At 74.0% G+C, this 57,671-nt stretch carries 47 protein-coding genes (2 of these 47 running past the window's edge); 19 read left to right on the forward strand and 28 right to left on the reverse strand.

The features are described 5' to 3' along the window. Positions 1–94 carry the end of a flavin reductase family protein gene (locus ACZ4NT_RS31190; RefSeq protein WP_467728509.1) on the forward strand. Its footprint begins 512 nt before the window's first position, so the window shows 94 of its 606 coding nt (coding positions 513–606); its start codon lies off the left edge, out of view; it ends in the stop codon at positions 92–94. Positions 95–119: 25 nt separating this feature from the next. Here ACZ4NT_RS31190 and ACZ4NT_RS31195 read toward each other — a convergent pair whose 3' ends face one another. Beyond that, complete coding sequence (locus ACZ4NT_RS31195; RefSeq protein WP_121402315.1) at positions 120–1,448, reverse strand: MFS transporter; 1,329 nt, start codon at positions 1,446–1,448, stop codon at positions 120–122. A 71-nt stretch (positions 1,449–1,519) separates the two neighbouring features. Between ACZ4NT_RS31195 and ACZ4NT_RS31200 the strand changes: the two genes are divergently transcribed. Continuing rightward, positions 1,520–2,797 carry a GlxA family transcriptional regulator gene (locus ACZ4NT_RS31200; RefSeq protein WP_467728485.1) on the forward strand — a complete coding sequence of 426 codons (1,278 nt, stop codon included), beginning with the start codon at positions 1,520–1,522 and terminating at the stop codon, positions 2,795–2,797. Positions 2,798–4,295: 1,498 nt separating this feature from the next. Here the strand turns inward: ACZ4NT_RS31200 and ACZ4NT_RS31205 are convergent. Genes ACZ4NT_RS31205 through ACZ4NT_RS31215 form a run of 3 tightly spaced genes read right to left on the reverse strand, consistent with a single transcriptional unit; the run spans position 4,296 to position 7,466 of the window. Beyond that, positions 4,296–5,345 (reverse strand): Zn-dependent alcohol dehydrogenase, encoded by a 1,050-nt coding sequence (locus ACZ4NT_RS31205; protein ID WP_467728486.1) that lies wholly within the window; start codon positions 5,343–5,345, stop codon positions 4,296–4,298. A 25-nt stretch (positions 5,346–5,370) separates the two neighbouring features. After that, positions 5,371–6,519: an acyl-CoA dehydrogenase family protein gene (locus tag ACZ4NT_RS31210; protein WP_467728487.1), complete on the reverse strand. Its 1,149-nt coding sequence runs from the start codon at positions 6,517–6,519 to the stop codon at positions 5,371–5,373. 2 nt (positions 6,520–6,521) lie between these two features. Next, a complete protein-coding gene (locus ACZ4NT_RS31215) occupies positions 6,522–7,466 on the reverse strand; it encodes an SDR family NAD(P)-dependent oxidoreductase (RefSeq protein WP_121402313.1) in 945 nt (314 codons plus the stop codon). 83 nt (positions 7,467–7,549) lie between these two features. On the opposite strand from ACZ4NT_RS31215, the gene ACZ4NT_RS31220 reads away from it, so the two are divergent. Further along, positions 7,550–8,485, forward strand: coding sequence for a cyclase family protein (locus ACZ4NT_RS31220; protein WP_121402312.1), 936 nt, complete (start codon positions 7,550–7,552; stop codon positions 8,483–8,485). A gap of 417 nt (positions 8,486–8,902) precedes the next feature. On the opposite strand, the gene ACZ4NT_RS31225 is transcribed toward ACZ4NT_RS31220, so the two are convergent. From ACZ4NT_RS31225 to ACZ4NT_RS31240, 4 genes are all read right to left on the reverse strand, one after another. Continuing rightward, entirely contained in the window at positions 8,903–9,382 is a 480-nt protein-coding gene (locus tag ACZ4NT_RS31225; protein ID WP_121402311.1) for an ATP-binding protein, read from the reverse strand. A 476-nt stretch (positions 9,383–9,858) separates the two neighbouring features. Beyond that, on the reverse strand, positions 9,859–10,755 hold the full coding sequence (locus ACZ4NT_RS31230) for an acyl-CoA dehydrogenase family protein (protein WP_467728488.1): 897 nt from the start codon (positions 10,753–10,755) through the stop codon (positions 9,859–9,861). 9 nt (positions 10,756–10,764) lie between these two features. Next, complete coding sequence (locus ACZ4NT_RS31235; RefSeq protein ID WP_121402309.1) at positions 10,765–11,919, reverse strand: acyl-CoA dehydrogenase; 1,155 nt, start codon at positions 11,917–11,919, stop codon at positions 10,765–10,767. Then, positions 11,919–13,112, reverse strand: coding sequence for an amidohydrolase family protein (locus tag ACZ4NT_RS31240; RefSeq protein ID WP_121402308.1), 1,194 nt, complete (start codon positions 13,110–13,112; stop codon positions 11,919–11,921). Before ACZ4NT_RS31240 ends, ACZ4NT_RS31235 begins: the two co-directional genes overlap by 1 nt. 195 nt (positions 13,113–13,307) lie before the next feature. Here ACZ4NT_RS31240 and ACZ4NT_RS31245 point away from each other — a divergent pair, with 195 nt between their 5' ends. Next, on the forward strand, positions 13,308–14,807 hold the full coding sequence (locus ACZ4NT_RS31245) for a class I adenylate-forming enzyme family protein (RefSeq protein WP_467728489.1): 1,500 nt from the start codon (positions 13,308–13,310) through the stop codon (positions 14,805–14,807). 21 nt (positions 14,808–14,828) lie between these two features. On the opposite strand, the gene ACZ4NT_RS31250 is transcribed toward ACZ4NT_RS31245, so the two are convergent. Both ACZ4NT_RS31250 and ACZ4NT_RS31255 read right to left on the reverse strand, forming a co-directional pair. After that, positions 14,829–15,341 carry an EF-hand domain-containing protein gene (locus ACZ4NT_RS31250; RefSeq protein ID WP_467728490.1) on the reverse strand — a complete coding sequence of 171 codons (513 nt, stop codon included), beginning with the start codon at positions 15,339–15,341 and terminating at the stop codon, positions 14,829–14,831. Between the two features lie 174 nt (positions 15,342–15,515). Next, on the reverse strand, positions 15,516–15,896 hold the full coding sequence (locus ACZ4NT_RS31255) for an STAS domain-containing protein (RefSeq protein ID WP_121402306.1): 381 nt from the start codon (positions 15,894–15,896) through the stop codon (positions 15,516–15,518). Between the two features lie 332 nt (positions 15,897–16,228). Between ACZ4NT_RS31255 and ACZ4NT_RS31260 the strand changes: the two genes are divergently transcribed. Continuing rightward, positions 16,229–16,810 carry a sigma-70 family RNA polymerase sigma factor gene (locus tag ACZ4NT_RS31260; RefSeq protein ID WP_121402305.1) on the forward strand — a complete coding sequence of 194 codons (582 nt, stop codon included), beginning with the start codon at positions 16,229–16,231 and terminating at the stop codon, positions 16,808–16,810. Beyond that, the gene (locus tag ACZ4NT_RS31265) at positions 16,807–18,519 is read left to right on the forward strand and encodes a maleylpyruvate isomerase N-terminal domain-containing protein (protein ID WP_467728491.1); all 1,713 of its coding nucleotides are present in this window, start codon (positions 16,807–16,809) and stop codon (positions 18,517–18,519) included. The genes ACZ4NT_RS31260 and ACZ4NT_RS31265 overlap by 4 nt, the downstream gene beginning before the upstream one ends. Positions 18,520–18,624: 105 nt before the next feature. On the opposite strand, the gene purU is transcribed toward ACZ4NT_RS31265, so the two are convergent. Beyond that, the gene (gene purU, locus ACZ4NT_RS31270; protein ID WP_121402304.1) at positions 18,625–19,506 is read right to left on the reverse strand and encodes a formyltetrahydrofolate deformylase; all 882 of its coding nucleotides are present in this window, start codon (positions 19,504–19,506) and stop codon (positions 18,625–18,627) included. Between the two features lie 47 nt (positions 19,507–19,553). Beyond that, the gene (locus ACZ4NT_RS31275; protein WP_121402303.1) at positions 19,554–20,054 is read right to left on the reverse strand and encodes an SCO4402 family protein; all 501 of its coding nucleotides are present in this window, start codon (positions 20,052–20,054) and stop codon (positions 19,554–19,556) included. Positions 20,055–20,172: 118 nt separating this feature from the next. Here ACZ4NT_RS31275 and ACZ4NT_RS31280 point away from each other — a divergent pair, with 118 nt between their 5' ends. Continuing rightward, positions 20,173–21,486: an ABC transporter substrate-binding protein gene (locus ACZ4NT_RS31280; RefSeq protein WP_121404670.1), complete on the forward strand. Its 1,314-nt coding sequence runs from the start codon at positions 20,173–20,175 to the stop codon at positions 21,484–21,486. 48 nt (positions 21,487–21,534) lie between these two features. On the opposite strand, the gene ACZ4NT_RS31285 is transcribed toward ACZ4NT_RS31280, so the two are convergent. Both ACZ4NT_RS31285 and ACZ4NT_RS31290 read right to left on the reverse strand, forming a co-directional pair. Then, entirely contained in the window at positions 21,535–23,280 is a 1,746-nt protein-coding gene (locus ACZ4NT_RS31285) for a hypothetical protein (RefSeq protein WP_467728492.1), read from the reverse strand. 247 nt (positions 23,281–23,527) lie between these two features. Continuing rightward, positions 23,528–24,913 carry a transcriptional regulator gene (locus ACZ4NT_RS31290; protein ID WP_121402301.1) on the reverse strand — a complete coding sequence of 462 codons (1,386 nt, stop codon included), beginning with the start codon at positions 24,911–24,913 and terminating at the stop codon, positions 23,528–23,530. A 296-nt stretch (positions 24,914–25,209) separates the two neighbouring features. On the opposite strand from ACZ4NT_RS31290, the gene ACZ4NT_RS31295 reads away from it, so the two are divergent. From ACZ4NT_RS31295 to ACZ4NT_RS31305, 3 genes are all read left to right on the forward strand, one after another. After that, on the forward strand, positions 25,210–25,878 hold the full coding sequence (locus tag ACZ4NT_RS31295) for a bifunctional DNA primase/polymerase (protein ID WP_121402300.1): 669 nt from the start codon (positions 25,210–25,212) through the stop codon (positions 25,876–25,878). Between the two features lie 75 nt (positions 25,879–25,953). Then, positions 25,954–26,745 carry an ABC transporter ATP-binding protein gene (locus tag ACZ4NT_RS31300; RefSeq protein WP_121402299.1) on the forward strand — a complete coding sequence of 264 codons (792 nt, stop codon included), beginning with the start codon at positions 25,954–25,956 and terminating at the stop codon, positions 26,743–26,745. After that, entirely contained in the window at positions 26,742–28,376 is a 1,635-nt protein-coding gene (locus ACZ4NT_RS31305; protein ID WP_467728493.1) for a transporter, read from the forward strand. Before ACZ4NT_RS31300 ends, ACZ4NT_RS31305 begins: the two co-directional genes overlap by 4 nt. Before the next feature lie 540 nt (positions 28,377–28,916). Here ACZ4NT_RS31305 and ACZ4NT_RS31310 read toward each other — a convergent pair. Together ACZ4NT_RS31310 and ACZ4NT_RS31315 are read right to left on the reverse strand one after the other, a co-directional pair. Further along, a complete protein-coding gene (locus ACZ4NT_RS31310; RefSeq protein ID WP_121402297.1) occupies positions 28,917–29,846 on the reverse strand; it encodes an alpha/beta fold hydrolase in 930 nt (309 codons plus the stop codon). 622 nt (positions 29,847–30,468) lie between these two features. Next, a complete protein-coding gene (locus ACZ4NT_RS31315; RefSeq protein WP_121402296.1) occupies positions 30,469–31,161 on the reverse strand; it encodes a metal-dependent transcriptional regulator in 693 nt (230 codons plus the stop codon). Positions 31,162–31,464: 303 nt separating this feature from the next. On the opposite strand from ACZ4NT_RS31315, the gene ACZ4NT_RS31320 reads away from it, so the two are divergent. Continuing rightward, positions 31,465–32,220 carry an SIS domain-containing protein gene (locus ACZ4NT_RS31320; protein ID WP_121402295.1) on the forward strand — a complete coding sequence of 252 codons (756 nt, stop codon included), beginning with the start codon at positions 31,465–31,467 and terminating at the stop codon, positions 32,218–32,220. Between the two features lie 27 nt (positions 32,221–32,247). On the opposite strand, the gene ACZ4NT_RS31325 is transcribed toward ACZ4NT_RS31320, so the two are convergent. Further along, positions 32,248–33,636 (reverse strand): PAS domain-containing protein, encoded by a 1,389-nt coding sequence (locus tag ACZ4NT_RS31325; protein WP_121402294.1) that lies wholly within the window; start codon positions 33,634–33,636, stop codon positions 32,248–32,250. A gap of 771 nt (positions 33,637–34,407) precedes the next feature. On the opposite strand from ACZ4NT_RS31325, the gene ACZ4NT_RS31330 reads away from it, so the two are divergent. Beyond that, entirely contained in the window at positions 34,408–35,436 is a 1,029-nt protein-coding gene (locus tag ACZ4NT_RS31330; protein WP_121402293.1) for a 2-oxoglutarate and iron-dependent oxygenase domain-containing protein, read from the forward strand. A gap of 28 nt (positions 35,437–35,464) precedes the next feature. Here the strand turns inward: ACZ4NT_RS31330 and ACZ4NT_RS31335 are convergent, their stop codons facing one another. Next, the gene (locus ACZ4NT_RS31335; protein ID WP_121402292.1) at positions 35,465–36,565 is read right to left on the reverse strand and encodes a citrate synthase 2; all 1,101 of its coding nucleotides are present in this window, start codon (positions 36,563–36,565) and stop codon (positions 35,465–35,467) included. Between the two features lie 424 nt (positions 36,566–36,989). Here ACZ4NT_RS31335 and pdxH point away from each other — a divergent pair, with 424 nt between their 5' ends. Beyond that, positions 36,990–37,628 (forward strand): pyridoxamine 5'-phosphate oxidase, encoded by a 639-nt coding sequence (gene pdxH, locus ACZ4NT_RS31340; RefSeq protein WP_467728510.1) that lies wholly within the window; start codon positions 36,990–36,992, stop codon positions 37,626–37,628. A gap of 27 nt (positions 37,629–37,655) precedes the next feature. Here the strand turns inward: pdxH and ACZ4NT_RS31345 are convergent, their stop codons facing one another. The 10 genes from ACZ4NT_RS31345 to ACZ4NT_RS31390 form a co-directional block, all read right to left on the reverse strand. Next, positions 37,656–38,261 (reverse strand): TetR/AcrR family transcriptional regulator, encoded by a 606-nt coding sequence (locus ACZ4NT_RS31345; protein WP_121402291.1) that lies wholly within the window; start codon positions 38,259–38,261, stop codon positions 37,656–37,658. Beyond that, positions 38,249–38,983, reverse strand: a complete 735-nt coding sequence (locus ACZ4NT_RS31350) for an enoyl-CoA hydratase family protein (protein ID WP_467728494.1) — start codon at positions 38,981–38,983, stop codon at positions 38,249–38,251. The genes ACZ4NT_RS31345 and ACZ4NT_RS31350 overlap by 13 nt, the downstream gene beginning before the upstream one ends. Beyond that, complete coding sequence (locus ACZ4NT_RS31355) at positions 38,980–40,554, reverse strand: 4-coumarate--CoA ligase family protein (protein ID WP_467728495.1); 1,575 nt, start codon at positions 40,552–40,554, stop codon at positions 38,980–38,982. The genes ACZ4NT_RS31350 and ACZ4NT_RS31355 overlap by 4 nt, the downstream gene beginning before the upstream one ends. Positions 40,555–40,562: 8 nt before the next feature. Further along, positions 40,563–41,726, reverse strand: coding sequence for an acyl-CoA dehydrogenase family protein (locus ACZ4NT_RS31360; protein WP_467728496.1), 1,164 nt, complete (start codon positions 41,724–41,726; stop codon positions 40,563–40,565). A gap of 41 nt (positions 41,727–41,767) precedes the next feature. Continuing rightward, positions 41,768–43,648 carry an acetyl/propionyl/methylcrotonyl-CoA carboxylase subunit alpha gene (locus ACZ4NT_RS31365; RefSeq protein ID WP_467728497.1) on the reverse strand — a complete coding sequence of 627 codons (1,881 nt, stop codon included), beginning with the start codon at positions 43,646–43,648 and terminating at the stop codon, positions 41,768–41,770. A 29-nt stretch (positions 43,649–43,677) separates the two neighbouring features. Continuing rightward, positions 43,678–45,276, reverse strand: a complete 1,599-nt coding sequence (locus tag ACZ4NT_RS31370) for a carboxyl transferase domain-containing protein (protein ID WP_121402286.1) — start codon at positions 45,274–45,276, stop codon at positions 43,678–43,680. Beyond that, positions 45,273–46,982: an acyclic terpene utilization AtuA family protein gene (locus ACZ4NT_RS31375; RefSeq protein ID WP_467728498.1), complete on the reverse strand. Its 1,710-nt coding sequence runs from the start codon at positions 46,980–46,982 to the stop codon at positions 45,273–45,275. Before ACZ4NT_RS31375 ends, ACZ4NT_RS31370 begins: the two co-directional genes overlap by 4 nt. Then, a complete protein-coding gene (locus tag ACZ4NT_RS31380) occupies positions 46,979–47,773 on the reverse strand; it encodes a TIGR03084 family metal-binding protein (RefSeq protein WP_121402285.1) in 795 nt (264 codons plus the stop codon). The genes ACZ4NT_RS31375 and ACZ4NT_RS31380 overlap by 4 nt, the downstream gene beginning before the upstream one ends. Positions 47,774–48,001: 228 nt before the next feature. Then, positions 48,002–48,973, reverse strand: a complete 972-nt coding sequence (locus tag ACZ4NT_RS31385) for an EamA family transporter (RefSeq protein ID WP_121402284.1) — start codon at positions 48,971–48,973, stop codon at positions 48,002–48,004. A 136-nt stretch (positions 48,974–49,109) separates the two neighbouring features. After that, positions 49,110–52,118: an FAD-binding and (Fe-S)-binding domain-containing protein gene (locus ACZ4NT_RS31390; protein ID WP_467728499.1), complete on the reverse strand. Its 3,009-nt coding sequence runs from the start codon at positions 52,116–52,118 to the stop codon at positions 49,110–49,112. A gap of 228 nt (positions 52,119–52,346) precedes the next feature. Here ACZ4NT_RS31390 and ACZ4NT_RS31395 point away from each other — a divergent pair, with 228 nt between their 5' ends. The 6 genes in view from ACZ4NT_RS31395 to ACZ4NT_RS31420 are tightly spaced (each overlapping or abutting the next) and all read left to right on the forward strand, a layout consistent with a single transcriptional unit that may run on beyond the window. Beyond that, on the forward strand, positions 52,347–54,191 hold the full coding sequence (locus ACZ4NT_RS31395; protein ID WP_467728500.1) for a sensor histidine kinase: 1,845 nt from the start codon (positions 52,347–52,349) through the stop codon (positions 54,189–54,191). Further along, positions 54,188–54,595, forward strand: a complete 408-nt coding sequence (locus ACZ4NT_RS31400) for a roadblock/LC7 domain-containing protein (RefSeq protein ID WP_121402281.1) — start codon at positions 54,188–54,190, stop codon at positions 54,593–54,595. Before ACZ4NT_RS31395 ends, ACZ4NT_RS31400 begins: the two co-directional genes overlap by 4 nt. Then, a complete protein-coding gene (locus ACZ4NT_RS31405; protein WP_121402280.1) occupies positions 54,592–54,939 on the forward strand; it encodes a DUF742 domain-containing protein in 348 nt (115 codons plus the stop codon). The genes ACZ4NT_RS31400 and ACZ4NT_RS31405 overlap by 4 nt, the downstream gene beginning before the upstream one ends. Beyond that, positions 54,920–55,576 (forward strand): ATP/GTP-binding protein, encoded by a 657-nt coding sequence (locus tag ACZ4NT_RS31410; protein WP_121402279.1) that lies wholly within the window; start codon positions 54,920–54,922, stop codon positions 55,574–55,576. The genes ACZ4NT_RS31405 and ACZ4NT_RS31410 overlap by 20 nt, the downstream gene beginning before the upstream one ends. Next, positions 55,573–56,796 (forward strand): cytochrome P450, encoded by a 1,224-nt coding sequence (locus ACZ4NT_RS31415; RefSeq protein WP_121402278.1) that lies wholly within the window; start codon positions 55,573–55,575, stop codon positions 56,794–56,796. The genes ACZ4NT_RS31410 and ACZ4NT_RS31415 overlap by 4 nt, the downstream gene beginning before the upstream one ends. Continuing rightward, positions 56,793–57,671 carry the 5' portion of a cytochrome P450 family protein gene (locus ACZ4NT_RS31420; RefSeq protein WP_467728501.1) on the forward strand. 369 nt of this gene lie beyond the right edge of the window, so the window shows 879 of its 1,248 coding nt (coding positions 1–879); it begins with the start codon at positions 56,793–56,795; its stop codon lies beyond the right edge, outside the window. Before ACZ4NT_RS31415 ends, ACZ4NT_RS31420 begins: the two co-directional genes overlap by 4 nt.

Consider the following 57,671-nt stretch of genomic DNA (forward strand, 5'->3'; position numbering starts at 1 on the left):
CGATCATCTCGTGGTGGTGGGACGGGTGGCCGCGCTCGGCGCGTCCGCCGACGACCGCCCGCCGCTGCTCTTCCACCGAGGCCGTTTCCGCTAGGCCAGGCTCCGAACCGGCCGAGGACTCAGACCGCCGCCCCCGCGGGCGCCACGACCGGCCGGACCGGCCGCCGCCGGATCACCAGCGCCATCAGGGCCGCCGCCGCGCACAGCGCCCCGGAGGCGTACCAGACGACGTCGTACGAGCCGAAGACGTCGCGTGCCACGCCGCCGAGGAAGGCGACGAGGGCGGCCCCCACCTGGTGGGAGGCGAGGACCCAGCCGAAGACGATCGCGCTGTCCTCGCCGTACTGCTCGCGGCACAGGGCCAGGGTGGGCGGGACGGTGGCGACCCAGTCGAGGCCGTAGAAGACGATGAAGAAGAGCATCGGCGGGCGGACGCCCGGCGCCAGCAGCATGGGCAGGAACAGCAGCGAGACACCGCGCAGCGCGTAGTACACGGCCAGCAGCCGGCGCGGTTCGAAGCGGTCGGTGAACCAGCCGGAGGCCACCGTGCCGACCACGTCGAAGACGCCGATGACGGCGAGCAGCGAGGCGGCCGCCGTGATCGGCATGCCGTGGTCGTGGGCCGCGGGCACGAAGTGGGTCTGGATGAGGCCGTTGGTGGAGGCGCCGCAGATCGCGAAGCTGCCCGCCAGCAGCCAGAAGGGCCCCGTCCTGACGGCGGAGAACAGCACCGTCAGCGCCCGGCGCGCCGCGCCCGGCACGGGCGGGGGCTTCTCCACGAACTCCGTCGCGCCGTACGGCTTCATGCCCACGTCGGCCGGGTGGTCGCGGAGCAGCAGCCAGACGAAGGGGACCACCGCGAGGGCCGCCAGGGACACCGTCACGGCCGCGGGACGCCAGTCGTGCTCCGTGATGATCCAGGAGAGCAGGGGAAGGAAGATCAACTGACCGGAGGCCGAAGCCGCGGTCAGGATGCCGGTCACGAGGCCCCGGCGCTGTGTGAACCAGCGGTTGGTGACCGTGGCGGCGAAGGCGAGCGCCATGGAACCCGAGCCGAGGCCGACCAGGAGTCCCCAGCAGAGCAGCAGTTGCCAGGGCGCCGTCATCCACACGGTCGCGCCCGAGCCGAGGGCGATCACCATCAGGGCGATCGCGACCACCCGGCGGATGCCGAAGCGGTCCATGAGGGCGGCGGCGAAGGGGGCCGTCAGTCCGTAGAGGGCGAGATTGACCGACACCGCCGCGCCGATCGTGCCGCGCGACCAGTCGAACTCCTGGTGCAGCGGGTCGATGAGCAGGCCGGGGAGCGAACGGAAGGCGGCCGCACCGATGATCGTCACGAAGGTCACGGCGGCGACGAACCAGGCGCGGTGGACGCGGGTGCGGCGGGGCGGTCCGGCGGGTCCGGTCTCCGGTCCGGCGGCGGTGGCTTCGGATGTCTGGGTCACGTCATAGAGCTTCGGGGGTGCGATCCATGCGAACGAGTGGCCCGAAGGACAGCATTCGCTAGGATCGGGCCATGGCCCTCACCTCTCCGCGCCCCGGGGACAGCGCCCCCGCCCCGGACACCCCGGCCGCGGACACCGGCGCGGCAGACACCCCGGCCGCGGACACCCGCGTGCCCGCCCCGGACGCGGGAACCGGCGGCCCAGGCGTCGGCGCGGGGACCGGCAGTCCTGCCGCCACGACGGCGGCCGAGGGTACGGATACGGATACGGTCACCGCCTCCCACGCGCTTCCGGACGGCGCCGGACCCACCCCCCTGCGCCGGCACCGCGTCGTCGTCCTCGCGCTCGACGGGCTGCTGCCCTTCGAACTGGGCATCCCCCGGCGGATCTTCGGACTCGCCAGGGACGCCGGAGGGCGCAGACTGTACGACGTGATCACCTGCTCGGTCCGCCCGCCCGGGCCCGTCGAGACGGACGCCGACTTCTCCGTACTCGTGGAGAACGGCCCGGAGGCGCTGGCCACCGCCGACACCGTGGTCGTCCCCGCCTCCTACGAGCTCGGCCCGGTCCACGAGGAGGGCGTGCTGACACCCGAACTGGCCGCCGCCCTGGCCCGCATCCGGCCCGGCACGCGACTCGTCTCCATCTGCACCGGAAGCTACGTCCTGGCCGCCGCCGGTCTGCTCGACGGGCGCCCCGCCACCACGCACTGGGCCTCCGCCGAGCACTTCCAGCGGCTCTTCCCGGAGATCAAGGTGGACGCGGACGTCCTCTTCGTCGACGACGGCGACGTCCTGACCTCGGCCGGTGTCGCCGCCGGGCTCGACCTCTGCCTCCATCTCGTCCGCCGCGACCACGGCACCGCCGTCGCCAACGACGTGGCCCGCCGTACCGTGGTGCCGCCGCACCGGGACGGCGGTCAGGCCCAGTACGTCCACCGGCCCCTCCCCGAGCCGCAGGTGGCGACCACGACGGCCGCCCGCGCCTGGGCGCTGGGCCGCCTCCACGAACCGATCCAGCTGCGCGACATGGCGGAGCAGGAGAACATGTCCGTGCGCACGTTCACGCGCCGCTTCCGCGAGGAGGCCGGGATCAGCCCGGGGCAGTGGCTCACCCGGCAGCGCGTCGAACGGGCCCGTCACCTCCTGGAGTCCAGCGGTCTCTCCATCGACCAGGTGGCCCGGGACGCGGGCTTCGGCACGGCCCAGTCGATGCGCCAGCACCTACAGGCCGCCCTCGGCGTCACCCCCACCGCGTACCGCCGCACCTTCCGGGCCGCCAACGGGGGCGGGGCCGGCGGCGGGAGCGGCCGGGGAGGCGAGAACAGCACGGTCGCCGGGGCCGGTTGACCCCGCCGCCGCGGCGGACGCCGTCGAGCGCCCCTCCCCCACCGCACCGACCGCCGTGAGCACCAGCGTCAGGGCCACCCCGGCCAGCACGGCCGTCGAGGGCGCGACGAAGTGCAGCAGGGCGCCCGCGAGGGAGCCGGTGACCGCGTACCCCGCGCCGACCGCCGCGTACATCACCGAATAGCCCGCGGCCAGCGCGCTCGGCGGGAGCACCTCGCGCAGTGACAGGTTGCGGGTGAGCATCGCGCCGGCCTGCAGCACGCCGGCGACGACGAGTACGGCGGCCATCCCGCCGGCGGCCGGTATCAGCGCGACCAGCGCCACGCACGCCGAGACGCCGGCCATCAGCACGACACTGCGGGTCCGCAGGTCCCCGGGCCAGGCGCGCAGGCCGTACACGAACGCGCCCACGCCCGATCCCAGCGCGAACCCCGAGAGCAGCGGGCCCGACCAGCCGACGCCGATCCCGCGCTGCTCCAGGAGGGCGGGCAGGACGAGTTCGGCGAGGGCGAGCAGGGAGAGACTCGCCGCGCCCGTCACGTACACCGGCCAGGCGCGGGCGAGCAGCCGCGGCATCGAGACGCCGCCCCGGTCCCGCGCGTCGGCCGCCCACCCGGCGGGCAGCAGCCACAGGCCCGCCACGGACGCCCCCATCAGGGCGGCGCCCAGCAGCAGCGGCACCGCGGGAGCGACGCCCAGCGCGAGACCGGTGACCGCTGCCGGGGACAGCGCCCAGATGCCGGACATCAGCATCGACTCGGTCGACAGCGCCTGGGCGACGGCCCGCTTCGGGACGATGCCGGTGAGCAGGGTCCGCAGGCCGCCGGGGACCGCGGCGGGCGCGGCTCCGGCCAGGAACGCGAAGGCCGCGAGGACCGCGGCGTGCGCCTGCGGGAGCGCGCCGAGGCCCGCGAACCCGGCCGCTCCGGCCGCCAGGCCCGCGGCCAGGGCGAAGCGTGCGCGCTCCGGAGGCATCCGCATGCCCAGCAGGGGCGCGCCGACGATCTCGCCGACCACGTAGGCCGCCGCGAGGACGGCTCCCAGCGCGTAACCGCCGGGCCGCTCGCGGACCAGGAAGACCAGGGCCAGCGGGGCCATGGCCACCGGCAGCCGGGCGCCGACGGCCACGACCGCCCAGGCCAGGACCTGCCGGGAGGCGACGTCGCGATAGCTCATGCGACGACGTTAGGGGACCCCGCCGACACCGCCCACGGAATTTCCCGAGCCTGTGGACAACTCCGCGCCCGCCCCGTCCGAACCTGCCGGCGACGGGCGTACCGGACGGTCGCGCCGGGCCGAGCGTCCGGGGCCCTCGCGCGGAGCCGGCGGCCGGTCCGCCCGGCGAGGGCCCTGGCGAGCGCCCGGCGAGGCGTACCCGCCCGACCCTCGGGACGCCTGCCGCACGACCCGCGAGACGCGTGCCGCACGACCCGTGAGCCGTGTGCCGCCCGCCTCCCGAGGGGCGTCCGCTCCGCGGGGGAACGGCGGCCGCCGCCCGCTAGAAGGTCAGCACCGCCCGCGCCACCCGCCCCTGGTGGGCGTCGTCCGCCGCCTTCTCGAAGTCCTCGACGGGGTACGTCTTCGTCACCAGTTCGTCCAGCAGCAGGTGTCCGAGCCGGTAGAGCTCGGCGTACCGGGCGATGTCGCGCTGGGGGCGCGAGGAGCCGTAGCGGCAGCCGAGGATCGACTTGTCCAGGTACATCGACGACACGAGGAAGGACGCCTCGGCGGTCGCCGGCGGGACACCGAGGAGGACCGCCTGCCCGTGCCGGTCGAGCAGGTCGACGGCCCGGCGGACGAGTTCGACCCGGCCGACGCACTCGAAGGCGTGGTCCGCGCCGGTGGGCAGGACGTCGGTCACGCCGTCCGTGGAGGTGAGGAAGTCCGTGGCGCCGAACCGCCGGGCCGTCTCCTCCTTGGCCGGGTTGGCGTCCACCGCGACGATCCGCCGGGCGCCCGCGATCCGGGCCCCCTGGACGACGTTGAGCCCGATGCCGCCCGCGCCGATGACGAGCACGGTGTCCCCGTGCTCCACCCGCGCCCGGTTCAGCACGGCTCCCACTCCGGTCAGCACTCCGCAGCCGATCAGCGCGGCGGACGGCATCGGGATGTCCTCGGGGATCCGGACCGCCTGCACCGCCCTGACCACGGTCCGTTCCGCGAAGGCCGAGTTGGAGGCGAACTGGAAGAGCGGCCGGCCGCCCCGGGTGAACGGCTGCTGCGGCATCCCGATCGCCTTGCGGCACATGGTCGGCCGCCCCCGGTCGCACTCGGCACAGGCACCGCAGTTGGCGAGCGTGGACAGCGCGACATGGTCCCCGGCCCGTACGTGCGTGACGCCCGCGCCCACCGCCTCGACGACCCCGGCGCCCTCGTGCCCCAGCACCACGGGAACGGGGAAGGGGATGGTGCCGTCCACCACGGAAAGATCGCTGTGGCAGAGTCCGGCTGCGGAGATCGACACCCGCACCTCGCCGGGTCCCGGATCGCGTACCTCCAGGTCGTCCACGACCCGTGTCTGTTGCCCGTCGAAGATCACGCCTCGCATCGCACCGGCTCCCCTCTGCCCCGGGTCATCCCCGCGGCTCCTTCGGCAGGCCGAGCACGCGCTCGGCGATGATCGTGCGCTGGATCTCGTCCGAGCCGCCGTAGACGGTGTCGGCCCGGCTGAAGAGGAACAGGTGCTGGAGGTCGTCGATGCGGTACGGCAGCTCCGGCGACCAGTCCGCGGGTCCGACGGCCGCGGCGGCCCCCCGCACCTGCAGGGCCAGCTCGCCCAGCCGCTGGTGCCAGCGCCCCCACAGCAGCTTGGCCACGCTCGGCGCCCCCGGTTCGGCGTCTCCCGAAGTGCCCAGCGTGCGCAGGGCGTTCCAGCGCATCGTGCGCAGCTCCGCCCACTGGCGCACGAGCCGGTCGCGTACGACGGGGTCGTCGGCCGCGCCCGTGGCGAGGGCCGTCTCGATCACGCTCCCCAACTCCCGTGCGAACCCGATCTGCTGGGCCAGCGTGGACACGCCCCGTTCGAAGCCGAGCAGGCTCATCGCCACGCGCCAGCCGTTGCCCTCCCCGCCGACGACGTGCTCGGCGCGGGCCGAAGCCCCGTCGAAGAAGACCTCGTTGAACTCGCTCGTGCCGGTGAGCTGCCGGATCGGCCGGACCTCGATGCGGCCGGGCTGGTCCATGGGGACGAGCAGGAACGACAGTCCGTGGTGGCGGGCCGAGCCGGGCCGGGTACGGGCCAGGACGAAGCACCAGTCGGCCTCGTGGGCGAGGGACGTCCAGATCTTCTGCCCGGTGACGCGGTACGCGTCCCCCTCGCGTACGGCGGCGGTGCGCACGCCCGCGAGGTCCGAACCCGCGCCCGGCTCGCTGTAGCCCTGGCACCACAGTTCCTCGCCGCGGGCGACCGGGGGCAGGAAGCGGGCCTTCTGCTCCGGTGTCCCGTGGGCGATGAGGGTCGGGGCGAGCAGCTTCTCGCCGATGTGGCCCGTGCGGGCCGGCGCCTCGGCCCGGGCGTACTCCTCGGCCCAGACGACCTGTTGCGTGAGCGACGCCGTCCGGTTGCCGTAGCCGTCCTCGCTCCAGCCGAGGCCGATCCAGCCGGCCGCGCCGAGCCGCCGTTCCCAGCCCCGGCGGGTGGGCCGGGCCGGGAGGTTCTCCGCGAGCCAGGCGCGCACCTCGGCGCGGAAGACCTCGTCCTGCGGACCGAATCCGAAGTCCACGGTCACCGCCTCACATCGGGTACTTCCGCGGCCGGTTGCGCGTTGGGGCGTTCCTTCGCGGCGGCGGCCCGGGCCATCGCCTCGACCCGCTCCAGCAGCGGCATCGGATCCACTCCCACGGTGCCGGGGAGGAAGTCCGCGATCCTCTCCGGCGTCCAGGCGCCCTCGGTGTAGGCGGCCCGCAGCTCCCGCGGCTGGGCCCAGACCGCGATCTTGGGGCCGGCGATCGTGTAGACCTGGCCGGTGATCCGCTCCTCGCGGGCACGGTCGGACAGGAGGTAGACGACGAGCGCCGCCACGTCCTCCGGCTCCCCGATCTCGGCGAGTTCCACGGGGACGTTCGCCGACATCCGGGTCCGGGCGACCGGTGCGACCGCGTTGGCGGTGACCCCGTACTTGTGCAGGCCCAGCGCCGCACTGCGGACGAGCGAGATGATCCCGCCCTTCGCCGCGCTGTAGTTGGCCTGGGCGACGGACCCCTGGTGGTTGCCGCTGGTGAAGCCGATCAGCGTGCCGGACCCCTGCCGGCGCATCACGGCGGAAGCCGCGCGGAAGACCGTGAAGGTGCCCTTCAGATGGGTGGCGACGACCGGGTCCCACTCCTGCTCGGACATGTTGAAGAGCATCCGCTCCCGCAGGATCCCCGCCACGCACACGACGCCGTCGATGCTCCCGTACGACGCCAGGGCCGTGTCGACCACCCGCTGGCCGCCCGCCATCGTGGAGATGTCGTCGGCCACCGCCACCGCTTCGCCGCCCGCCGCCCCGATCTCCTTGACGACCGCGTCGGCCACCTCGCTGGTCGGTTCGGCGCCCTCGACGGACACCCCGTAGTCGTTGACGACGACACGCGCCCCCTGGGCCGCCGCGGCGAGCGCGACGGCGCGGCCTATCCCCCGGCCCGCCCCGGTCACGGCGATGACCTTGCCTGCCAAGAAGTTCCCCACGTCGGCCCCTTCCCGCGGTTTCTGACGGACCGTTAGATTCTATGACCCGTCAGACACCCGGAGACAAGCCCCGCGGAGGACCCATGTCACTGCCGACGCCGCATCCGGCGTTCCACGACATCGCCGAGCGCGTGAACAACTGGGGCCGCTGGGGGGCGGACGACGAGATCGGGACGCTGAATCTCGTCACCGACGCGGTCGTGCGGGAGGCCGTGGCGAGTGTCCGCACGGGCCGCCGGATCCCGCTCGCGCTCCCCCTGCAGCAGGACGGGGTGCAGACCGGCATGATCCCGGGACGGGTCAACCCCCTGCACGTGATGGTGCAGATCAACCAGGAGCTGTTCGGCCCGGGCACCGTCGCCTGCAGCGACGACGTGGTGACCATGGGACTCCAGGCGGCCACGCACTGGGACGCGCTCCCCCACGTCTCCCACTCGGGGAGGCTCTACAACGGCCGCCCGGCCGACTCGATCACCCCGCACGGCGGAGCGGCCTTCGGGGGTATCGACAAGCCGCGGCACATCGTTTCGCGCGGCGTCCTGCTCGACGTCGCCCGGGCCAGGGGCGAGGACCGCCTGGACGGGGGTCACGCCGTGACGCCCGAGGATCTCGACGCCGCCGAGGAACTGGCGGGCACTCGCGTGCGCGCGGGCGACATCGTCCTCGTGCGCACCGGCCAGATCCAGGTGTGCCTCGCGGGCGACAAACACGCGTACGGCTACCCCTCGCCGGGCCTGTCGGTCCGCACACCGGAGTGGTTCCACGCCCGAGACGTCGCCGCGGTCGCGAACGACACCCTGACCTTTGAGATATTTCCTCCGGAAATAGAGGACTTGTGGCTGCCCGTGCACGCGCTCCACCTCGTCGAGATGGGGATGCTGCAGGGGCAGAACTGGAATCTCGAAGAGTTGTCCACAGCCTGTGGACAAGAGAGGCGCTACAGCTTCCTGCTGTCGGCCACCCCCGAACCGTTCGTCGGGGGCACGGGTTCACCGGTGGCTCCGGTCGCCGTGCTGTGAGCCCCGGGCGGCCGTCGCGCTCGGCGCCGACCGGTGGCGGCCGCGGCGGGGGATCGGCTGGCGGCGCGTCACTGCCCGCCCCGAGCTCGGCACCGCGCGCCGCCATCCGGCTCCGGCGTACCCGCCCTGCCCCCTCCGGGCCCTCGGGGAACCGACGCCGAATCACGACCCGCACTCGCCGAGGGCTTCCGTCACCGAAACCCTCGGCGTCCCCTCGCGGCGAATCGCTCAACACAAGCGTGATCAAACGGACACGGCACGTCAACACCCGTCAGGGTATTCATCACCTACACCCCTTTTGCGACAGCGCGTACGGAAGCACTGCACGGCGCATTCAGCCGTGGAGCACGCCGCGGACGCCGCGCACGTGCATGTATGCACGTTTCACCGGCGGGCCCGCACCACGACAGGGGTGGGCTACACGGCCTCGTACGCGAATCCCTCACAGGCCGGGAACGCCACCGCTCTCGCGACACCCGGAGCGCAGCGGTCCACCTCGCACCAGATGCGCTTGCCGGCACCCTCGGGACTCCAGCCCCAGCGGTCGGCGAGGCCGTCGACCAGCTCCAGGCCCCGGCCGTTGGTGTCGTCGCCCTGCGCGTGGCGCGGCGCCGGGGGGCAGGCACTGGAGTCGGCCACCTCCAGGCGGACCGTGCCGGCCGGCGCACCGGCTGGCTCGTCCCGCGTCCCGTGCAACTGGAGGCGCAGCACGGCCGGACAGCCGGTGTGCACGACCGCGTTGGTGACCAGCTCGGACACGAGCAGGATCAGCGTCTCGGCCAGTGGTTCGTCGGCCTCTATACCGGACACCGCGAGCCGCGAACGGGCCCAGCGCCTGGCACGCCCCACCTCAGCGGGGTCGGGCCGGATCTCCAGCTGCACTTGAAGCACCTGCACCGCTCACACCATCCGAACCGGCGGACACATCGCCTCGCGCCTCACCAGGGCCACGATCGTGGCCATCGCCTGCATGGCCAGAACCAGGGTCACGGAACGTGATTCCCTTGAGAGACAGCATGGTTGACGTACAGTCACCCCAACAAGCGCTTCGGGCATATTCCAGCGCGAAGGAGTACGCATACGGCATACTGTGCGACGCTCGTAACGGGGAGTCGAACAGGCCCGGACGACGGTCCGTCCAGCCCTGCGAGCGGCGCGCATCGCCGGGTCCGGCGCCGCCTCGGGGGCAGCACCGGTATGGTCCGGCCTCAGAACCACTCGCATCCCACACAAGGTACCGGAGCGCGCCGCCGACTCCAGGCCGTGACGAGTCACGCATAGGACACGACCCGGTCTCGACGCTCTGTGATTCCGGTATGCCACAGTCCGCGACATTCCCGTCGGGCGCCTGCCCCGCGCCCCTGCACAGAGCCTCACCACGCCGATCCGGACAGCAGATCCGCGGCCAGCATCTCCTCACTCTCCGTAGCCGATCCCGTTCTTTGCGTGCGCACCCACGCCCGTTTCAGATACAGATGGACGTCGGACTCCCAGGTGAAGCCCATGCCGCCGTGCACCTGGAGGCAGTCCCGGGCGCCGCGGACGGCCGCCTCGTCGGCCAGCAGCCGGGCGGCGGCGACGTCCCGCGGGTCGGCGGTGACGGCGGCCGCGTAGACGGCCGCTCGCGCCGTCTCCACCCGGACCAGCATCTCGGCGCACAGGTGCTGCACCGCCTGGAAGGCGCCGATCGGCCGGCCGAACTGTTCGCGTGCCCGGGCGTGTTGCACCGCCAGCTCACAGGTGCGGGCGGCGCCGCCCAGCTGTTCGGCCGCCGTGAGGAGGACGACGACGGGATCGAGCGGCGCACGGACGGGCACCCGGTGCAGCGGGGTGAGCGGGTCGACGGACCGCAGCGGCACGGCCCCCGCCACCGGATCCATCGCCGGCGGTCCCGGATCGCCCACGACGTCCGCGTCGTCCAGCCACTCCACGAGTCCGCCGTACGCGGCCGTCACCACCGTCTCGCCGGTGGCCGCCCCGGCCACCGTCCCGGCGGCCAGGTGCGTGGCCACCAGCGGTCCGGGCAGCAGCACGCGCCCGGCCTCCTCGAAGGCGAGCACGGCCTCCGGCAGGCCGAGGCCGACCCCGCCGTCCTCCTCGGGCAGCCGCAGCGCGAAGAACCCCGCCGCGCCGAGTTCGCGCCACAGCGCCCGGTCCAGACCGCCGCGGTCCACCGCCGCACGCAGCGCCCCGCCGCCCAGGCGCCCTTCGAGCAGCGCTCGCACACCCGTCCGCAACGCCTTCTGGTCGTCGGTGAGTTGGAAGTGCACGGAGAGCCGTCACCGCCCCTTCGGTAGGCCCAGGATCCGCTCGGCCACGATGTTCCGCTGGATCTGCGAGGTGCCGGCGGCGATCGTGTACGACAGCGACGACAGCCGGTCGTGCGTCCACTCGTGCCCGGCGTCCAGCGCGCCGGGCCCGAGCACCTCCGCCGCCGCGTCGTACAGCTCCTGGCGCGCGTGGGAGTACCGCAGCTTGAAGACGGACCCGCCGACGCCCGGCACCCCGCCCGTCCGCTGCGCCTCGCTCACGTTCCACTGCGTGAGCCGCCACAGCGCTCGGAACTCGGCGTTCAGCCGGCCGAGGCGGCGGCGCAGCACGGCGTCGTCCCAGCGGCCGTCGCGGCGGGCCCGGCCGGCGAGTTCGCGGAGCACCCGGCGGCAGGCGACGACCTCGCCGACGAAGGCCGTACCGCGCTCGAAGGACAGCGTCACCATGGTCACGCGCCAGCCGTCGTTCTCGGCGCCGACCCGGTTGGCCACCGGGACCCGCACCTCGTCGAGGAAGACCTCCGCGAACTCGGTCGAGCCCGCGAGCGTGCGCAGCGGGCGGACGGTGACGCCCGGCGCGTCCATGGGCAGCGCCAGCCACGAGATGCCGCGGTGCCTGGGGGCCTCGGGATCGGTCCGCACCAGCAGCTCGCACCAGTCCGCCACCTCCGCGTGGGAGGTCCAGATCTTCGACCCGCTCACCACGTAGTCGTCGCCGTCCCGCCGCGCGCGGGTGCGCAGCGCCGCCAGGTCCGAGCCCGCGTCCGGCTCGGAGAAACCCTGGCACCAGACCTCCTCGCCGCGCAGCACGGGAGGCAGCCAGCGGGCCCGCTGTGCGGCGGTGCCCTCGGCGGCGACGGTCGGCCCGGCGTGCAGCAGCCCGACGAAGTTGGCGCCCACGTAGGGCGCACCCGCCTTCTCGGTCTCCTCCAGGAAGATCAGGTGCTGGGTCGGGGTGGCGCCCCGGCCGCCCGCGTCGACGGGCCAGTGCAGCCCCGCGTACCCGGCGTCGTACAGCATCCGCTGCCAGCCGAGGTCGTACGCGCGCCGCCCGGGCCAGTCGTCGGGCGAGGGCCTGGGGGGCAGGCCCGGCAGCACGTCGCCGAGCCACGCGCGCAGCCGGGCGCGGAAGTCCTCCTCCTCGTCGGTGCAGGCGAGGTCCATTACGTGTCGAGGTCCAGGTCGAGCATGCGGATCGCGTTGCCCCGCATCAGCTTGTGGACGGTCTCGTCGTCGAGGCCCTTCACGTGGTCGAGGGCGACCTCCTTGGTGTGCGGGAAGGTCGAGTCGACGTGCGGGTAGTCGGTCTCGAAGGTGGCGTTGTCGCGGCCGACCACGTCCAGCGAGGCGACGCCGTGCTTGTCGCGGAAGAAGCAGCAGAAGATCTGCCGGTAGTAGTACGTCGACGGCGGCTCCGGGATCAGGTCCCTGACCCCGCCCCAGGCTCGGTGCTCCTCCCAGACGTCGTCGGCGCGCTCAAGGGCGTACGGGATCCAGCCCATCTGCCCCTCGGAGTACGCCAGTTTGAGGCGGGGGAACTTCACGAGCACGCCGGAGAACAGGAAGTCCATCATCGAGGCCATGGCGTTGTTGAAGCTCAGCGAGGCCTGCACGGCGGGCGGGGCGTCCGGGGACGCCGCGGGCATCTGGGAGCTGGACCCGATGTGCATGTTCACGACCGTGCCCGTCTCCTGGCAGGCGGCGAAGAACGGGTCCCAGTAGCCCGAGTGGATGGACGGCAGTCCGAGGTGGGTGGGGATCTCCGAGAAGGTCACGGCCTTCACCCCGCGGGCCGCGTTGTGCTCGATCTCGGCGACCGCCAGGTCGATGTCCCACAGCGGGATCAGACAGAGCGGGATCAGCCGGCCGCCGCTGTCGCCGCACCACTCCTCGACCATCCAGTCGTTGTAGGCGCGCACGCAGGCCAGGGCGACCTCCTTGTCGTGCGCCTCGGCGAAGGTCTGCCCGCAGAAGCGGGGGAAGGTGGGGAAGCACAGGGAGGCCTCGACGTGGTTGAGGTCCATGTCCTTCAGCCGCTCGGCCGGGTCCCAGCAGCCGCGACGCATCTCCGCGCGCGTGATGCCCTCCAGCGTCATCTCGTCGCGGTCGAAGCCGACGGCGGCGATGTTGCGCTTGTACGGGAACCTGAGGTCCTCGTAGACCCACCAGTCGGTCGGCGGGCCGTCGGGGTCCATGGTGATCCGGTACTTGCCCGCCTCGTAGGCGAGTTCACCGATGCCGGCGGTGAGCGGCTTGGGGCCTCGGTCGCGGTACTTCTGCGGCAGCCAGGTCTCGAAGAGGTGCGCGGGTTCGATCACATGGTCGTCGACACTGACGATCCGCGGCAGTTCCGTCATGAGTCCCCTCCACCGTGGGGTGCACGTCCGCTGACGTATCTGATGACCCGTCAGATAGCAGGCTAGCCGCGCACCTCTGGACCGACAAGGCGGTGCGCCCTACGCTCTGGCCACTATCTGACTGTTCGTCAGATGGTGGTCGCCGCGCAGCCCGCGGTGACGGGCCGCAGGCAAGCCGGCAGTGAGGGGATCGCCGTGAACGACACCGCACACGCACTCGCCGCGTCGCACACACTCTGGGAACTGGTGAGCCGCCGCGCCGAGCTGACCCCCGACCGGCCCGTCCTGCTCCAGGGCGACCGCACCCTGACCTTCGACGGGTTGCGCGAGCGCGCGGAGCGGGTGGCGGCGGGCCTGCACGGCATGGGCGTACGTCCGGGCACCGTGGTCGCCTGGCAGCTGCCCACCCGGATCGAGACCGCGCTGCTGTCCTTCGCGCTGGCCCGGCTCGGCGCGGTGCAGTCGCCGGTGATTCCCTTCTACCGGGACCGCGAGGTCGGTTTCGCCCTGCGGGAGTCCAAGGCCGAGTTCTTCGCCGTGCCCGGGGTGTGGCGCGGTTTCGACCACACGGAGATGGCGCGCGGGCTCGGCGCGAAGGGCGTCTTCGAGGCCGGCGACGAGCTGCCGGACGGCGATCCGTCCGTGCTGCCGGCCCCGCCCGCCGACGGCACCTCGGTCCGCTGGATCTACTGGACCTCGGGCACCACCTCCGACCCCAAGGGCGTGCTCCACACCGACCGTTCGCTGATCGCGGGCGGCTCCTGCCTGGCGCACGCGCTGCATCTGACCGCCGACGACGTGGGCTCGATGGCCTTCCCGTACGCCCACATCGCCGGCCCCGACTACACGGTGATGCTGCTGCTCTACGGCTTCCCCGCGGTGATGTTCGAGCACTTCGCGATGCCCGCGGCCCTGGCGGAGTACCGCCGGCACGGCGTGACGGTGGCGGGCGGATCCACGGCGTTCTACTCGATGTTCCTCGCCGAGCAGCGCAGGCGGCCGGACGAGAAGGTCGTCCCGACGCTGCGGCTGCTGGCCGGCGGCGGGGCGCCGAAACCGCCCGAGGTCTACCACAGCGTCGTCCGCGAGATGGGCGTCCAGCTCACCCACGGGTACGGGATGACCGAGGTCCCGATGATCACGATGGGCTCGCCCGACGACACGGCCGAGAACCTGGCGACGACGGAGGGGCGGCCCCCCGAGGGCATGCGCATCCGGATCGTGGACGGGGAGGTGCGACTGCGCGGCGAGGCCGTCTGCCGCGGGTACCTGGACCCGGCGCAGACCGCCGAGGCCTTCGACGACGAGGGTTTCCTGCGCACCGGCGACCTCGGCCGGCTGACCGACAGCGGTCACCTCGTGCTGACCGGCCGCCTCAAGGACGTGATCATCCGCAAGGGCGAGAACATCTCGGCCAAGGAGATAGAGGACCTGCTGCACCGGCATCCGGCCGTCGGCGACGTCGCCGTGATCGGACTGCCCGACGCCGAGCGCGGGGAGCGGGTCTGCGCGGTGGTCGAACAGCCTTCGGGGGCGCCCGCGTTGACCCTCGCGGCGCTGACCTCGTTCCTGCGCGCGGAAGGGCTGTCCGTGCACAAGCTGCCGGAGCAGCTCGAGGTGGTGGACGCCCTCCCGCGCAACGAGACGCTGCGCAAGGTGCTCAAGTACCGGCTCAGGGAGCGCTTCTCGGCGTGAGCGGCGGCCGGAGCGCGGGCCTCACTCGGGCACCGTGAAGTAGCGGGCGAAGGCGGTCACGACCTCCGTCTCGCCGATGCGTCCGTCGGCGTCCGTGTCGAGGGCGCCGGCCGCGTAGGCGGCGACGTCCTCGGGCGCGCCGAGGGCCTGCAGCACGCGCGCGGTCTCCTCGACCGTGGCCGCGCCGTCCCCGTCGGTGTCCGCCACGGCGAGCGCCGCGTGCAGGAAGGGGCGGGCGATCTCGGCGAAGCGGTCGGGGTTGTCGCGCAGGCGCTTCACCGCGCCGTTGACGAACTCCTCGCGCGTGATGCGCTGGTCGCCGTCCCGGTCGGCGATGCCCGCCATGCCCTGCCAGAAGGCCTCGGCGCCGCTGTAGAGGGCCTGGCCCTTGTCCGACCGGGCCGCCGTGCCGAACTGGGCGAGGACCGACTTGGCCGCCGCGTTGAAGTCCTCCCGGTCGATGTAGCCGTTGCCGTCCTGGTCGAAGGTGGCGAACCGGGCGGCGATCCTCCGCTCGTACTCGGTGCTGACCATGGTGTTCGGACCGCCTTACATCTCAGCCGGACTCTCAGCCGGACTGCGGGTTCATCTGGCAGGGAGCGTACGACGCCGACGCCCTCGTGGGAGCGGGAAAACGGCGCTTGTACCAAGACCGCGGGAATTCCGGGACAACTGTGTGGCACGACGGGCCCGCAGGTGTGACACGGATCACGCGGACAGCGGACGGGACTCCTCGTCGAGGGCGGTGTCGAGATCCGGGAAGACGTCGAAGAGCCGGCGCACCCCGAGGGCGGCGAGCACCCGGTTGACGTGCGAACCGTCCTCCGCGCCCTCGGCGGGCAGTATCAGCCTGAGCCGCCCCTGGCAGGAGCGGATGAGCCGACGCGTCGCGATGAGCACGCCCACACCGCTGGAGTCGCAGAAGAAGACCTCCGAGAGGTCGAGGACGAGACTGTGGCGGCCGTCGGCCACCGCGTCGTGCACGCGCTGGCGGACCACCGGCGAGGTCACCAGGTCCATCTCGCCCGCCACCTGGAGCACGGCCCAGCCGCCTCGCTCCCCGTCGGTCACCTTGAGCGTCACCGCCACGCCTCTCGTCGCTCGCCGGAAACGGAATCCGCTCCCTCGGTTCTCCTGGGCGGCTGCCCGGCACCCCTTTCCATGAAACACCCGTGCGTGGCCGAAGAACCGTCCCGGTCGAGCCAAATCACTCCGGGGCGATCTGCCCCGATCAGGCCTGATCGGGGAGGAGACGGGTAGGCGCCGGCCCGACGGGCGCCCACTACCATCCACCGCTCGCCAGGGGGCGCACAATGCCGCAAAGGGGCGTGCGTTGTCGGACGTGCCGACTACATTCAAGACAGCGATGCACACAGGCTGGACCGAGGACAGGCGCCGGGACGGGCAGGGGTGAGGGCCGTATGGCGAAGAAGGACGCACCGCCCCGCTGGGACCGCAAGATGCAGCAGCGGCTCGCCCGCGGGGAGGCGGCGGCGCTCGGCGAGCTCTACGACCGGTTCGCTTCGCTCGTGCACGGGCTGGCCCATCGCGTGCTCGGGGACGAGCACGCGGCCGACGGCATCACCCGCGAGGTCTTCGTCCACGTGTGGGAGAACCCCGACGCGTACGACCCCAAGCAGGGTCCGCTGCGGTCCTGGGTCGCGATGCTGACCCACCGGCTCGCCGTGCAGCGGCTGCGCGCCACCGAGACCGCGGCCCTCGCCGGCAGCGGCCGGGACGGCACGGAGGAGCTGGAGCGCCGGGTGCGCCGCGCCTCGGTGGCCGCCCGCGCGGACTACATCGTCACGTCGATGCCCACGCCGCTGCGGGCCGCCCTGGAGCGGGCCTACTTCCAGCGCCGCGACTACCGCCAGACCGCCGTCGACCTCGGCATCACCGAGGACGAGGCCCGCCGCAGGCTCCGCCTCGGACTCCAGCTGCTGTCCACGGCGCACGACACCGGCCGCTCCGGGACGCCGCCCGAACCGGGGAGCGTGCGGTGAACGAGGACGCGGACCGTTTCGACACCTTCGGCCCGGAGGACCCGCTCGGGGAAGCCGCGGCCTCCGCGGGCGACACCCGGGGCGGGCACCCGGCGCGGGACCGGCACGCCGACGGCGACGCACCACTCGGGGACTCCGGCGGCGCGGAGGAGCCCGGCGACGCGCTCGGTTCCGGCCGCCCGGGCGAGGTCGGCGGGGCCGACGGCTCCGGGGGCTCGGAGGGCCCCGGCGGCCCGGGCAGTTCCGGTGAGCGCAAGGGGTCCGGCAGTTCGGAAGCCGGCGGGCCGGAAAGCTCCGGTGGCCCGGAAGGCGTCGGTGGTCCGGGCCATTCCGGTGGACCGGAAGAGGCCGGCGGACCGGAAGGGTCCGGTGGCTCGGAAGCCAGTGGGCCGGAAAGCCCCGGCGGTTCGGAAGCCGGCGGCCCGGACAGCTCCAGCGGACCGGACGGCTCCCGGTGGTCGCGGGGTGACAGTGGCTTCCCGGCTGGGGAAGGCGGGCCGGAGGGCGCGGGCGGGGTGCCGCCGCGGATACCGCCGCCCCGCGCCTCCGTCGAGGACACCGGACGCCCACTCCCCGAACCGGCCACGCCGGCCGTGCCGCTGTTCCTGGAGCACCGCGTCCTGAAATCGCTGCTCGGCGCGTGGGCGCTCGCCGCCTGCTCGGCGGAGGAGACGGCGGCCGTGGAGGACCACCTCGGCGCGTGCGGTGCCTGCGCGGACGAGGCCCGACGGCTGCGCGAGGCGGTCGGACTGCTGCACCCGGCCGAGAGCCTCGACCTCGACCCGACGCTGCGCACCCGGGTCCTGGAGGGCTGCCTCGACCGGCGTCCGCCGCGCATCCCGGTGCCCGACTGGGCGGCTCCCTACGACGCCGAGACCGCGCGCCTCGACGCGCTGCTCCAGGACATCGGCGGCGCCGAATGGCACGCCCCCGTCCGGCTGCGCTGGTTCGACGGCGAGGGACCCGTCAGCCGTCGGACGACCGTCGCCGGGGTGATCGCCCACCTGCTCAGCGTGGACGGCCTGGTCGCCGTCGCGCTGGGCCTCGACGACCCGCTGGGCGGAACCCGCCCGGACGAGGGGTCCCCCGCGGGGCGGACCGAGGCGTACTGGGCCGCGTCGCACTTCCCGCCCACCCGGGCGCTGCGCGGGCCCTGGCGGGAGCAGAGCCACAACCTGGTCCGTACGGTCGCGTTCGCCGGCGGCGGCTCGGGCCTGCTCCCCGTGCCCTACGGCGGCTTCGAACTGCCGCTGCGGGACTCCATGCTGGACCGGGCCTTCGAGTGCTGGGTGCACGCGGGCGACATAGCCGAGGCGGTGGACTATCCCTACGAGCCGCCCGCGCCGCGCCATCTGCACCGCATGATCGACCTGGCGGCGCGCATGCTGCCCGCCTCGCTCGCCGAGCGGCGCCGCGCGGGCCTGTCGTCCCCGCCGGCCCGGCACCTGGTGGCGGCCGGCGCGCCGGGGCGCAGCCTGCGACTGGAGATCGAGGGGTCCGGCGGCGGGGAGTGGCTCATTTCGCTCGATTCACCCGGCGCCGTCGCCTCCGCCGAGCGCGAGGTGGCCCATGTCGCGCTGGACGGGGTGGAGTTCTGCCGGCTGGCCGCCGGGCACGTGTCGCCGGAGGAGGCCGCCGCCGGGCAGGACGGGGACCGCGAGGCGATCAGGGACGTCCTGCGGGCGGCGGCGTCCCTCAGCCGTATGTAGGGGGCGGGGCCGGTCCGGGCCCCTCGCCCCCGCCGCCCGCCGGTGCGGCCGTCCATTCCGGGCCCCGGCCGCTTCCCGGGCGCGGGACGGGCCGGCCTGCCTGCCTCAGGCGAAGACGACCGTGCGGCGGCCGTTCAGGAGGATGCGGCGCTCCGCGTGCCACTTCACTGCGCGGGCAAGCGCCTGGCACTCCACGTCGCGGCCGATGGCGACGAGCTGGTCGGGGGTCACGTCGTGGCCGACCCGCTCGACCTCCTGCTCGATGATCGGGCCCTCGTCGAGATCGGCCGTCACGTAGTGCGCGGTGGCGCCGATGAGCTTCACACCGCGGGCGTGCGCCTGGTGGTACGGCTTGGCGCCCTTGAAGCTCGGCAGGAAGGAGTGGTGGATGTTGATGATCCGGCCGCTGAGCTGCTTGCACAGGTCGTCCGAGAGCACCTGCATGTAGCGGGCAAGGACGACCAGTTCCACGTCCTCGGCGCGTACCAGCTCCAGGAGCTGCGCCTCGGCCTCCGCCTTGGTGTCCTTCGTGACCGCGATGTGGTGGAAGGGGATGTCGTACGACGCCACGAGCTCGGCGAAGTCGGTGTGGTTGGAGACCACGGCGGCGATGTCGACGGGCAGCGCGCCGATGCGGGCGCGGAAGAGCAGGTCGTTCAGGCAGTGGCCGAACCTGCTGACCATGAGGACGACCCGCATCCGGTCCTCGGCCCGGTGGATCTGCCAGTCCATGTGGAAGGCGTCACCGATCGCGGTGAAGCTGGCGCGGAGCTTCTCCACCGTCACCGGCGCCTCGGCCGAGAAGTGCACCCGCATGAAGAACAGGCCCGTGTCGTGGTCGCCGAACTGCTGGCTGTCCTCGATGTTGCAGCCGGTCATGAACAGGTAGCTCGACACTGCGTGCACGATCCCCTGCTTGTCCGGGCAGGAGAGAGTGAGGACGTACTGCTCGGCGGGCGCGGCGGCGCGGACGGACTGCTCGTTCATGCACGCCAGGGTCCCATACCCGGCCGCTGCGGCGGGCGCGTGTCCCGCTAGGCGGACCGGGTCAGGATCCTGAGCACCTCGAGCGTGCGGGGCGGCACCTCGGGATCGTCGCCGTCGCTCGCCGCCAGGCGCAGATGCGCGTCGCGGGCGGCCCGGACGGCCTCCGGCCACGCGTGGTGGTCGAGGTAGGCGGAGACCGGCGCGTCGGGCCCGACCTGGTGCATGATCCGCAGGACGCGCAGCACGGCGGTGTCGACGAGCGCCGCCTCCTGCGAGTCGCGGAAGATCGTGCCGACGTACTTCTCGGCGGACCAGTTGTCCAGCCAGGTGTCCTCGACCAGGCGGTACACGGCGTCGGTGACGTCCCCGTACCCGTCGACGCCGGCGAGCCAGACGTCTCGCTGGAACCCGGGGTCGGAGAGCATGTGCAGCGCGGAGCGCACATTGCTGCGCCAGCGCCACCACGGCATGTCGTTCAGTGGCATGCCGCCCATGGTGGGGGAGCGACGGCCGCGACGGGAAGAGTTCTCCGAACCTTGCACGGTCATCGATCGTACGTTCCCCGCACGACTCCCCTCACCGCACCCCGTTTGTTCACCCGCGCGTCACCGAGGGTTGACCGCCGGTCACTCGCGGGTTGGCCGTGTGAGGGAATCGTGCATGGGCATGACCGGCAGGCGACGCACTCGCAGCTCCTCCCCCTCCGTTCCGTCCCGCCCCCTGAAGGCCATGCTGCTCTCAGCGGGCGCTCTGGCGGTGTGCGCGTCGATCGCCGTCGGCTGTGGGGTCGTCCCCGGTGTCACAGGGGGTTCCGGGGGCGACTCCATCACCGTCATGACGTGGGCGCCCGAGGAGACCGCCGCGACGAACAAGCCCGGCATGCCCGCGATGGCCCAGGCCTACGCGCGCTGGGTCAACTCCCGGGGCGGCATCAACGGCCGCGAGCTCAGGGTGCTCACCTGCAACGACCACGACGACTCCGTGGACGCCGCGAAGTGCGCCCGCCGCGCGGCCAAGGAGGACGTCGTCGCCGTGGTGGGCTCCTACAGCCAGCACGGCGGCTCCTTCCTCCCTCCGCTGCAGGGCGCCGGCATCCCGTACATCGGCGGCTACGGCCTGACCGACGACGAGTTCAAGAGCCCGCTCTCCTACCCGGTCAACGGCGGACAGCCCGCGCTGCTGGCCGGCCTCGGCGAGGAGCTCGGCCGAACCTGCGGTCCCGTCTCGTTCGTCCGCCCGGACACCATCGCGGGCGACGAGCTCCCGGTCCTGCTCAACGCGGGTCTGGAGAAGGGGCGGCACGCGCCGGCCGTGGACCTGCGGGCCGCCGAGGACTCCACCGAGTACGCCGGGCAGGCCGACCGGGCCCTCGCCAGGGCGAGCACGGACCCCGCGAAGCGCGGATGCGTGGTGTCCGCGCTCGGGGACCGCACGGCCGCCTTCATGGACTCCTTCCGCCACCACCGGGAGGACTACCCCAAGGTCCGCACCGCCTCCGTGCTCGGCAGCGTCGACCAGACGGTGATCGACACCACCGGCGGCAAGTCGGGCCCGTACGAGAGCGCGTACGTCACCAGCTGGTACCCGGCGTCGAGCGACGCGCGCTGGAACCCCATGAAGTCGGTCATCCGCGCGCAGGCCTTCAAGGACAACCGGATCGACCCCTCGGACGCCGGGGTGCAGACCACCTGGATCGCCTACCGGGTCCTGGAGCAGGTCGTCGAGGCCCTCGGTGACGGCGAGGTGAGCGCCCGTACCGTCCGGCGCAAGCTCGACGACGGCATGAAGGTCACCACGGGCCGGCTCACGCCGACGCTCAGCTGGCGTTTCGAGGACCTGCTCGCGGCGGTCGACTTCCCGCGCCTGACCAACGCCGACGTCACCTTCCAGGTGGTCCGCGGGGGCCAACTGGCCTCCGCGCGGCGCGGGTTCGTCAACGTGTCCAAGACGCTGGAGAGCGCGGCCTCCAACTCCCTGTGAGAGCGCCGGCCGCGCGGACCGCTCCCGCCGTCCGCGCGGCCGGCGGACTCAGAGCTGCGTCGCCTGACGCTGGGTCAGGCCGTAGGTGGTGGCGATGGAGTTCCACAGCTGCGCGGCCTTCGCCTTCTGCACGCTGGCGGTGCCGCTCGCACGGTCGCCGGCCTGGGACTGCGGCGTGGTGCGGGCACGGTGCTTGCGGCAGCCGTGCTTGGCGGCGGTCTGGTCGGCCCAGGCGGCGTAGTGGCTGTCCGCCGACGCGGACGCCTTCCAGGCGTTGGTGAGCGCGGTCGTCAGGTCCGCGTTGTTCGGCAGCTTGTCGACCTGGAGCTCGGAGAGCCGGGTGACGAGGTTGTTCCGCTGCCGGGCGGCGGCGCGCAGATCGGTGGCCGCCTGGCCCAGGTTGCTGCAGACCCGTACGTTGCCGACGGCCTTGATCACGGAGTCCCGGCTGTTGTTGCTGTCCGCCAGCAGCTTGTCGAGCGCGACGGCCTGCTCCTTCGCCGGATCGGCGGACGCCGAGGCCGACTCCGGGCCGCCGGACGCCGTCGCGGAGACGGGCGTGCTGTCGCCCTTGTCGTCGCTGTCGGAGCCGGTGCTGAGCAGCGCTCCGGCACCGATGCCGAGCACGGCGATGCCCACGCCGACGGCGGCGATCACCGGCACCCGCGAACCGGTGCGGCTGCGCCCGCTCCCGCCGTCGGCGGCGGCGCCACGCCGGGCGGCGGCCCGCCCGCCCGGTGCACCGGGGCCCGCGCCCTGCGCGGACTGCGGGTGCCGGGGGTCGATCCGGGGCAGTTGCTGCGTGGACGCGGGGCCTTCGGCCTCACTGCGGAAGAGGTTGTCGAACTCCGCGGGGGGCGTGCGGTCCTCCGGGCCCCCCGGCCGTATGCCGTACGAGGCGCCGGCCGGCTCCGCGGGCACGGGGGCGATGAACTGGGTGGCCTGGGCGTCCGGGTCCGCGGGGAAAGGCAGGGGTCCCGCACCCGCCCGGGGCGCGCGCCCCAGATACCGCGTCGCGTCGGCGGGCACCTCGGGCGGCAGCGCGCCGGGTCCCGCGGGTCCCGCACCGGGGCCCACCGGCGGCAGGTACTGGGTGGCACCCTCGTCCGGCGCCGCCGCGACGGGCGGCAGGTACTGCGTGGCGCCCTCGTCGGCGGCGGACGGCACCGGCGGGATGTACTGGGTGGCACCCTCGTCCACGGAGGCGGCGGGCGGCAGCGGCGACGCGGGCGCGCCGGGGGCCTGCGGGGCGGGGCCGGTGCCGTAGCCGGGTTGCGTGCCCTCCGGCGGCAGCGGCTGCGGCTGCGCCGGAGCGCCGTCCCAGCCCTGCCCGGCACCCGACGCGTTCCAGCCCTGCGCGGCGCCGGGCCCGTCCCAGCCCTGGGCCGCCGGGGCCTCGTTCCATCCCCGGCCCGGACCGGACTCGCTCCAGCCACCGGACCCGGCGGCAGCCGAGGGGGTGCCCCAGTCCGCGGCCGGGGCGGACCCCGGCTGCTCGGACGCTCCCCAGGCCGGGGGCGGGGAGGCCGCACCGCCGGCCGGTGCCCCCCAGCCGGGCCGGGCGGGCTGTCCGGGGTCGCCCTCGGGACCCTGGTCCGCGCCCTCACCGGGCTGCGTGCCCTGCTCCGCCGACGCGGCGGGCCCCCACGGGCGGTCCCAGGCCTGACCGCCGGCCGGGACCGTACGGTCGCCCGTCATACCCGGCAGGAGGGGTTCCCCGCCGTCGGAGGGCAGCACGATGCCTTCGCGCGCGGGCCGCGCCGAGGGCGAATCGCCCTGTCCACTCTGCGTCACCGGGACTCCTACGAATGGGGGACCTTCGGAATCGTCGGCTCACGCTACCGGGTCACGACAACCCGGTGCCACGCAGCACATGACCTGACCCCCTGCCCCGGTGGCACGCAGGCCGAAGCGGGTCCCCGGTGCGCCCACCCGCCTCCTCCTCTCGCGCGCCCGCCGGTTCCCCGCCTGTTCACGGCCCCGCCCCCCGTACGTTCACCTCGCGCGCGCCGCATCTCCACATGCGGCGCGCCGCACCCGTCTAGGCCGCCGCCTGCAGGTCCATCCGCGCCCCGAACTCCCTTACCACGGGCTCGTCCCGGTACGGTTCGAGCCGCTGCTGGAGGTCCTCCAGATATTCCGCCCCGCGGTTGGACCGCAGCGTGCCGAGGAGCTCGACCGCGCGCAGACCCGTGTGGCAGGCCTGCTCGATCTCGCGCTGCTGCACCTGTGCGGTCGCCAGCAGTACGAAGCCGATCGCCCGGCGCCGCGCCCGCGACTCGGGGTGCCCCGCGAGGGACTCCTCCGCGCACCGCGCCGCCTCCGCCGCCTGGCCCAGGTCCCGGTGGCAGTGCGCCAACTCGTCCGCCAGATAGGCCTCGTCGAAGTGGGCGATCCACGTCGGATCGTCCCCGGAGGCCGCGTCCGCCGATTCCAGGGCGGTGATCGCCCGGCCCGACGCCAGCTGGGCCGCCCGGGCGTCGCCCATCAGCGCGTGCCCGCGGGCCTCGGCGGCGTGGAACATCGACTCCGCGCGCGGGGTCACGCGGCCGCGGGCACCCTCCTGGGCCGCACGGGCCAACTGCGCGATCTCCCGCGGGTTTCCGAGCTGGGCGGCCAGGTGACTCATGGAGGCGGCCAGCACATAGCCGCCGTAGCCGCGGTCGCCCGCCGCCTGCGCCAGCCGCAGCGCCTGGATGTAGTACCGCTGGGCCAGGCCCGGCTGACCGGTGTCGACGGCCATGTACCCGGCCAGCTCCGTCAACCGCGAGACCGCGGCGAACAGTTCGCGCCCGACCGCCTCCCGGTAGGAGCCGGCGAGCAGCCCGGAGACCACACTGTTCAGGTAGTGCACGACGACCGGCCGTACGTGACCGCTGCCGTACTGGTGGTCCAGCTGCACCAGCGCCTGGGTCATCGCCCGCACCGCCGCCACGTCCGCCTGCCCGACCCGGGGTCCCGCGGCGCGCGCGACCTGCGAGTCCGGCGACGAGATCAGCCAGTCGCGGCTCGGCTCGACCAGCGCGGAGGCGGCGACCGACGACCCGGAGAGGAAGTCCCGGCGCCCCACGTCGCTGCGCCACAGCTCGCAGACCTGCTCGATGGCGCCCAGCACGGTCGGCGAGAACTGCAGCCCGACACCGGACGCGAGGTTCTTGCCGTTGGCCATCCCGATCTCGTCGATGGTGACCGTCCGGCCCAGCTTGCGGCCCAGCGCCTCGGCGATGATCGCCGGTGCCCGCCCCCGCGGCTGCTGCCCGCGCAGCCAGCGCGCCACCGACGTCTTGTCGTAGCGCAGGTCGAGTCCGTGTTCCGCGCCGCACATGTTGACCCGGCGGGCCAGTCCGGCGTTCGAGCAGCCCGCTTCCTGGATGAGCGCCTGCAGTCGTTCGTTCGGCTGCCGCGCGACGAGAGGCCTTGCGGCCATGGCGTACCCCCTGCTTTGCGGTGCCTGCCCACGCACCGAGTTGACGTGTCCTCAGTGGCCGGCCCCGGTGGACGAAGCCGGCCAGGAAGATCAATGCCCCGTCGAGATACGGAAGATGCGAGGCATGTGAGGATTGCCGGGGTAAGGCCGATTGCCCGACCCCACAGGTGGTTACCCACGCCCCGCTGCCGCTGCCCGTGCGCGCCCCCGCCCGTGCATCCATGCGCCCCGGATGCGGAATCGATGCTCCTCCCCCGCGCGCGCGTCGCCCGTAACCCGAGGTGGGTGCGGGAGTTGTGTTCACCGTGGACGAGACCATCGCAGGCACCGAGACCGCCCAGATCCCCGCCCAGCGCGGCGAAGCGCTGCTGGACACCGCCGTGCGCTATGCCGAGGAGCGCCACTGGGACGTGTTCCCCGGCACCTGGCTCGAAGCCGTCGACGGGACGCAGCGCTGCTCCTGCGGCGAGCCCGCGTGCGCCCTGCCCGGCGCACACCCGGCGCGCGAGGACTGGGCGACCCAGGCGACCGGCAGCGCGACCGTCGCCCGCCGGATGTGGTCCAAGCAGCCCACCGCGTCGATCCTGCTGCCCACCGGGCGCACGTTCGACGCCATCGACGTACCCGAGACGGCCGGGTTCCTGGCCCTCGCCCGCATGGAACGCATGGAACTCACCCTCGGCCCGGTCACCTGCACCCCGGACCGGCGCATGCAGTTCTTCGTGCTCCCGGGAGCCGCGGCCAAGCTCCCCGACCTCGTCCGCAAGCTCGGCTGGCCGCCCGCCTCCCTGGACCTGGTCGCACTCGGCGAGGGCACGTACGTGGCCGCCCCGCCCACGCGGTACGGGTCCCGGGGCGCCGTGCAGTGGGCCTGCCGGCCGACCCCGGCGAACCGGTGGCTGCCCGACGCGGAGGAGCTCGTGTCCCCGCTCGCCTACGCGTGCGGACGGGACGGGCGCCGGTAGTCCCGCGCGGGCCGAGGGCCCGGCCTGGACCCTCGGCCCCTCGGCGCCGGGGGCGCTCCCCCTTAGGGTGCTTGCATGACCGAGGCAGCAGGGGCGCATGTGCCCGCCGTACGCGTGCGGGGGCTCTGGAAGCGGTTCGGGGAACAGATCGCCGTCGCCGGGATCGATCTGGAGCTCCCCGCGGGGCAGTTCATCGGACTCGTCGGACCGAACGGAGCCGGGAAGACCACCACCCTCTCGATGGTGACCGGCCTGCTCAGGCCCGACCAGGGCACCGTCGAGGTCGTCGGCCACGACGTGTGGCGGGACCCGGTGGAGGTCAAGGCCCGGATCGGGGTGCTGCCCGAGGGGCTCAGGCTCTTCGAGCGGCTCTCCGGGCGCGAACTCCTCGCGTACACCGGCCGGTTGCGCGGCCTGCCCGGCGCGGAGGTCGACAAGCGGGCCGGCCAGCTCCTGGACGTCCTGGACCTCGCGGGTGCCCAGCACAAGCTCGTCGTCGACTACTCGACCGGCATGCGCAAGAAGATCGGCCTGGCCTGCGCCCTGCTGCACAACCCCGAAGTCCTCTTCCTGGACGAGCCGTTCGAGGGCGTCGACCCCGTGTCCGCGCAGATCATCCGGGGCGTGCTGGAGCGCTACACCGCCTCCGGCGCCACCGTCGTCTTCTCCTCCCACGTGATGGAGCTCGTCGAGTCGCTGTGCGACTGGGTGGCGGTGCTGGCGGCCGGGCGCATCCGCGCGCACGGCCCCCTCGCCGAGGTCCGCGGCGCCGCCCCCTCGCTCCAGCAGGCCTTCCTCGAACTCGTCGGCGCGCACGGCCGCGCCACCGGCTCCGACCTCGACTGGCTCGGCGGCGGCGCGCGATGAGCACGACCACGGCACCAAGGCCGGCCGCGCCGGTGGCGCCCGCCGCGTCCGTCACCGCCGTCTTCGTACGCCTGAAGCTCTCGCTCCTGCGCAACGGGCTGCGGCAGTCGGCCGGACGGCGGGCCGCGTACATCGCCTCGACCGTCCTCGTGCTGCTCGTCGCCGCGCTCCAGCTGCTCGGCCTGATCGCCCTGCGCGGCAACGCCCATGCCGCGGCCGTCACCGTGCTGCTGGTGTCGGTCCTCGCGCTCGGCTGGGCCGTGATGCCGCTGTTCTTCCCCAGCGGCGACGAGACCCTCGACCCCACCCGGCTGGTGATGCTGCCGCTGCGGCCCCGGCCCCTGGTGCGGGCCCTGCTCGCGGCCTCCCTCGTCGGCATCGGTCCGCTGTTCACGCTCTGCCTGCTCACCGGCTCCGCGATCGCGGTCGCGCACGGTCCGGCGGCGTACGTCACCGCGGTCGCGGCCGTGGTGCTCGCCCTGCTCGTGTGCGTGGCCCTCGCCCGGGCCGTCGCCGCCGCCAACATCCGGCTGCTGACCAGCCGCCGGGGACGGGACCTCGCGGTGCTGAGCGGCCTGGTCGTCGCCGTCGGGGCGCAGCTGGTCAACTTCGGTGCGCAGCGGCTCGGTTCGGCCGGCGGCCTGTCCGCGCTCGACCCCGTGGGCGACGTGCTGTGCTGGGTGCCGCCCGCCTCCGCGATCGGCGCGGTCCACGCGGTGAGCGAGGGCTCGTACGGCGTCGCGGTCGCGCGGTTCGGTCTCGCCGCCGCGGCACTGGCGGGCCTGCTGGCCCTCTGGTCCCGGAGTCTGACCCGGCTGATGACCTCGCCGGACGGGTCGACCCTCCAGGCGGCGGAGCCCGCCGCCCGGGAGCGCGGCTCCACGGGCCTGAGCCGGCTGCTGCCCGCCGGGCGCACCGGGACCGTCATGGAGCGGAGCCTGCGGTACGTGTGGCGCGACCCCAAGACCAAGGCGGCCTGGGTGACCTCGCTGGCCATCGGGCTCATCGTGCCGGTGTTCAACGCCCTCCAGGGCACCGGGTCGATCTACTTCGCCTGCTTCGCGGCCGGGATGCTCGGCATCCAGATGTACAACCAGTTCGGGCAGGACACGTCCGCCTTCTGGATGGTCGCCATGACGGTCTCCTCCTCCAGGGACGCCTACGCGGAGCTGCGGGGGCGGGCGCTGGCCCTCCTGGTGATCACGCTGCCGTACGCGACGCTCGTGACCGTCCTGACCACCGCGCTGCTCGGCGACTGGCCCCGGCTGCCCGAGGTGCTCGGGCTGTCCTTCGCGCTGCTCGGCTCGATGCTGGCGACCGGTGCCTGGTCGTCGGCGCGCTTCCCGTACTCGATCCCCCAGGAGGGCTACAAGAACGTGGCCCCCGGTCAGGCGGGCCTCGCCTGGATCTCGATCTTCGGCGGGATGGTCGCGGCGGCGCTGCTGTGCGCCCCCGTCATCGCGCTCACGATCTGGCTGAACGTGGCCGCGGACGGCGACGGATGGAGCTGGCTGCTGCTGCCGGTGGGCACCGCGTACGGCGCACTGATCACCCTGCTCGGCCTGCGGCTGGCGGCCCCGCGCACGGCTCGGCACCTGCCGGAGATCCTGGCGGCGGTGAGCAGGGGCTGACGGGGCCGGGCAGGTCCGAGCGGGAGCCGCGCCCTGGCGACTGCGGGACCGGCCGGGCGGGAGCCCGCGCCCCGACAGCTGAGGGACGGTCCGGGCAGGCGCTACGCCCCAGCGACTCAGGGCCGGCCGGGATGGAGCCGCGGCCCAGCGACTGCGGGTCGGCCGGGCTGGAGCAGCGGCCGGCGACGGTGCGCACCGCCGGGCATCGCCGTGCAGCGGGCAGGCCGCCGACAACATCCCGGCCTCGACCGCCAGCGACCCACGCCCGGCACCGCAGGGCACGGCCAGGCACCGGAGTAAGGGCGCACGGCCCGAGTGCCGGGGGCAGGGGGATGCCGTGGGTCACGTAGACGCCCGTCGAGGGCAGGCGGGCGGTCGGCCGCCGGGGGCGCACCCCCGCGCGTCGAGCGCGGAGTTCGCGGCCCGGCCGTGTGCCGCGTCGGCGCCCGCCGAGCGCCTGTCCGGGGGGCGCCGGGTCCCCGCGTCTCGCGGGCCAGGAGCGGCCGACGGTAGGCGGGCGGGCCCGCCCCCGCGGACCGCTCAGGTCGTGAGGACGCTGTCCATGAACGGCTCGATCGCCGCGCGCCAGGCGTCCGGCTGGTCGTAGTGCACGAGGTGGCCCGCGTCGGCGACCTCCGCGTACTGCCCGCGCGGCAGGACGCGGACCATCTCCTGGGACTCCGCCCGGCCGAGCTCCCCGTCGAGGCCGCGGACGACCAGCGCCGGGCACTGGACCTGGGTCAGCTCCTCCCAGTGCGCGTCGTACACCCAGGTCTCGCGGGACTTGAGCATCTGGTGCGGTTCGAAGACCGGGCGCCAGCCGTCGCCCGACTCGGACATCACCTCGGCGTAGAACTCCCCGCGGGCCGGGTTCGGGCGCTCCACCCAGGGGTCGTCCTCGCCGAACCACTTGCGCACGTCGGCGAGCGTCGCGAACGGGACGGGCCAGGCCTTGAACCAGTCCTCCCACTCCCGCTGCGACGCGGCGCCTAAGGCCGAGGCGCGCATGTCGCAGATGACCAGACCGCAGACCAGGTCGGGACGCTTGGCGGCCAACTGCCAGGCGGTGAGCGCCCCCATGGCGTGGCCGATCACGACGGCCGGGGCGAGACCGAGCTGTTCGAGCGCCGCCTCGGCGTCCTCGACGTAGGCCTCGCGGGTGTACGAACCCTCCGGCGGCTTGTCGCTCCGGCCGTGGCCACGCTGGTCGAGGGCCACGGCTCGGTGCCGCTCGGAGAGCCAGCGGGCGGTCGACGCCCAGTGGGAGGCCCGGCCCATCAGGCCGTGCAGCAGGAGCACGCCGGGACCCCGCTCGGGCCGCTCCTGCGCGGATCGCTCCGGCCCGCCCTGCGCCGGCACGGTCCCGGCCGCTTCGGCCACCCCCGCCGGATCACCCTTGGGAGGGTCGCCGAACTCCCAGGCCGCGAGCCGTACGCCGCCTGCTCCGGTCACGTCGATGCGCCGCACCATAGGTCCTGGCACCCCCCTGGCTCACTCGGACCGCTCACTCCCGCCGGTCCACTCTCGTACCGCTGGTCGTCCCGCTGCTCGTGCCGGGTACCGCCGCGCGCGCCCCTCACCCCGTCACCGTGCTCCCGGTGATACAGCGCGCGCCCTTCAAGATCCGTCACCCCCCACGCTATCGAATAGGGATTCGAAAATGGGCCGTTGGGCGACAACACCCCTCATTCGAGTGACCTCCCTCAGGGATTGGCCGCCGCTGCCGAGGGGAGATCTTCAACGGGGGACGGACCGCTCGGGGAAACCGGTCCGGAGGGAATGACCCTGGGAGCTCGGGGCTCCGGGTCAGCACAGGGGAGGACAGGCCCCGGCGCCGCACGGCGCCGGGGCCCTCTCCACGTCTGCGGCACATCTCCCGCTCCCTCCCCGGCCGCGTGACATCGCTGTCGGACGACGGCCAAGAGCCCCTCGGTCATATGCCTCACGCGACAGCGTCGCACGCAAACGGTCGCGGCGCTGCGATTCGGCGCACTGAATCTCGAAATCGGCGGGATCGAAAGCGGCCCACAACTGCCTCTGATGTCCCGGCAGTTGACACACCGCCGGGCCCCGGACGCGGCTCCCGCGGAGGTCAGCGCTTGGCGACGAACACGTGGGAGGCGACGTCCGCCTCCAGCTCCGCGGCCTCGCCGCCGCTGCCCACCAGCACCCCGCCGGGCGACTCCGTGACGCTCACGACCGAGCCGGGCTGCACACCCGCCCGCCGCAGCGTGTACATCAGCTGCGCGTCGGTCTGGATGGGCTCACCGATCCGCCGGACGACGACGGTCTTGCCGTCCACGCCCGGGTCGAGGTCGGCCAGCGACACCATGCCCGCGTCGAGGAACGGGTCGGCTCCGTCCTTCTCGCCCAGCTCCTCCAGGCCCGGGATCGGGTTCCCGTACGGCGATTCGGTGGGGTGGCGCAGCAGCTCCAGGACGCGGCGCTCGACCGCCTCGCTCATCACGTGCTCCCAGCGACACGCCTCGGCGTGCACCTGCTCCCACTCCAGACCGATCACGTCGACGAGCAGGCACTCCGCGAGCCGGTGCTTGCGCATCACGCGGGTGGCGAGCCGGCGGCCCTCCTCGGTGAGCTCCAGGTGACGGTCGCTGGCCACGGCCACCAGGCCGTCGCGCTCCATCCGCGCCACCGTCTGGCTGACCGTCGGTCCGCTCTGGTCGAGCCGCTCGGCGATCCGGGCGCGCATGGGGACCACACCTTCCTCCTCCAGCTCGAGGATGGTGCGGAGATACATCTCCGTGGTGTCGATCAGTCCGGACATACGTGCCCCTCGATTTGCTCTGCCGAGAGCTGGACCGCTCTCCGGCGCGTGCGCTGGCCCTGGCCTCAATTCTGACGCATACCACCGACAACCGTGCCGCGCCGGGGGAACCGCACGGTGACGCGTGCCCCGGCAGCCGCCCGGCGGTGCCCGCGCGGGCCGTATTGACACGGCACTGGTCCAGACCGCAACGTGATCCGCGACACGACGGCCCGCGGTCCGCCGGGCCGCGGGTTCCGCCGGCTCCGGCCCGCCGCCGACCCGGCGTGCCGCCACCGACGCGACTTCCAAGGGGCTTCGCCGATGAGCGAGAGCAAGCTGGCCGGACAGTTCTTCGACGCCGCCATCGGCCTGCTGCAGCGGGTGCGGGACGAGGACGCCGAGTCCATCGCCGCGGCGGGCGCGCTCGTCGCCGACACCGTCGCCGACGGGGGCCGGCTGTTCGCGTTCGGTGCCGGGCACTCCTCGCTCGCCGCGCAGGACGTGGTCTACCGCGCCGGCGGTCTCGCCCTGATGAACCTGCTCGCCGTGCCCGGTGTCGTCGGCGTCGACGTCATGCCCGCCACGCTCGGTTCCGCGCTGGAGCGGGTCGACGGCCTCGCGAGCGCCGTGCTGGACTCCAGCCCGGTCCGACCCGGCGACCTGCTGGTGATCGTCTCGCTCTCCGGGCGCAACGCCCTTCCGGTCGAGATGGCGATGAACGCCCGCGCCCTCGGTCTGAAGGTCGTCGGCGTGACGTCGGTCGCCTACGCCGCCGAGACCAAGTCCCGGCACGTCTCCGGCACGTACCTCAAGGACCACTGCGACATCGTGCTCGACTCGAAGATCGCGGTCGGTGACGCGGAGCTGAGCGTGGACGCCATCCCGGCGCCCTTCGCCCCGGCGTCCACCGTGGTCACCGCGGCGGTGCTGCAGGCCGTGATGGCCACGGCGGCGGGCGCCCTGGCCGAGCGCGGCATCGAACCGCCGCTGCTGCGTTCCGGGAACGTCGACGGCGGACACGAGTGGAACGGCCGGGTGCTCAGCGAGTACGGGGACCGGATCTTCTACCGGCACTGAGGCGGGCCGCCCCCGGACCGGGGCCGCTCAGTCCCGGTCCGCTGCCAGCAGTCCCGCCAGGTCCAGCGACGTCGCGATCCGGACGGCCACGTCCTCCGCGTACGTCGCGTCCGAGCGCTCGAACTGGCTGCGGCCCGCGCCGCGCAGGAACGTCACGACACCCAGCGTCCGGCCGCGGCTGCGCAGGACCGCGCACAGGGCGTGCACGGAGTCCGGCGGCCACTGGCGGGCCACCGCCCAGTCGCGAGCCGCCTCGGGGGCGGCGGTGCCCGCGCCGGCCCGCACCGAGCCGGACCGCTCCACGCACTGCAGCGCGGGGTGGCTGTCCGCGTACCTGACAGGGATGCCGGCCTTGCCGGACGGCAGGCTCGGTCCCGGCGCGCCGGACGGTGTGGCCGCGTCCCGCACCAGCCGCACCGGCCCCTCGCCGTCGGCCACCGGTCCGCCCGCCACGAGGTCGATCAGCGCGTGGTCGGCGAACCCGGCCAGGGCGAAGTCCAGATGCACGGAGGCCGCCTCGGCGGGGTCCTCGCACTCGGCGGCGGCCCGCGCGGCCCGGTGCAGCTGGTTGGCGCGGAACCGCAGCTGCGCGGCCTCCTGCTCGGTCTGCTTGGACTCCGTCACGTCCTGGAAGAGCCAGCCGACGCCCAGCGGCACCGGCTCCTCCGCGAGCGGGGAGGCCAGACGCAGGAAACCGCTGCGCCAGCAGCGCCGCTTCTCCCCCTCCGCCGCGCGCACGCTCACCCACATCTCGGCCGGCGCGGGCGGCGCCCCCTCGGCGAGTACGTGCGTGAGCGCGCTCTCCAGCTCCTCGACACCCTGGGCGAGCAGCTCGCCGAGCGGCCGCCCCAGCACGGCGGTGCGTCCGATGCCGAGGGCCCGGGCCGCGTGGGCGTTCACCACGGCGGGCCGCAGGTCGGCGTCGACGAGCACGACACCCCAGCTGGCGTCCTCGAAGAGGGCCTCGCTCAGGGCGATGGAGCGCTCCAGGTCGATCTGGGTGTGCACCTCGCTGAAGGCGCAGTAGACCCCGGCGGGCTTGCCGTCGGGGCCGCGGACGGCCGCCGACTGCGTCCGGACGAGGACGCGTCCGCCGTCCTTGGTCACCAGCGCGAACTCGTGGACCTGCCGTCCGGGCGCGTCCATCGCGGACATCAGCCGCTCCTGGACCTCCGCCGCGTCCGCGGTCCGCACAGCCCAGCCGGCGAAGCCGGGCCGGCCTACGGCCTCCCCGGCGGTCCAGCCGAGGATCCGCTCGGCCTCGCGGTTCCAGTGCGTGACCACGCCGTCGGCGTCGAAGGCGCACAGCGCCGCGTCCATCCCGTCCAGCAGCGCGGCAAGAAGATCCGAGCCGTCGTGCTCGGGCTCGTCGGGCCCCAGCTCGTCGGTGGTCCCACTACGCCGGGAAGCACTCACCTGAACCCCCTGCAGGCTGCGTCCGCACGTACGGCGCGTCGGTTCGCTCACTCGTCATCATTCAACTGGAACGTGACCCAGCCCACACCACGTTCCCCGAAGTTCGGACGAACTCGTCGTGGATGGACCTCCGTCTCCCTGCTCCTCGGCGGCCCCGGGTCGCGCACTTTCCATGGTCCCTCGCGTTCCCCGGATGCCCAACCGCAGGCGTCCCGAAAAACCGGTTGAGCCGCGCCGGGACCGTTCTTAGGCTGGGCGCACGCTGAGAAAGGAGGTGATCCGGCAGATGTATGAAACCCGGACGAGCGAGGTGGCTGCGGGCTAGCGGCCCGCCACCACAAGCAGTGCGGTGCCGGACCAGCGCGCGAGCTCAGCGTGCAGCCGGCCGAATTTCCACGCAGTCACCCGACCCGCGGGCTCGCCGGCACGTCCGGCCGCCCTCCTCGCCCCAGGCGAGGGGACCAGAGCCCGCGGGTCGCCTGCGTTCACGGCGCGTGCCGCGGAACCGCGGCGGGAGTGACCCGCATCACATCCGGCTCGGGGGTCTCGCAGTACTCTGGGCGCATGCTTTCGCTCGTACGGCGCCGCCACGTGGACTACGTCCGCGTCACGAGCATGGGCTGTCGACGGTCCGTCTGACCCCAGCCCCGCGTTCCCTCCCGGTTCTCTCCGGGACTTCTCCGCCCTTTCCTCCCCGCCCACTCGGCACCCGTGGCTCCGCCCCACCCCCGGCGGTGCCCGGGCACCCGTAGACCCCTGCGGACGCATCCCATGACGAATGCCGCGACGAACCCGTCGTACCAGCAGCTCCCGATCATCGATCTCTCGGCCGCCGACCGCGGCCCGCAGGCGCGTGCGCTGCTGCGCGCGCAGTTGCACAGCGCCGCCCACGACGTGGGCTTCTTCCAGTTGGTCGGGCACGGGGTGACGGAGGCCGAGACCTCCGCCCTGCTCGGCGCCATGCGCCGGTTCTTCGCGCTCCCGGAGGCCGACCGGCTGGCCCTCGACAACGTCAACTCCCCCCACTTCCGCGGCTACACCCGCACCGGCGACGAGCGGACGGGCGGCAGCCGGGACTGGCGGGACCAGCTCGACATCGGCCCCGAGCGGCCCGCGCGGGCACCCGGCCCGGACGAGCCGGCGTACTGGTGGCTGGAGGGCCCGAACCAGTGGCCGGCCGCGCTGCCCGAACTGCGGACCGCGGCCCTCGGGTGGATCGACCGGCTCGCCTCGGTAGCGGCGCGGCTCCTGCGGGAGCTGCTGGCCTCCATCGGGGCGCCCGCCGACTTCTACGAGCCGGTCTTCGGTGAGCGGGCGCATCCGCAGCTGAAGCTGGTGCGGTATCCGGGCAGCGCGGGCGACGGCGCCGACCAGGGCGTGGGCGCGCACAAGGACTACGGGTTCCTGACGCTGCTGCTCCAGGACGAGGTCGGCGGGCTGCAGGTGCAGCGCGCGGACGGGCTCTTCCACGACGTGCCGCCGATCCCCGGGGCCTTCGTCGTCAACCTGGGCGAGCTGCTGGAGGTGGCGACGAACGGGTACCTGCTGGCGACCAACCACCGGGTGGTCAGCCCGCCCGGCGCCACCGAGCGGTTCTCCGTGCCGTTCTTCTACAACCCGCGGCTCGACGCGCGGGTGGAGCCGCTGCCCTTCCCGCACGCCTCGGCCGCACCGGGCGTGACGACGGACCCGGCCAACCCGCTCTTCGCGGAGTACGGGCGCAACGAGCTGAAGGGCAAGCTCCGCGCGCATCCGCTGGCCGCCGCCCGCCACCACGCGGAGCTGCTGGTGCCCGCGTGAGGGCGGCCGGCGGCGTGCGGAGCGCGGTTCAGGACGCGATGTCCCCGTAGCCGCCGATCTCCTGGGGGCGGCGCGAGCCGGGGCCCACATAGCGCGCGGACGGCCGGACGAGCCGTCCGGTGCGCTTCTGCTCCAGGATGTGCGCCGACCAGCCGGCGGTGCGGGCGCAGGTGAACATCGAGGTGAACATGTGCGCCGGCACCTCGGCGAAGTCCAGGACGATGGCCGCCCAGAACTCGACGTTGGTGGCCAGCACGCGGTCCGGGCGGCGGGCGTGCAGCTCGGCGAGGGCGGCCTTCTCCAGCGCCTCGGCGATCTCGAAGCGGGGGGCGCCGAGTTCGCGGGCGGTACGGCGCAGGACGCGGGCGCGGGGGTCCTCGGCGCGGTAGACGCGGTGCCCGAAGCCCATGAGGCGCTCGCCCTTGTCGAGGGCCTGCCGGACGTAGGCCTCGGCGTCGCCGGTGCGCTCGATCTCCTCGATCATGCCGAGGACGCGGGAGGGGGCGCCGCCGTGCAGCGGGCCGGACATCGCGCCCACAGCGCCGGACAGCGCCGCGGCCACGTCCGCGCCGGTGGAGGCGATGACGCGGGCGGTGAAGGTGGAGGCGTTCATGCCGTGTTCGGCGGCGGAGGTCCAGTAGGCGTCGACGGCGGCCACGTGCTTGGGGTCGGGCTCGCCGCGCCAGCGGATCATGAACCGCTCGACGACGGACTGCGCCTTGTCGATCTCGCTCTGCGGGACCATGGGCAGGCCCTGGCCGCGGGCGGACTGGGCGACGTACGACAGGGCCATCACGGCGGCGCGCGCGAGGTCGTCGCGGGCCTGCCGCTCGTCGATGTCGAGGAGCGGTTTGAGGCCCCAGACGGGGGCGAGCATGGCGAGCGCGGACTGCACGTCGACGCGGATGTCGCCGGAGTGGACGGGGATCGGAAAGGGCTCGGCCGGGGGCAGTCCGGGGTTGAAGGCGCCGTCGACGAGGAGGCCCCAGACGTTCCCGAAGGAGACGTGACCGACCAGGTCCTCGATGTCGACGCCCCGGTACCGGAGTGCGCCGCCCTCCTTGTCCGGCTCGGCGATCTCCGTCTCGAACGCGACGACTCCCTCAAGCCCGGGTACGAAGTCGGACATCAGGCGGCTCCTCGTGATGGGTGCGACAGATGGTGTGCGGGGTTCGGCGACCATGTGTCGGACGTGGGCGGGGTGGGACCGGTCCGGTTCCACGGCCGTGCCCGAAGACTCGTGCAGGACTGCCCGGAAGTCTGCGGCGGCTCGCGGTCCGAAGCGGTCACTCCGGTGATGCCCCGTGCGGTCGGCGGTCACCCAACCGGAACGGCAGCAGCACGATATCTCCGAGTGCCACCGTTGGGGAGGGTGTGCGGCACTCAGTGCCACACAGTGATGAACCGCACCCCGCCGGCCGGACGGGCGCATACGGCAGGATGGCCGCGTGAGAGACCGCTTCCCGGATGAATCCGCCGCAGAGCCCCTCGTCCAGCGCGCGGCGCAGGCCGCCGAGCCCGCCGCCGGGGAACCGGCCGCGGACCCCGCCGCCATGCGCGCGCACTACCGCGCGGAGGGGCTCGCCGAGCCGGACCTCGCCGCCCACCCGATGGACCAGTTCTCCCGCTGGTTCAAGCAGGCGGCGCAGGCCGCCGTCCAGGGCATGGTGTACGAGCCGAACGCGATGATCGTCTCCACGGCGGACGGGGACGGCCGCCCCAGTTCGCGGACGGTGCTGCTGAAGCAGTACGACGAGCAGGGCTTCGTCTTCTACACCAACTACGACTCCCGCAAGGCGCGCGAGCTGGCCGCCAATCCGCACGTCTCGCTGCTGTTCCCCTGGCACCCGATGGCCCGGCAGGTCATCGTCTCGGGGGTGGCGCGGCGCACCGGCCGCGACGAGACGGCGGCGTACTTCCGCACCCGCCCGCACGGCTCCCAGCTCGGCGCCTGGGCCAGCGCGCAGTCCACGGTGATCGCCTCGCGCGTGGAACTCGACGCCTCGTACGAGGAGCTGAGCGCCCGCTATCCGGAGGGCGAGCGCGTGCCGGTGCCGCCGCACTGGGGCGGATTCCGGGTGGCTCCGCGGTCGGTCGAGTTCTGGCAGGGCCGCGAGAACCGGCTGCACGACCGGCTCCGGTACGTGGCGGAGGCGGACGGCGGCTGGCGGGTGGAGCGGCTCAGCCCGTGACGTGACGCGGCGCGCCCGTCCGGGCGGTCAGCCGAGCGCGTCGTCGAGGAGGGCGGCCCACTGCGCGACGACCCGCTCGCGGCGCACGGCGTCGTCCGTCAGGAGGTTCGCCAGGCCCAGTCCGCGGGCCATGTCGAGCAGCCCCTGGACGGTCTCCCGGACGCCGGGGCGGGACTCGTCGGCGGCCAGCAGCTCGACGGCGATGCGGTGGGTCTCCCGGCCGACGCGGCCTTCCAGCTCGGTCACCCGCGGGCGGAGCTGCTCCTCGTCGGAGGCGGCGACCCACAGGTGCAGGGCCGCGCGGAAGAGCGGGCCGGTGTAGAGGTCCACGAGTGCGCCGACCACGGCGCGGCGGTCGGCCGCGCCCTGGGGGAAGAGGGCGCGCAGGGCCGAGGAGCGCTCCTCGGCCACGTACTCGACGGCCGCGGTGAACAGGTCCTCGCGGGTGGGGAAGTGGTGCTGGGCCGCGCCCCGGGAGACACCGGCCCGTTCGGCGACGGCGGAGACCGTGGAGCCCGCCCAGCCGTGCTCGGCGAGACAGGCCACGGCGGCCTCCAGGAGCCGCTGCCGGGTGGCCCGGCTGCGGTCCTGCTTCGGGGCGCGGTCGGCGCCGGTCGCGGTCACAGCACCCATGCGGGATCCCGTCGTTCCAGAAAGGCCGTCATCCCTTCGTGGGCGTCGGCGGTGGCGAACAGCCGTGCCGAGAGCGCGGTCAGCGCGGCGGTGTCCCGGTCGAAGGTCTCCAGCACCCTAGCCGTGAGCAGCCGTTTCGTCTCCGCCAGGGCCCCCGGGGAGGCTCTGCGCAGTCCGTCCAGGATGGGGGCCAGGACCTCGTCGACGTCCTGGGCGGCCTCCGTCAGGAGCCCGCTGCGCGCCGCCTCGGCCGCGTCGAAGCGTTCCCCGGTGAGGTAGTGGCGGGCGGCGGCGCGCGGGTCGAGGCGGGGCAGCAGCGGCATGGAGATCACGGCGGGCGCGACGCCGATACGGACCTCGGTGAAGGCGAAGGAGGCCGCCGGTCCGGCCACCGCGATGTCGCAGGCGCCCACCAGCCCGAGCCCGCCGGCCCGGACGTGGCCGGTGACGCGTGCGAGGACCGGCCTGGGCAGCTCCACGATCTGCCGCAGCAGGGCCACGAAGGCCGCCGGGTCCGGAGGCCGCCGGAGGTCCGCGCCGGCGCTGAAGGTGTTCCCCGTGTGGGTGAGGACGACGGCCCGCACACCGGGGTCCTTGCCGCAGTCGGTCAGGGCGCCGGCGAGGCCCGCGACGAGCGGGGCGGACAGGGCGTTGCGGTTGCCCGGGGAGTCCAGGGCCAGCGTCGCCACCCCCCGCTCGTCGGTACGGACGACGGCCGTCACGACGCCTCCCGCAGGGCCCGCAGCTCGCGGCGCAGGATCTTGCCGGAGGCCGCCCGCGGCACGCCCTCGACGAAGGTGACCCCGCGCACCCGCTTGTACGGGGCGACGCGCTCGGCGACGTACATCATGACCTCGCCCTCGGAGAGGTCCCGGGCGGCCTGCTGGCGCACGACGTAGGCGTGCGGGACCTCGTTGTGGTCGTCGTTGTAGACCCCGATGACGGCGGCGTCGGCTATGCCGGGATGGGTCAGCAGCAGCGCCTCCAGCTCGGCGGGCGCGACCTGGAAGCCCTTGTACTTGATCAGCTCCTTGACCCGGTCCACGACGAAGAGCCAGCCCTCGCGGTCCACATGGCCGACGTCGCCGGTGTGCAGCCAGCCGTCGGCGTCGATCATCGCGGCGGTGGCGTCGGGCCGCCCGAGGTAGCCCTTCATCACCTGGGGGCCGCGGATGAGGATCTCGCCGGGCTCCCCGGCACCGAGGTCCTTGTCCGGATCGTCCAGGGAGACGATGCGCATCTCCGTGCCCGCGACGAGTTTGCCGACGGTTCCGGGCGGCGGGTCCGCGGCGTCCAGGGGGACGACGTGGGTGCCGGGCGACAGCTCCGTCATGCCGTAGGCCTGGCCCACCGGCGGCAGTCCGAGCCGCCGCGAGCAGGCGGCCGCGAGGCCGGCGTCCAGCGGGGCGGCCGAGCACAGGACGTGGCGCAGCGAGGACAGGTCGTACCGCGCGACCGCCGGATGCTTGGCGAGGGCGAGGACGATCGGCGGCGCCACGTACAGGCCGGTGATGCGGTGTTCCTGGATGGCCGCGAGGAAGGTGTCGAGGTCGAAGCGGGGCAGCACGACCACGGTGGCGCCCTGCCGCAGGGGCGCGTTCATGAGGGCGGTCAGCCCGTAGATGTGGAAGAACGGCAGCACGGCGAGGATGCGGTCCCCGGGACCCATGGGGAGGGTCGGCGAGAGCTGCGCGAGGTTGGTGGCGATGGACCGGTGGGTGAGCATCACCCCCTTGGGGACGCCGGTGGTGCCGGAGGAGTACGGGAGCGCCGCTATGTCCTCGGCCGGGTCGATGTCGACCCGGGGCTCCGGCGCGGTCGAACCCAGCATGTCGATGAGCGACCGGTGGCCGGGCGCGCTGTCGCAGACGAGGATCTCCCGCACCCCGCCCGCCTGTTCGGCCGCGGCGCGCGCCGTCGCGAGGAGCGGTGAGACGGTCACGATCCAGCGGGCGCCGCAGTCCCGCAGCTGCTTGGCGAACTCCTCGGCGGTGGCGAGGGGGTGGACGGTGGTGACCGACGCGCCCGCGCGGGTGGCGGCGTAGAAGGTGGTCGGGAAGGCGACCGTGTTCGGGCTGTGCAGGGCGAGGACGTCGCCCTTGACGACGCCCGCCTCGGCGAACGCGGCGGCGAGCCTGCGGTGGAAGCGGTCCACCTGCTCGTAGGAGAGGGTGGTGCCGTCCACGCCGTCGATGAGCGCCGGGGTGTCGCCCCGCTCGGCGGCCCGGCCGAGCACGGCCTCGTGGATGGGGAGTTCCACGGCCGGGACATCTGCGTACTCGCTGCGGAACACGGTTCCTCCTAGTACGACTTGGGCAGGCCCAGGGTCTGGTGGGAGACGTAGTTCAGAATCATCTCCCTGCTGACCGGCGCGATACGAGCCACACGCGAGGCCGTGATGAGCGAGGCGAGGCCGAACTCCCGCGTGAGGCCGTTGCCGCCGAGGGTGTGCACGGCCTGGTCGACCGCCTTCACGCAGGCCTCGGCGGCGGCGTACTTGGCCATGTTGGCGGCCTCCCCGGCGCCGATGTCGTCCCCGGCGTCGTAGAGGAAGGCCGCCTTCTGCATCATCAGGCGGGCCAGCTCGATGTCGACGTGGGCCGCCGCGAGGGGATGGGCGACGGCCTGGTGGGCACCGATCGGCTGCTTCCAGACGGTGCGGTCGCGGGCGTACTCGACGGCCCTGCCCAGCGCGAAGCGGGCCATGCCGATCGCGAAGGCGGCCGTCATGACGCGTTCGGGGTTCAGCCCGGCGAACAGCTGGAGCAGCCCCGCGTCCTCCGACTCGCCGACGAGCGCGTCGGCGGGCAGCCGCACGTCGTCGAGGGTCAGCTCGAACTGCTTCTCGACGCTGTGGAGTTCCATCTCGATCTGCCGCCGCCCGAAGCCCTCGCTGTCGCGCGGGACGATGAACAGGCAGGGCTTGAGTCGGCCGGTGCGGGCGTCCTCGGTGCGCCCCACGATCAGGGTGGCGTCCGCGATGTCGACGCCGGAGATGAACACCTTGCGTCCGGTGAGGAGCCAGTCCTCGCCGTCCCGGCGGGCGGTGGTGGTGATCCGGTGCGAGTTGGACCCGGCGTCGGGCTCGGTGATGCCGAAGGCCATGGTGCGGGTGCCGTCCGCGAGGCCGGGCAGCCACTGCCGCTTCTGGGCCTCGGTACCGAAGCGGGCGATCACCGTGCCGCAGATGGCCGGGGAGACGACCAGCATCAGCAGCGGGCAGCCGGCCGCGCCCAACTCCTCCAGGACGATCGAGAGTTCGGCTATGCCGCCGCCTCCCCCGCCGTACTCCTCGGGGAGGTTGACGCCGAGGTAGCCGAGCTTGGCCGCCTCGGACCAGAGCTCCACGGGGTGTCCCCCGTCGGCGAGGGTCCGGGTGAGGTACTCGCGGCCGTAGCGCCTGCCGAGGGCGGACACGGCGGCCCTGAGGGCTTTGTGCTCGTCGGATTCGATGACGGGGCTCATGCGGCTCCTTCGTCTGCGGGCTTCGTCGTGGCGGGTCGAACTCACGCGGTGGGGCCGCGTGTTCCGTGCGGCTCCGTGCCCTCGGCCGGCCGGACCACCGCCAGCAGCGAACCCACCGTCACCTGCTCGCCGGGGGCGACGCACAGGTCGGAGAGCGTGCCCGCCGCCGGGGCGGTGATCCGGTGTTCCATCTTCATCGCCTCCAGCCACAGCAGGGGCTGTCCGGCCTCCACGGCGGCTCCCGGGGCCAGGCCCTCGGCCACCCGGACGACGGTCCCGGGCATCGGCGCCAGCAGGGAACCGGGGGTGCGGTCCGCGACCGGGTCGGGGAAGCGGGGCAGCGCGGTCAGGGTGGCGGCGCCGACATGAATCCGGTCGCCGTACCGGCTGACGTCGAACTTCCTTCGTACGCCGTCGATCTCCAGGACGACGAGCCGGGCGTCGGCGTGGACGACGCGGACGCCCTCGGCGGCCAGGCCGTCGCGGGTGTGGTGGTAGCGGACCTCGTGCTCGGTGCCGTCCATCAGGTACCGCTTGGTGTGCGGCCGGGAGGGGAGATTGCGCCAGCCGCCGAAGCGGGAGCGCCCGTGGGCGTCCGCGAGTGCGGCGGCGAGCGGTGCGTACGGGTCCGGGGCCGGCGTGACGAGACCGGCCAGGTGCCGTGCGTAGAACCCGGTGTCCATCCGGCCCCCGGTGAACTCCGGGTGCCGCAGGGACCGTACGAGGAGGTCCCGGTTGGTGACCGGGCCGTGGACGTCCGCCGCCGCCAGGGCGCCGGCGAGCTTGCGGACGGCCTCCGCGCGGGTGGGGGCGTGGGCGACCGCCTTGGCGAGCATCGGGTCGTAGTGGATGCCGATCAGGTCGCCGTCGGAGTAGCCGGTGTCCAGACGGATGCCGTCCGGGACGGCGAGGCGGTGCAGGACACCGGTCTGCGGGGCCCAGTCGCGGGCCGGGTCCTCGGCGTAGAGGCGGGCCTCGACGGCGTGCCCGTGGGCGCGGGGCGGGTCCGCGTCCAGGGCCGCGCCCTCCGCGACCCGGATCTGCAGCGCCACGAGGTCGATGCCGAAGACCGCCTCGGTGACCGGGTGTTCGACCTGGAGGCGGGTGTTCATCTCCAGGAAGTGGGCCCGGCCGCCGGCGACCAGGAACTCGACCGTGCCGGCGCCGGTGTAGTCGACCGCGCGGGCGGCCCGCACCGCCGAAGCCGCCAGCTCCGCACCGAGTTCCGGTGTCAGCCCGGGCGCCGGCGCCTCCTCGATCACCTTCTGATGGCGCCGCTGCAGCGAGCAGTCCCGGGTGCCCAGCGCCCACACCGTGCCGTGGGTGTCGGCCAGGATCTGCACCTCGACGTGCCGGCCGCCCTCCAGGTACGGCTCGACGAACACTTCGCCGTCCCCGAAGGCGCTCAGCGCCTCGGCCCGCGCCGCGGTCAACTCGGCTTCAAGGTCGGCGAGTTCGCGTACGACACGCATGCCGCGGCCGCCGCCGCCCGCCGCCGCCTTGACCAGGACCGGCAGGTCCTCCTCGGTGACCTGCTCCAGGGTGCCGAGCCCCATGAGCTTCTTGGCCCGCGTCTTGGACGCCATCGCCTCGATCGCCTCGGGCGGCGGGCCGATCCACACCAGGCCCGCGTCGGTCACGGCCCGCGCGAAGTCCGCGTTCTCGGAGAGGAAGCCGTATCCGGGGTGCACGGCGTCCGCGCCGGCGTCCAGCGCGGCCTTCACGATCAGCTCACCGCGCAGATAGGTGTCCGCGGGCGCCGCACCCGGCAACCGCACCGCCAGGTCCGCGATGCGGGTGTGCAGAGCATGTTCGTCGGCGTCGGAGTGCACCGCCACGGTCCGGATGCCCAGCTCGCGGCAGGTGCGGAAGACACGGCAGGCGATCTCGCCGCGGTTGGCGACGAGGACTGAAGTGATCACTCGGGGGGACCTCACATCCGTCATGGCCGTCACATCCGGAAGACGCCGAAGCCACCGCGCGCGCCCTCGAAGGGCGCCGTGTGGATCGCGGACAGGCACAGACCGAGCACGGTGCGGGTGTCGCGCGGGTCGATGACCCCGTCGTCGTACAGCCGCCCGGACAGGAACATCGGCAGGGACTCCGACTCGATCTGCTGCTCCACCATGGCGCGCAGCGCCGCGTCTGCCTCGTCGTCGTACGGCTGACCCTTGGCCGCCGCCGACTGCCGGGCGACGATCGACAGGACGCCGGCGAGCTGCTGGGGGCCCATGACGGCGGACTTGGCGCTGGGCCAGGCGAACAGGAAGCGCGGGTCGTACGCCCGGCCGCACATGCCGTAATGGCCGGCCCCGTAGGACGCGCCCATGAGGACCGACAGGTGCGGGACCCGGCTGTTGGAGACCGCGTTGATCATCATCGCGCCGTGCTTGATGATGCCGCCCTGCTCGTACTCCCTGCCGACCATGTAGCCGGTGGTGTTGTGCAGGAACAGCAGCGGGATGTCGCGCTGGTTGGCGAGCTGGATGAACTGGGCGGCCTTCTGGGACTCGGCGCTGAAGAGCACGCCCTGGGCGTTGGCCAGCACCCCGACGGGATAGCCGTGCAGGCGCGCCCAGCCGGTGGTGAGGCTGGTCCCGTAGAGGGGCTTGAACTCGTCGAAGTCGGAGCCGTCGACGATGCGGGCGATGACCTCCCGCGGATCGAAGGGCTGCTTGAGGTCGCCGGGGACGATGCCGAGGAGCTCGTCCGCGTCGTACTTCGGCGGCTCGGCCGCTCCCGGATCGGCGTACGCCTTGCGGTGGTTGAGCCGGGCGACCACCCGCCGGGCCTGCCGCAGCGCGTCCCGCTCGTCGACGGCGAAGTGGTCCGCGAGGCCGGACACGCGCGCGTGCATCTCGGCGCCCCCGAGCGATTCGTCGTCGCTCTCCTCGCCGGTGGCCATCTTCACCAGCGGCGGCCCGCCGAGGAAGACCTTCGCCCGCTCCTTGACCATGATCACGTGGTCGGACATCCCGGGGACGTACGCGCCGCCGGCCGTGGAGTTGCCGAAGACGACCGCGACGGTCGGGATGCCGGCCGCGGAGAGCCGGGTGAGGTCGCGGAAGATGGCGCCCCCGGGGATGAAGATCTCCTTCTGCGACGGCAGGTCGGCACCGCCCGACTCCACGAGGCTGATGCAGGGAAGGCGGTTGGCGAGGGCGATGTCGTTGGCCCGCAGCGCCTTCTTCAGGCTCCACGGGTTGCTGGCCCCGCCGCGCACCGTCGGGTCGTTCGCGGTGATCAGGCACTCCACGCCCTCGACGACCCCGATGCCGGTCACCAGGGAGGCGCCCACCGCGTAGTCGCTGCCCCAGGCGGCCAGCGGCGACAGCTCCAGGAAGGGGGTGTCGGGGTCGAGGAGCAGTTCGATGCGCTCGCGCGCGAGCAGCTTGCCGCGCTTCCTGTGCCGGGCCACGTACTTCTCGCCGCCGCCCGCGAGGGCCTTGGCGTGCTCGGCGTCCAGTTCGGCGAGCCGGGCCAGCATGGCCTCGCGGTTCGCCCGGTGCTCGGGGCTGTTGATGTCCAGGGCGGACGGAACGACCGTCACAGCAGGGCCTCCGGTATGTCCAGGTGGCGGGCGCGCAGCCACTCGCCGAGGCCCTTGGCCTGCGGGTCGAAGCGGGCCTGCGAGGCGACGCCCTCGCCGAGAATCCCCTCGACGACGAAGTTGAGCGCGCGCAGATTCGGCAGCACATGGCGGACGACGGTCAAGGGCGCCGTCTCCGGCAGGAGTGCGCGGAACAGGTCGGCCGTGAGGGTGTGGACGAGCCACGGCCAGGCCTCGTCGGAACGCGCCCACACCCCGACGTTGGCGTTCCCGCCCTTGTCGCCGCTGCGGGCGCCCGCCACGAGGCCGAGCGGGGCGCGGCGGCCCGGGGCACCGGCGGGGGGCGGCTCGGGCAGGGGCGGGGCGGGCGGTGCCTCCAGGGCGCGGGTGTCCCCGGGCGGCGCCACGGGGATCCGGCGTCCGTCGTGGAGGACGGCCACATGGTCCACGGCGCCGTGGGTGACGTACACATCCTCGAAGACGCCATAGGGCGCGCCCTTTCCGGGGGGCGCCACCACATGGAACCCGGGGTAGCTCGCCAGTGCCAGCTCCACGGCCGCCCCACTGAGCGTCCGCCCCACCGCGTCCTGGTCCGCGTCCCGCACGACGAGCCTGAGCAGGGCGCTCGCCGTCTCCTCGGTGGGCGCGTCGGGGCGGTCGGTGCGCGCCAGGTCCCAGCGCACCTCGGCGGGGCGGGACTTGGCGGCGTCGAACGCGGCCTCCATCTGGTCCCGCACGAGCTCCGCCTTCCGCTCGATGTCGAGGCCGGTCAGCACGAAGACGATCTCGTTGCGGAAGCCGCCGAGGCGGTTGAGTCCGACCTTGAGGGTGGGCGGCGGGGCCTCTCCGCGCACGCCGTCGATCCGCACCCGGTCCTCGCCGTCCCGGGTCAGCCGGACGGTGTCGAGGCGGGCGGTGACGTCGGGACCGGCGTACCGGGCGCCGGAGGTCTCGTACAGCAGCTGCGCCGTGACGGTGCCGACGTCCACGACGCCGCCGGTCCCGTCGTGCTTGGTGATGACGGCGCTGCCGTCGGCGTGGAGTTCGGCGAGCGGGAAGCCGGGGTGGCGGAGCCGGCCCGGGTCGTGCTCGGTGAAGAACGCGTAGTTGCCGCCGGTCGCCTGGGTGCCGCACTCCAGGACGTGCCCGGCGACGACGGCGCCCGCGAGCCGGTCGTACTCCTGCGGCCCCCAGCCGAAGTGCGCGACCGCGGGCCCGGTGACGAGCGCCGCGTCGGTCACCCGGCCGGTGACCACGACGTCGGCGCCCTCGCGCAGGCAGGCGGCGATGCCGCCGCCGCCGAGGTAGGCGTGCGCGGCGAGGCTCGCCGGGTGGCTCGCGGCGAGGTCGTCGCCCTCCACGTGGGCCACCCGGACCGGGATGCCGAGCCGTGCGGCCAGTTCCCGGACCGCCCCGGCGAGTCCGGCGGGGTTCAGGCCGCCGGCGTTGGAGACGATCCGGACCCCGCGTTCGTGAGCCAGCCCGAGGCACTCCTCCAGTTGCCGCAGAAAGGTCTTCGCGTAGCCCCGCGAGGGGTCGCGCAGGCGGTCCCGGCCCAGGATGAGCATGGTCAGTTCGGCCAGGTAGTCGCCGGTCAGCACGTCGAGGGGGCCGCCGGTGAGCATCTCGCGCACGGCGTCGAAGCGGTCGCCGTAGAAGCCGGAGGCGTTGCCGATCCGCAGCGGTGCGGCCGGGGCCGCCGTCACCGGGCGCCGTCCCGCCGGGGCCGTCCGGTGCCCGGCGGGCCCGCGAAGGCCTGCGCGATGTCGAGCCACCGGTCGGCGTCCGCACCCTCGGCCCGGACGGCGAGGTCGGCGCGGTGGGCCCGCTGCGTGACCAGCAGGCAGAAGTCGAGGGCGGGTCCGGTGACCCGCTGGGCGGCGTCCGGCGGCCCGTACGTCCACAGGTCCCCGGACGGCGCGGCCACCTCCACCCGGAACTCCTCCTCCGGCGCCCGCAGTCCGTGCGCGCCGAACGCGAAGTCGCGTGCCCGGACGCCGATCCGGACCACGTGGCGCAGCCGGTCCGTGGGGGCGCGGACCACGCCCAGCGCGTCGGCGACGTCCTGCCCGTGCGCCCAGGTCTCCATGAGGCGTCCGGTGGCCATGGACGCGACCGACATGGGCGGTCCGTACCAGGGGAAGCGGGTCCCGGCGGGCGCGGCCCGCAGGGCCTTGTCGAGCGCCGCGCGCCCCTGCCGCCACTCGGCGAGCAGGCGGGCGGGCGGCAGCGCGGCCCCCGTGTCGGCGCCCGCGTCCACGAAGGTGTCGGGCGCCGCCAGTGCCTTCTCCACCTCCGCCGCGAAGGCCGCGGCGTCGGTCACGGCGAGCAGGGCCGAGTGGTCCGTCCAGGCGAGGTGCGCGATCTGATGGGCCACGCTCCAGCCGGCGGCGGGAGTGGCCCGAGCCCACTGCCCCTCGTCCAACTCCCCCACCAGCCGGTCGAGTTCCTCACTCTCCCGGCACAGATCGTCGATCACGGACGACGGATCGGACACGGTTGCGCTCCCCTCGGGGACGACGGCGTGCAGGGAGCATGGCAGCGCCGCCAGAAACAATCAAGCGTGCTTGCATGAATTCATCGGGACCCGAGCGGGCCGACGGGAACCTGGGGGCGCGAGCGGGTCGGCGCGGGCACGACAGCGCGCCGCCGCCCGCCTCCGTGGCGGGGGCGGGCGGCGGCGGGCGGCCGGACTTCCGGCGTCGGCGGCGTGGGGCTGTGGCGGTCAGGACCCCGGACCCTTGGCCGCGCCGCGGCCGATCTGGGTCCGTACGGCGCCCATGCTCGCGGCGATGACCAGGGCGATGGCGAGGGCCTCGAAGGCGGAGAGCGCCTGGTCCAGGACGAGGAAGCCGGCGGTGGCCGCGATCGCCGGTTCGAGACTCATCAGGATCGCGAAGGTGGAGGCGGGCAGCCGGCGCAGCGCGAGCAGTTCGAGGGTGTAGGGCAGGACGGAGGACAGGACGGCGACGGCCGCGCCGAGGGCGACGGTGGTCGGCACCAGCAGCCGGGAGCCGGACTCGGCGATGCCGAGCGGCAGGAAGAGGACGGCGGCCACCACCATGGCGAGCGCCAGCCCGTCGGCCTGCGGGAAGCGGCGTCCGGTGCGCGCGCTGAAGACGATGTACGCGGCCCACATGGCGCCCGCGCCGAGGGCGAAGGCGGCTCCCGCCGGGTCGAGGCTGCTGAAGCCGCCGCCGCCGAGCAGGAAGACGCCGGCGAGGGCGAGACCGGCCCACAGGAGATTCACCGCGCGGCGGGACGCGAACACGGAGAGGGCGAGCGGGCCGAGCACCTCCAGGGTGACGGCGGGGCCGAGCGGGATGCGGGCGATCGACTGGTAGAAGAGCCCGTTCATCGCGGCCATGGTGGCGCCGAAGACGACGACCGTGCCCCAGTCGGCCCGGGAGTGACCGCGTAGGCCGGGCCGGCACACCGCGAGCAGCACGATCGCGGCCACGACGAGCCGCAGGGTCACGACGCCGAGCGCTCCGACGCGCGGCATGAGGCCGACCGCGAGGGCTCCGCCGAACTGCACCGAGATGCCCCCGGCGAGGACCAGCCCCACCGGACCGAGGGCACCCCAGCCCCGGCGGCCCGTCTCGGTCGCGGACCCGGCCGCCGCGGCGAGCGACGGTTCGCTCGCGGTCGCGGCGGCGGCGACCGCGGGGGACCGGTCGGCGCTGGGGAGTGTCACGGGGGCCGTCCAAAGCTTGAGGGTGTTCGTCTATCTCGCTGCACTCTGAAGTCCACAATAGTGGACCACGTCAGGGTTGTGAACCCCTTTTGCAGCTTACGACCTGTCGCGGTGCCCCACCTCCGGGGGCCGCCGCTCAGCGCTCCTCCCGCAGTGCCTGCGCCAGCACCTCCGCCAGATGCCGCCCCTCGCGCCCCGCCAGCTGCTCCAGCTGCGTACGGCAGGAGAAGCCGTCCGCGAGGACCACCGCGTCCCCGGGGGCCGATCGCACCGCGGGCAGCAGCTGCTCCTCCGCACACCCCGCCGACACCTCGTAGTGGCCCCGCTCGAAACCGAAATTGCCGGCCAGGCCGCAGCAGCCGCCCGCGAGGGAGCCGGTCAGGCCCGCCGCCTCGCGCAGCCGCCGCTCCGCCGCGTCACCGAGGACGGCGTGCTGGTGGCAGTGGGTCTGACCGACGGCAGGGCGGTCCACGCGGGGCGGGGTCCAGTGCGGCGCGTGGCGCTCCAGTGCCTGCGCGAACGTGACCACCGAGGCGGCCAGCCGGGCCGCCCGCGGGTCGTCGTGCAGGAGTTCCGGGAGGTCGGTGCGCAGGGCGGCGGCGCAGCTCGGTTCCAGGACCACCACCGGCAGACCGGCGTCCAGGACCGGCTCCATCAGGTCCAGGGTGCGGCGCAGCACCGCGCGGGCCCGGTCCAGCTGGCCGGTGGAGAGGTACGTGAGACCGCAGCAGACGCGTCCTCCGCGGCGCCCCGCGAGGACGCCGGGTCGGACCGGGCCCCGCGTCACCCCGTCCCCGACCGGTGCCGGACGGGGGCGGGTGCGGGGCGGCAGCAGGACGGTCAGTCCGGCCGCCTCCAGGACGCGTACGGCGGACCGGCCCACGGAAGGCGACAGGTGCTCGGTGAAGGTGTCCGGCCACAGCACCACGGTGTCCCGCCCCGCTGCGGGGAAGGGGCCGCGAGCGCCGCGCCGCGGCTCCCGCAGCGAGCGCCGCACCCGCCGCGACCACCACCGGCCGAACGGCTCCACGGCCACCCTCGGCAGCCCCCGCTCGGGCGCGACACCGCCGAGCCGCTTGCCGAGAGCCGCCAACGGCCCTACGCCAGCGAGGGAGTTGACGAGCCGGGCCGAGCGGGTCCGGGCGACGAGTTCCAGCCAGACCGGAAGCCACCCCATCGCGTAGTGCGCTGCGGGCCGCCGGCGCCCCGCGTAGTGGTGGTGGAGGAACTCGGCCTTGTAGGTGGCCATGTCGACCCCGACCGGGCAGTCCGTGCGGCATCCCTTGCAGGACAGGCACAGGTCCAGCGCGTCCCTGACCTCCGTCGAGCGCCAGCCGTCCGTCACGATCTCGCCCGCCAGCATCTCGTGCAGCAGCCGCGCCCGGCCCCGCGTGGAGTGCTCCTCCTCCCCGGTCACCCGGTACGACGGGCACATCACCCCCGGACCGGGCTCGGGCGTGCGGCACTTGGCCACGCCCACGCAGCGCCGTACGGCCGCCGAGAAGTCTCCGCCGTCCGCCGGATAGCCGAACACCACGTCCACCGGCTCGCGCGGCAGCACCGCGAAGCGCAGGTCCGAGTCCAGCGGGCGGGGCCGCACCAGCATCCCCGGGTTGAGCAGACCGTCCGGGTCCCAGACGGTCTTCGCCCGCTCGAACAGCGCGACCATCTCGTCGCCGTACATCCTCGGCAGCATCTCCGCGCGCGCCTGCCCGTCCCCGTGCTCGCCCGAGAGCGAGCCGCCGTGCGACACGACCAGCTCGGCCAGCTCCTCGGAGAAGCGCCGGAAGCGGCCCACCCCGGCGGGCGTCAACAGGTCGAAGTCGATGCGCACATGGATGCAGCCGTCGCCGAAGTGCCCGTACGGCGTGCCGCGCAGACCGTGGGCCGAGAGCAGGCCCCGGAAGTCCCGCAGGTAGGCGCCGAGCCGGGCGGGCGGCACCGCGCAGTCCTCCCAGCCGGGCCAGGCCTCCCCTCCGCCCGGGGCGGAACCGTCGTCCGGCATCCGGGTGGCGGTACCGCTCGCGTCCTCGCGGATGCGCCACAGGGCGCGCTGTCCGGCCGGGTCGGTGACCACGCGGGCGTCCAGGACGTCGGCGGCCCGCACGATCGCGTCGGCACGGGCGCGTGCCTCGCGCGGGTCCGCGCCGCCCGTCTCCACGAACAGCCAGGCCCCGCCCCGGGGCAGACCCGCGTCGGAAGGGACCAGGTCCGCGGCCATGCCCTCCACGGTGAGCGGTCCGTACGGCAGCAGGCCCGCGGCGGCCTCCGCCGCCGCGCTCTCGTCCGGGTACGCCAGGACCGCCAGGGCACGCGCGCGAGGGGGCTCCACCAGGGCGACGACCGCCTCCGTCAGCACGGCCAGCGTGCCCTCGGACCCGCACAGCGAGCGGGCGACGTCCGCGCCCCTCTCGGGGAGCAGGGCGTCCAGCGCGTAACCGGAGATGCGGCGCGGGAGGTCGGGGAAACCCGTGCGCAGCCGCGCCAGTTCGCCCTCCACCAGGGTGCGCAGGCCCGCCGGGGCGCCCGCCCAGTCGCGGCCGGGCCGCAGGGCGTCCCCACGCGCCGTGAGCACCGACAGCTCGCGCACGCTGTCCGCCGTCGTGCCCCAGGCCACGGAGTGCGAGCCGCACGAGTTGTTGCCGATCATCCCGCCGAGCGTGCACCGGCTGTGGGTGGAGGGGTCGGGGCCGAAGCGGAGGCCGTGCGGGGCCGCCGCGGCCTGGAGCCGGTCCAGGACGACTCCCGGCTGGACCACCGCCGTGCGCGACACCGGATCCACCGACAGGATGCGGTTCATGTGACGGGTGAAGTCGAGGACCACGCCGGTGCCGGTCGCCTGCCCGGCGATGGACGTGCCCCCGCCGCGGGGCACGACCGGCACGCCGTGCGCACGGCACACGGACAGGACGGCGGCCACGTCGTCGGCGTCGCGCGGGGAGACGACGCCGAGCGGGACACGGCGGTAGTTCGAGGCGTCCATCGTGGTGAGCGCCCGGGCCGTGGCGTCGAAGGCGACCTCGCCGCGCACCGCCCCGGACAGCGCGGCGCGCAGCTCCCGCCGGTCCGCCGCGTCCCGGTCGCCGGGGCTCCGCCCGCCCCGCCCCGCGAGATCCTCCGTGCCCTGCCGCCCGAGATCCGTCATGTCTCCAGGATGCATCCGGCCACCGCCGGCGGGCGTCCGCGAGCCCGCCCGCGCGTGCCATGGTTCCGGCAAAATGCGGCCGGATTCTGAGACCGAGAACGGAACCTTTCCAATTCGATCACGAACTCTCATATAGTGACCGGCTGTTGGGCATCAGGTGTCGCTTCCCGCGCAGAAACATGACTCTCGCCCAGAACACGACCGAGGCCCCGACCGAGGACACGATTCATGACCGCGCCCCTCCCCCCAGGCGATCGGCCCACCTTCCGCACGGTCGCGCCCGCTCCGCTGCTCACCGCCGCCCTGGCCGCCCTGGCGGTCGCCGGCTCGGTCGCCCTGGCACCCGGCTCCGTACGCGCACCCCTCGCCTGGGGTGCCGGCGCGGCCGCGGTGCTGCTGGTCGCGGCCGTCGCCGTGGCCACCCGCGCCGCCCAGACCTCCAGGGCACTGCGGCGCCGGCTCGACGCCGTGACGGCGGACGCCGGCCGGCTCCTCCAGGAACGGGCCCGGCAGGCCGAGGAGTTCGCGCACGAACGCGGACGCCTGGCGGGCGAGCTCGCCCAGGACCGCGCCCGGCTCGCCGAGGAGGCGGCCCGCGAACGGGTGCGCCTCACCGAGGAGTTCGCGCAGGATCGGGCCCGGCTCACCGACGAGGCCGCCCGGGAGCGGCAGCGGCTCACCGAGGACCGCGCCCGGCTCGCCGACGAGAACGCCCGGCTGACCGAGCGCGCCCGGCAGGCCGAGAGCGCCCGGGACGCCGCCGTCTCCGCCACCGCCAACGCGGCCGGCCGGATGCAGGCCCTGGCCACCGGCATGCTCGCCGACCTCCGCGCGATGGAGGAGCGGCACTCCGACGAGGAGGTCCTCACCGACCTCCTGCACCTCGACCACCGCACCGCCCAGGCGGGCCGTCTCGCCGACTCCGTGGCGGTGCTCGCCGGTGCCCGCTCCGGACGCCGCTGGGCCCGCCCCATCGTCATGGAGTCGATCCTGCGCGGCGCGATGGGCCGTATCAGCGGCTACCAGCGCGTCCGGGTCCACTCGGCCAGCGAGGCCGCCGTATCCGGGCACGCCGCCGAGGGCGTGATGCACGCGCTCGCCGAACTCCTCGACAACGCGGCCAACTTCTCGCCGCCGACCGCCGAGGTGCACGTCTACGTCGAAGAGGTGCCGGCCGGCGTCATCGTCTCCGTCGAGGACAGCGGCCTGGTGATGGGCGACGTCCAGCTGCGCCGCGCCGAGAACGCGGTGTCCGGCGAGGTCGCCGGGCTCGGCGGACTCACCGGCACCCGGCTCGGACTCGCCGTGGTCGGCAGGCTGGCCCGCAAGCACGGTCTCAAGGTGTCCTTCCGGCCGTCCGCGCGCGGTGGCACCGGCGTCCTGGTGCTCATCCCCCAGGAACTCCTGACGCCGCCCGCCACCCCGCGGCCCGCCGCGGCCGAGCCCGCCGCGATCTCCGCATCCGCCGTGCCGGGCACACCCGAGGCACCGGCCGCCCCGGTGCGGGCGGACGCCCCGGCGGCCGCCTCCGGGCACGCCCCGGCCGAGCCGGCCGCGGCCCGCCCCGCGGTGTCCTACGCCGCCGCCCGAGCCACCGGCGACCTCGACCCGGACCCGCTGCCGACCCACGAGTCGCCCGCCCGTGCCGGACAGGAGGCCGGACCGAGCGCCACCGGCGGCCTGCCCAAGCGCCGCCGGGGCCGCACCCTCGCGGCCGCCGAGCGCCGCGCCCGCGGTGCGGGCGCCCCGGCCGGAGCCGACCGCGAGGCCCCCTCCGCCGACGACACCAGGGCCCGGGTCGCCCGCTTCGGCAGCTTCCGCCAGGCCGTACGCGGCACGGTGCCCGGCCAGGACGGCGGTGCCGAGGACGGCGGGCGCACCCTGAGCACGGCCACCGGCCTCCCCGCGCAGGCCGCCCCGGCCCCCCACGGGGACGCGGGCCGGCCCCCGGCCGATCGCACCACCGCCCCCGACGAGGCCGTACGGGAGACCGTGCCCGAGTCGGCCGAGACCCCCGCAGATCCCTCGCACGCGCACTCCCCCTCGCACCCGGAAGGCGACACCACTCCATGACCGGCACCACCACCGCCGACGAGAAGCTCACCTGGCTCATCGAGGGCCTGCTGGAGCGCACCCCGGGAGCCCGGCACGCACTCGTGCTCTCCCGCGACGGCCTGAAGCTGTGCCGTACGCCGGAGCTCTCCGTCGACCAGGCCGACCAGCTCGCCGCGATCGCCGCCGGCATCCAGTCCCTGTCCCACGGGGCCTCCGTCGAGTTCGGCGACGGCAGCGGAGGCGTGCGCTCGGCCATGGCCGAGTTCTACGGCGGCGTCCTGTTCATCGTCGAGGCGGGCGAGGGCGCGCACCTCGCCGTCGTCACCGGCGAGGACGCGGACGCCGGCCTGGTCGGGCACAACATGAGCGAACTCGTGGAGCAACTCGGCGAACACCTGAGCGCGCAGCCGCGTACGTCATGAGCCGCCCCGGCAGGGACGACGCCCCCGACCGGCTCTACACCCTCACCGGAGGGCGTACCCGGTCCGGGCCCGACACCCCGTTCGACCTGGTGACGCTGGTGGTCGCCGAGTGCGATCCGGTCACGGGGATGCAGTCCGAGCACGCCGCGATCCTGCGGCTGACCGAGCGGCCCACCGCGGTCGTGGAGGTCGCCGCCGAACTGCGGCTGCCGGTGAGCATCACCCGGATCCTGCTCTCCGACCTCCTCGCCGCGGGCCGCATCAGCGCCCGCCACCCGCAGCAGGCCGCTCTTCCCGATCCCGACATCCTGGAGCAGGTGCTCGTTGGACTCCGTAACCTCTGACGCGCGGACCCCCCTGGGGGCCACCGCCGACAACGGCCTGAAGATCGTGGTCGTGGGCGGCTTCGGCGTCGGCAAGACGACCCTGGTCCGCTCGGTCAGCGAGATCCGTCCCCTCAACACCGAGGAGACGATGACGCAGGCCGGCGAGGCCGTCGACGACATCAGCGAGGTGCGCGGCAAGACCGCCACCACCGTCGCGTTCGACTTCGGCCGGATCACCCTGGACGAGCACAACGTCCTCTACCTCTTCGGCGCGCCGGGGCAGGAGCGGTTCTGGTTCCTCTGGGACCGGCTGTTCTCCGGCACCCTCGGCGCCGTCGTCCTCGTCGACACCCGCCGCATCGACGACTCCTGGTACGCCATCGACCGCCTGGAGCACCACGGCACGCCGTTCATCGTCGCCTGCAACGACTTCGGCGGGCCCGCCCACACCCCGGGCCAGATCCGCGAGGCCCTCGACCTCGACCCGCACGTTCCCCTGCTGGACTGCGACGCCCGCTCCCGGGCGTCCAGCAAGCAGGTGCTGATCACCCTCGTCGAGCACATCCAGACCCTGTACGCGGCCCGGCCGGCCGGCGGCGGCACCGCCACCGCAGCGTCCGGCGACGCCTTCCCTTCCCCGGAGTTGGCCCTGTGACCTCCGCCCCCGTGCCCCTGAGCGGGCCCAGGTTCCAGACCGATCCCGCGGCGCTGTACCGGGAGATGCGCCGCGAACACGGCGCCGTGACGCCCGTGGTCCTGGACGGCGACATCCCGGCCTGGCTGGTCCTCGGCTACCGGGAGCTGCACCAGGTCACCGGCGACCCGGCGCTGTTCAGCCGCGACTCGGAGCTGTGGAACCAGTGGGACCGCATCCCCGACGACTGGCCGCTGCTGCCGATGATCGGCCGCAAGCAGCCCTCGATCCTCTACACCGTCGGCGAGCGCCACCGCGAACGCGCGGCGATGATCAGCAACGCCCTCGAAGGCGTCGACCCCTTCGAACTGCGCGGCCACGCCGAGAAGTTCGCCGACGAGCTGATCGACGCGGTCTGCGCCAAGGGCGAGACGGACATCGTCGCGGACTACGCCGCGCTGCTGCCCGTCCGCGTGCTGGCCCGGCTGTACGGCTTCTCCGACGCGGAGGGGCCGGGCCTGGTCACCGCCCTGAACGACATGATCAACGGGCGCGAGGGGGCGCTGGCGGGCCAGCAGCACCTCGCCTCCTCCATGGCCCGGCTGCTCGCCGAGCGCAAGGCCGAGCCCGCGCACGACGTGGTCTCCCGCATGCTCGCGGACCCATCCGGGTTCACGGACGAGGAGATCATGCAGGACCTGATGGTCATGATGGCCGCCGGCCACCAGCCGACCGCGGACTGGATCGGCAACTCGCTGCGCCTGATGCTGACGGACGCGCGCTTCGCGGCCTCGCTGTTCGGCGGGCGCAACAGCGTCGCCGAGGCCATGAACGAGGTCCTGTGGGAGGACACCCCCACCCAGAACGTGGCGGGCCGCTGGGCGGCCCGCGACACCCAGCTCGGCGGCCGCCGCGTCCGGGCCGGCGACCTGCTGCTGCTCGGTCTCCAAGGGGCCAACTCCGACCCGCAGGTCCGCACCGACGGCTCCGCCCTGACCGGCGGCAACAACGCCCACTTCTCCTTCGGCCACGGCGAGCACCGGTGCCCGTTCCCGGCCCAGGAGGTGGCCGAGGTCATCGCGCGGACCGGCATCGAGGTCGTCCTGGACCGGCTGCCGGACATCGACCTCGCCGTTCCCGCGGACTCCCTCTCGCGCCGCCCGTCGCCCTGGCTGCGCGGGCTCACCGAGCTCCCTGTGCGGTTCACCCCGACCCCGGCCCTTGGAGGCACGCCCGCATGACCACCCAGACGAGTCCCGCCGACGCCGCGACCACGCGTATCGCGCTCGACCCCTTCGTCACCGACCTCGACGGCGAGAGCACCCGGCTGCGCGCGGCGGGACCGCTGGCCGCCGTGGAGCTGCCCGGCGGCGTCCCGGTGTGGGCCGTCACCCATCACGCCGAGGCCCGCGCCCTGCTCACGGACCCCCGGCTGGTGAAGGACATCAACGTCTGGGGTGCCTGGCAGCGCGGCGAGATAGCCCCGGACTGGCCGCTGATCGGGCTCGCCAACCCCGGCCGCTCCATGCTCACCGTGGACGGCGCCGACCACCGGCGGATGCGCACGCTCGTCGCGCAGGCGCTGACGCCCCGCCGCGTGGAGCGGATGCGCGAGCGGATCGCCGAGCTGACGGAGGGTCTCCTCGACGGGCTGTCCCGCACCGGGGACGACGTCGTCGACCTGAAGGCCGCCTTCGCCTACCCGCTGCCCATGTACGTCGTCGCCGACCTGATGGGCATCGACGAGGCGAAGCTGCCCCGGCTCAAGGTGCTGTTCGAGAAGTTCTTCTCCACGCAGACCCCGCCGGCGGAGGTCATCGCCACGCTCACCGAGCTGGCCGGGATGATGGCGGAGACGGTCGCGGCGAAGCGGGCGGCGCCCGGCGACGACCTGACCAGCGCGCTGATCCTCGCCTCCGAGGACGGGGACCACCTCACCGACGAGGAGATCGTCTCCACCCTGCAGCTGATGGTCGCCGCGGGGCACGAGACGACCATCTCGCTGATCGTCAACGCCGTGGTGAACCTCTCCACCCACCCGGAGCAGCGCGCGCTCGTCCTGTCCGGCGAGGCCGACTGGTCGGCGGTCGTCGAGGAGACCCTGCGGCACTCGACC

This window comes from Streptomyces sp. NPDC026417 (assembly GCF_055567695.1).

Coding starts and splice junctions, on each gene's coding strand:
- ACZ4NT_RS31240 (WP_121402308.1), bottom strand. CDS start 13,112: ATGACGGAACTGCCGCGGATCGTCAGTGTCGACGACCATGTGATCGAA.
- ACZ4NT_RS31395 (WP_467728500.1), top strand. CDS start 52,347: ATGACCGCGCCCCTCCCCCCAGGCGATCGGCCCACCTTCCGCACGGTC.
- ACZ4NT_RS31260 (WP_121402305.1), top strand. CDS start 16,229: ATGGCGAAGAAGGACGCACCGCCCCGCTGGGACCGCAAGATGCAGCAG.
- ACZ4NT_RS31315 (WP_121402296.1), bottom strand. CDS start 31,161: ATGTCCGGACTGATCGACACCACGGAGATGTATCTCCGCACCATCCTC.
- ACZ4NT_RS31205 (WP_467728486.1), bottom strand. CDS start 5,345: ATGCGAGGCGTGATCTTCGACGGGCAACAGACACGGGTCGTGGACGAC.
- purU (WP_121402304.1), bottom strand. CDS start 19,506: ATGAACGAGCAGTCCGTCCGCGCCGCCGCGCCCGCCGAGCAGTACGTC.
- ACZ4NT_RS31275 (WP_121402303.1), bottom strand. CDS start 20,054: ATGACCGTGCAAGGTTCGGAGAACTCTTCCCGTCGCGGCCGTCGCTCC.
- ACZ4NT_RS31290 (WP_121402301.1), bottom strand. CDS start 24,913: ATGGCCGCAAGGCCTCTCGTCGCGCGGCAGCCGAACGAACGACTGCAG.
- ACZ4NT_RS31250 (WP_467728490.1), bottom strand. CDS start 15,341: ATGGTCAGCACCGAGTACGAGCGGAGGATCGCCGCCCGGTTCGCCACC.
- ACZ4NT_RS31390 (WP_467728499.1), bottom strand. CDS start 52,118: ATGACGGATCTCGGGCGGCAGGGCACGGAGGATCTCGCGGGGCGGGGC.
- ACZ4NT_RS31335 (WP_121402292.1), bottom strand. CDS start 36,565: ATGTCCGACTTCGTACCCGGGCTTGAGGGAGTCGTCGCGTTCGAGACG.
- ACZ4NT_RS31405 (WP_121402280.1), top strand. CDS start 54,592: ATGAGCCGCCCCGGCAGGGACGACGCCCCCGACCGGCTCTACACCCTC.
- ACZ4NT_RS31200 (WP_467728485.1), top strand. CDS start 1,520: ATGGCCCTCACCTCTCCGCGCCCCGGGGACAGCGCCCCCGCCCCGGAC.
- ACZ4NT_RS31300 (WP_121402299.1), top strand. CDS start 25,954: ATGACCGAGGCAGCAGGGGCGCATGTGCCCGCCGTACGCGTGCGGGGG.
- ACZ4NT_RS31305 (WP_467728493.1), top strand. CDS start 26,742: ATGAGCACGACCACGGCACCAAGGCCGGCCGCGCCGGTGGCGCCCGCC.
- ACZ4NT_RS31400 (WP_121402281.1), top strand. CDS start 54,188: ATGACCGGCACCACCACCGCCGACGAGAAGCTCACCTGGCTCATCGAG.
- ACZ4NT_RS31360 (WP_467728496.1), bottom strand. CDS start 41,726: ATGAGCCCCGTCATCGAATCCGACGAGCACAAAGCCCTCAGGGCCGCC.
- ACZ4NT_RS31330 (WP_121402293.1), top strand. CDS start 34,408: ATGACGAATGCCGCGACGAACCCGTCGTACCAGCAGCTCCCGATCATC.
- pdxH (WP_467728510.1), top strand. CDS start 36,990: ATGCGCGCGCACTACCGCGCGGAGGGGCTCGCCGAGCCGGACCTCGCC.
- ACZ4NT_RS31235 (WP_121402309.1), bottom strand. CDS start 11,919: ATGGACCTCGCCTGCACCGACGAGGAGGAGGACTTCCGCGCCCGGCTG.
- ACZ4NT_RS31320 (WP_121402295.1), top strand. CDS start 31,465: ATGAGCGAGAGCAAGCTGGCCGGACAGTTCTTCGACGCCGCCATCGGC.
- ACZ4NT_RS31345 (WP_121402291.1), bottom strand. CDS start 38,261: ATGGGTGCTGTGACCGCGACCGGCGCCGACCGCGCCCCGAAGCAGGAC.
- ACZ4NT_RS31220 (WP_121402312.1), top strand. CDS start 7,550: ATGTCACTGCCGACGCCGCATCCGGCGTTCCACGACATCGCCGAGCGC.
- ACZ4NT_RS31280 (WP_121404670.1), top strand. CDS start 20,173: ATGACCGGCAGGCGACGCACTCGCAGCTCCTCCCCCTCCGTTCCGTCC.
- ACZ4NT_RS31310 (WP_121402297.1), bottom strand. CDS start 29,846: ATGGTGCGGCGCATCGACGTGACCGGAGCAGGCGGCGTACGGCTCGCG.